Origin of the sequence: Moorena sp. SIO3E8 (assembly GCF_010692445.1) — a bacterium.
In the GTDB taxonomy this organism is placed as follows: domain Bacteria; phylum Cyanobacteriota; class Cyanobacteriia; order Cyanobacteriales; family Coleofasciculaceae; genus Moorena; species Moorena bouillonii.
The window spans coordinates 1-44729 of the sequence record NZ_JAAHHM010000054.1; the positions used below are offsets into that span (position 1 = coordinate 1).

Sequence of the window (44729 nt, forward strand, 5' to 3'; positions counted from 1 at the left end):
TATTATTAGGGTGAAAGACAAAGATAATAGGCAAAAGGCAAGAGGCAAGAGGAAAGAGGCAAGAGGCAAGAGGCAAAAGGCAAAAGGCAAGAGGCAAGAGGCAAGAGGCAAGAGGCAAGAGGCAAGAGGCAAGAGGCAAGAGGCAAGAGGCAAGAGGCAAGAGGCAAAAGGCAATATTAAAGATAGTTTTCAGGGAATCAGTGTCCCAAAAAACTGTACCTCTTATTAAGTCATAAAAACGCTATAAAAGAAATGATGATGAAGATAAATCGTAGGGTGGGCAGTGCTCGAAACCGATCAGTAAGCCATGTCATCGGGGGAAAACACTGCCCACCGACAGGAAATTGACTGGGCTACTCCACCGCACTCAAACGCGATTGGCCGTAGGCCACGCTACGCGAACGCACTAAATTTTTAATAATATTAAGGAGCGTAGGGTAGGCTGTGCTCAAAACCGATCAGATTAGCTTTTCATCGGAGGAAAACACTGCCCACCACCAACAAAAAAAGGAAAAAAAAATTTACTTCTCTAAATCATAACACAATTGATCCCACTGGTGGGCAGTGCTGGCGGACTAATTCAAAAGCTGATCATCGGCAAGGTCAGCACTGCCGAGCCTACTGTGCTGATCTAAAAAGCGAACGCACTGGTGGGCAGTGCTGGCGGACTAATTGAAAAGCTGATCATCGGCAAGGTCAGCACTGCCGAGCCTACTGTGCTGATCTAAAAAGCGAACGCACTGGTGGGCAGTGCTGGCGGACTAATTGAAAAGCTGATCATCGACAAAGTAAGCACTGCCCACCCTACATCTCCCGACTCCCGACTCCCGACTCCCGACTCCCGATTCCCGACTCCCCACTCCCGACTCCCCACTCCCGGAATATATTAAAATCTGTAAAGAAACTGAAAGGATAAGGGAGAATGCGCTTAGCAATCGTTGGTGCGGGGCTCGCGGGCATGGCCACAGCAGTAGAATTAGTGGATGCTGGTCATGAGGTGGAAATTTTTGAATCCCGTCCCTTTGTGGGGGGAAAGGTTGGCAGCTGGGTAGATAAGGATGGCAATCACATCGAAATGGGGTTGCATGTCTTCTTTGGCTGCTATTACAACCTGTTTGACCTGATGAAGAAGGTGGGAGCGTTCCAGTTTCTGCGCCTGAAGGAGCATACTCACACCTTTATTAATCAGGATGGACGCAAGGGTGAGCTAGACTTTCGCTTCCTTACTGGTGCTCCCTTTAATGGCCTAAAAGCTTTTTTCACCACCTCCCAGCTCTCCCTCCAGGATAAGCTGCAAAACTCCATTGCTCTGGGGATTAGCCCTCTGGTGCGTGGCTTGATAGATTTCGATGGCGCAATGAAAACGATTCGTGACCTAGATGCGGTCAGTTTCGCTGATTGGTTTCGCGGTCATGGTGGTTCCGACGGTAGTTTAAAGCGGATGTGGAATCCTATTGCCTATGCTCTGGGTTTCATCGATACCGAGAATATTTCTGCCCGTTGTATGCTAACCATATTCCAGTTATTTGCCGCTAGAACCGAAGCATCGGTACTACGAATGCTGGAAGGCTCTCCTCATGAGTACCTCCATAAACCAATTATTAACTATTTAGAGGAAAGAGGAGCAAAAATCCACACTCGCCGCCAAGTCAGGGAAATTCTGTTTACCGAAACCCCAGAGGAAACCCGAGTCACTGGTTTAGTGATTGCCAAAGGGGAAACCGAAGAAACCATTACCGCTGATGCCTATGTCTGTGCGGTTGATGTGCCTGGTGTTCAACGGCTGTTACCGAAATCATGGCGCAAGTGGTCCGATTTCGATAATATCTACAAGCTGGATACGGTACCAGTGGCCACGGTCCAACTACGATTTGATGGCTGGGTCACAGAGCTTCATGATGCCGAGAAACGCCAGCAACTCCAAGAAGCAGCAGGGATGGATAATCTACTGTATACTCCCGATGCTGACTTTTCCTGCTTTGCTGATTTAGCTCTCACTAGTCCTGGTGACTATTACAAAGCGGGGGAAGGGTCACTGATGCAGTTGGTACTAACTCCAGGAGACCCATTTATCCGACAAAGTAATGATGCGATCGCAAAACATGTGCTTCACCAAGTCCATAACTTGTTTCCCTCCTCACGAGACTTGACCATGACCTGGTATAGTGTCGTAAAACTCGCTCAGTCTCTATACCGAGAAGCCCCTGGCATGGACCCCTATCGCCCTAACCAAAAGACCCCAATCCCTAATTTTTTCCTAGCCGGTAGCTATACCCAACAAGACTATATCGATAGTATGGAAGGAGCTACCCTATCCGGGCGTCGTGCTGCTAAGGCGATTGAGTCTTTGGTTAATTGAGGGAATCGGGAGTAGGGAATCGGGAATCGGGAATCGGGAATCGGGAATCGGGAATCGGGAATCGGGAATCGGGAATCGGGAATCGGGAGTAGGGAATCGGGAATCGTGGACAATAATTCACGACGAAAACAGTATCAGAAAACCACTTTTGCCAGAGGTCTACTCTTAATAAAAATCTCCCCCATCTCCCCATTTCACCATTTCCCCATCTCCCCACACTCCCGACTCCCAACTCCCGACTCCCGACTCCCGACTCCCGATTCCCGACTCCCGATATAATCACTAAAACTTGAGGAATCTAAAAGCCCATGTCTGATTGGCTGGAACATAGTGTACAAGTTGAAGTAGAAGTTCCCATTGAGTTAGCGTGGGAGCTTTGGTCTGATTTAGAGCAAATGCCCCGGTGGATGAAGTGGATTGATTCAGTAGAAGTCCTAAAAGAGGATCCTGATTTATCCCGGTGGAAACTTGCCAATATGGGCTTTGAGTTTAGCTGGCTCTCTCGAATTCTGAAATTAGTTCCACATCAGATTATTCAGTGGGAATCAGTAGATGGTTTGCCCAATCGAGGTGCAGTGCGCTTCTACGACCGTAAAGATAGCAGTATCGTTAAGCTGACCATTGCTTACGCAATTCCCGGCATTCTTGGTCAGTTAATGGATAACTTATTTTTAGGTAACTTAGTTGAGTCTACTATCCAGGAAGATTTAGAACGATTCCGGGATTATGCTCTGAAGGTTAAAGGGTAGCAATGGGGAGTCGGGAATCGGGAGTCGGGAATCGGGAGTCGGGAATCGGGAGTGGCTCTATGGTAGAAACGCGCTGATCCCTATGGTTGTCAGTCTCCAAAAACATTTGCCATTTATGATATAATCCAAACCTTTTGTATACTAAGCGTACCCAATTTTTTAATAACAAATACAACATCCACAACCCGAAAAATATATCTATTCCCGATTCCCGATTCCCTACTCCCGATTAGCTACTCCCTACCGATTCGATTCCCGATTCCCGATTCCCGATTCCCGATTCCCGATTCCCGATTCCCTAGAACTTAACAGTTGAACCTTCAACCTTCATGTTTCCCCAGCATGATAAGAACTACGAACCAAAGGACCGGAACGAACATGGGCAAATCCCATATCCCGTGCGATCGCACCTAGCTCATCAAACTCTTCCGGTGTCCAGTATTTTTGTACCGGCAGATGTTGGAGAGAGGGACGCATATATTGACCGAGGGTGATGCGATCGCATCCAATTTTACCTAAATCCGCCATCGCCTCAATCACTTCTGCTTTGGTTTCCCCATGGCCCAACATTAATCCGGACTTAGTGGGAATGGCGGGATTGAGTTGTTTGACAATGCTGAGCACATCAAGCGATCGCTGATATTGTGCTCCCCGGCGCACCTTGCCCTGTAACCGCTGCACTGTTTCAATATTGTGGTTGTAACAGGCTGGCTTGGCGTCAACCACCGTGGCTATCCGTTGCTGTTGCAACTCTGCTGAGGTTTGATCCTGCTCACCTTTACCCCCCCAGAAATCTGCCGTTAGCACTTCTATCTCAGTACCTGGATTGAGTTGGCGGATCGCATCCATAGTAGCGACAAACCAACCCGCACCCTGGTCTGGCAAATCATCCCGAGCCACAGAGGTCAGCACCACATACCGCAACCCCAATAACTGTACGGATTCCGCTACTTTCTGGGGCTCCTCTGGGTCAAGGGCCATGGGAGCATGACCTTTATCTACTTGACAAAATGCACAAGACCGTGTACACGTCGGTCCCATCAACAAAAATGTAGCAGTTTTCTGAGAATAGCACTCACCTCGGTTGGGGCAACGTCCCTCTTCACAAATGGTGTGAATCTGCCGTTGTTTAATAATCCGCTGCACCGTTGAGATGTCACTAGCATTACCAATCGGACGTCGCAACCAAGAGGGAAGTGCAGTAATTTCTGAACGCCATTGTTTTTGTGTAGTCATGGGGAGTAGGGAATCGGGAATCGGGAATCGGGAATCGGGAATCGGGAGTGTGGGGAGATGGGGAGATGGGGAGATAGGGAGATGGGGAGATGGGGAGAGGGGGAGATGGGGAGATGTAAGAAGTAGTTGCTGATCGATAAGAAGGTATCTTTAAAATGATTATTAAAAATGATTATTAGGCGCGCAAATGCCTATTATAGCGTTTCTAGGATTTATTATGAGGTACGCTTTTCAAGCTCAAAGTCCCCCTTATTAAGGGGGATTTAGGGGGATCTCTTTGTACCTCATGGCATAGAGAATTGCTATATACAGTATTTTTTAATCCTATCAGGTAAACAGGATTTTTGGTGTTGCTTAATATTGGAATAATTTTGGCGTTGCTGAATTAAGGAATGAAGGGCGATTATCTGATTTTATTGCAGCCCCCGTTGGTCCCCCAACTTTGGGGGACTTGTCTTGATGCAGTCGCTCATGGGGGAAACCCCCAAGACCGCGCTGCATCGCTTGATAGTTTTGTTCCCCCCAGAATTGGGGGGCTAGGGGGGCGAAACCATACTCAGAATCAGCAACGCCCTTACCTCTTACCTGCTCCCGATTCCCGATTCCCGATTCCCGATTCCCGATTCCCCACTCCCGACTCCCGACTCCCCCCTTCAAACAGAAAACCCCAACTAGGTGCCACTGGGGTAGTAGGCTCCTAGCTGGGGTTTCTCTATCAGAATCAAATGTGTCAAAAAAGTCTCACCAGGGCAAGGGTCGGGCAGGGGCGTGCCAGGTAACCGAAGACCCCGAAGTAGCCAGGGTTTCCCGCAAATTTATCGCAGCCAATCGACCGCCCAGCACCGATAAAAAAGACTTTTGAGGTAATTTCCATTAATTGTGATAGAGTGAGTACTACTCGTCCCCGTCCCCCGCAACAGGAGCAAAAGGACTACCCACAAACCAACTACAAATAACGTAAAACGACCTCATAAGCTGGGGTGATTGACCCACCACTCTGAAATAAGCCCTCCGTCAGGGCTGTTTCTTCCAAGCCAGGGATGGGCTTTGCGGTAGTGGAACGTACGATCGGGGATTTTTGCTTTGGCAATAAATTCTTTTTGCCCATAACAGCTACTCTCCATAAAGATTTTCTGTGGTCAGCATACCATTGGGTCTGGGGGTCGAGTCAAGTTGGCAAAACATTTCTTTACCTGAGTCGGGAATCGGGAATCGGGAGTCGGGAGTCGGGAATCGGGAATCGGGAATCGGGAATCGGGAATCGGGAATCGGGAATCGGGAATTATGAGTTATCTAGCAATGACCGAATCAGAGAACGTAGCATTCTTCCCAAAGCTTCACACTCATCTATAATCGGATTAATGGCTCCAGAAGTAGCCAGTTTCACTCTGACCGATAAGAAAAGATGGGTTTCCAATTCTTTGAGAGAGCCTTGAGCTATTCTGAGAAATTGAACATATTCTCCTCGATATTCTCGCCCATATCCCTCTGCAATATTAGCAGGAATTGATGCAGCTGCTCTCCTTATCTGTGCAGTCATCCCATACATTTCCTGTTTAGGGAATTCTCTGGTGATCACATAGCAACTCTCGGCCACATCCATTCCCTTTTGCCAAACTCGCAAATCTCGATAAGACTGAATTTGATTATAATTGCTCATGCTTAAACTAGAGTTCGGGAGTCGGGAGTCGGGAGTCGGGAGTCGGGAATCGGGAGTCGGGAATCGGGAGTAGCTCTATGATAGAAACGCGCTTATCCCTATGGTTGTCAGTCTCCAAAAACATTTGCCATTTATAAAATTATTAGCTTTTGTATACTAAGCGTTCCCACTATTTTTTGAAAATCACAAATACAACATCCACCACCCGAAAAATATACCGATTCCCAATTCCCCATTCCCGACTCCCGATTCCCGACTCCCGATTTCCGATTCCCGATTCCCGATTCCCGATTATGGTTGTCAGTCTCCGAAAACATTTGCAATTTATAAATTCATGACATTAGCTTTTGTATACTAAGCGTTCCCACTATTTTTTGAAAATCACAAATACAACATCCACCACCCGAAAAATATACCGATTCCCGATTCCCGACTCCCGACTCCCGATTCCCGACTCCCGATTCCCGACTCCCGATTCCCGACTCCCGATTCCCGACTCCCGATTCCCGACTCCCGACTCCCGATTCCCCACTCCCGATTCCCGATTCCCGATTCCCGATTCCCGATTCCCGATTCTTTACCCTTTTGCTCGACGATACCAACCCACAATCCGGTGAGGAGAAACCCCCAAATGATAGGCAACGATCACCATTTGGTTAATTAATGTCGTTTTCACAACCCCTAAGGTCTGCCAGCGGCGTCCTGATGTTAGCACAGGTTGATTAAGGATAGTTATTTTACCTAGGTGGCGGAGGCGTCGCATTAAGTCAAAATCTTCCATAATCGGTAGATTCAGAAAACCACCAAGGTCTGTAAACACCTTAGTTTTGATAAAGATGGCTTGATCACCGTAAGGCAGGGAGCAAAAACGCGATCGCAAATTCACCATCCGCTCAATCAGCCTTACCCCCCGCAGGTTAGCATCAATAGCTAATTCAAAAGCACCAGCCACGGTGTCATAGTCTTGTAACCCTTCGCGAACTAACGTATCAAATCCTGTTGGTAAACGGGTATCAGCATGGAGAAACAGCAGAATATCTCCCGTAGCCACCGCAGCACCAGCATTCATTTGACTAGCGCGACCGGTACCAGCAGCTATAATCTTAGCACCCAGTGATTGTGCGATCGCAACGGTTTCATCGTAACTGCCCCCATCTACCACAATCACTTCCACATTAGACGCTTCCCTAACCGTAGCCAAAGTATCAGCTATGTGACTAGCCTCATTGAGAACCGGGATGATAATTGAAATTTTTACTATCACGCAAGACGTTTAGGCATTGTTTCTGACAAATTAGCATCCCTGACTAGGGAATAACCATTTTTTTATTAATTTCTATCCATATCTAGACATTTATTACGTAATAGCGATATAATAAAAGGTAAACAGCATTCAGCGGTCAGTGGTCAGTGGTCAGTGGTCAGTGGTCAGTGGTCAGTGGTCAGTGGTCAGTGGTCAGCAGTCAGCAGTCAGCAGTCAGCAGTCAGCAGTCAGCAGTCAGCGGTCAGCTTATTTTATTCAAAAGCACCATCTGTAGTGTGGCACAGGCTACGTGGAATAGGCTTCTAGCCTGTGAACGAACAGACTTCGACGCTGTGACCACCTAACCCATAAGCTGACGGCTGATAGCTGATAGCTGATAGCTGATCACTGATAGCTGATCACTGATAGCTGATAGCTGATTAAACTCAATTCAAATAAGGTGAGAAATCCAACATGTCAGGGTTAACCATTAGTATTGGAGAAGCAGCCAGTGAGCTAGGGGTCTCAGTTAAAACCTTAAGGAGGTGGGCAGATGCAGGAAAAATTAGGTCACAACGTTCTCCCAGTGGCCATCGGCGATTTTATGTAGCCGATATCAAACACATTACACCACGGAATGTCGGTCAGATCGATGATCGGATAACCATTAACTATGCCCGTATTTCAAGTCAAGACCAAAAAGAAGATTTAGTCAAGCAAATCAAGATTTTAGAGTCTTTTAGTACTGCTAATGGTTGGCAGTATGAGACAATCCAGGATTCAGCTTCCGGAATCAATTCCCAAAATAAAGGCTTACAGAAACTGCTCAAGCGCATCATGCAGGGGAATGTTGGCAGAGTTGTCATTACTCACAAAGATAGGCTGCTTAGAGTTAGCGCTGAATTAGTCTTTGCTATGTGTGAAGAATTCAATACAGAAGTAATAATTATCAACAAGTCATCAGAAGACATCAGCGTTGAACAAGAATTAGTCAAAGACATGATGGAGCTGATTACAATCTTTTCAGAAAAACTAGAAAGTGCTAAGAGTTCCAGAACGTAAGCTATTAGCTAAGCGCGTTTGTATTTGGGTTGTGAATATAGGATTTAAGGTAAAAGGGAACAGGGAACAGGGAACAGGGAACAGTGATGATATTTGTCGCTTTCAGTACTGAAATTGATTGAAATAAAAAGGGAACAGGGAACAGGGAACAGGGAACAGTGATGATATTTGTCGCTTTCAGTACTGAAATTGATTGTTATCACTTAATACTGGTGTAAAATCTCATATAAACAGGATTTTTTCCCAACTCCCGATTCCCGATTCCCGATTCCCGATTCCCGATTCCCGATTCCCGATTCCCGATTCCCGACTCCCGATTCCCGATTCCCGATTCCCGATTCCCGATTCCCTACTCCCTACTCCCTACTCCCGATTCCCATCAAATTTGATACTACCGATAGATCCTCTGGCCGGTCAACATCAGTAAGCTGGGAAAGCATTGCCATAGTTAGGTTAAGACTCTTAGCAATATCCACCGTTTGCTGCAAAACCTCAGATGTTCCCCAACTGACTCCCACAAATAAATCTGGAATCAATCGACCTAGACCAATCAGATAGTAGCCGCCATCCTTGGCTGGTCCAAGTACTAAATCATGATTGTCTAAAGCCTCAAATGCCTGATTCATCACCGAACCATTCAAATCCGGGCAATCAATACCAATTATCACAACTTTGGTCATGCTTTCCGCAAAGGATAACTCAAACGCCGTTGTGATTCGCTTGCCCAAATCCCCATCACTCTGAGGCTTATAGACCAGATTCGAGCCTAACCAATCCTCCATTAGCTGTTGATTACCACCAGCAAAATGGATTTCTACAGACACAGGGCGACCAGTTATTAATTCCTTGACCTGGGCAACAGTATGTTCCGTCATCCGACGTTGAAGGTTGGCCGCACCATCCGCTCCTAGAGCTGGTATCATCCGGGTTTTAGTCTTTCCGGGCTCTGGATAGCGGCTGAAAATAATTAGGCGTTCTGTCAGTATCATTATATGAAGGGAACAGGGAATAGGGAACAGGGAATAGGGAATAGGGAATAGGGAATAGGGAGTCGGGAATCGGGAATCGGGAGTCGGGAGTCGGGAGTCGGGAGTCGGGGACAATAATTATCACAATTACTACACCGATTTTTATATAGTATTTATAATGCTATCACGAAAAATAATCTTAATTTATCATAACAGTAAAAACTCCTTGGATATCTTAACTACTGTTCCCTATTCCCTCTTACCTCTTCCCTGCTCCCTACTCCCTACCGATTCGATTCCCGATTCCCGATTCCCGATTCCCGATTCCCGATTTACCATCAATCCTATGTTCACCTATCAAATACAAACCCTATAGTTTACATGCCTATTTTTTCCAAAACTTCTTGGGCAAGAGACCTAAATTCTTCTGAAGCCATAGAATAGGGCTTATAATCCAAAACAGACACAGGAGACGGTATATCTTGATTGTCTACTTTTTCAACTTGTTCAGCACACTTTGCCAAATCATCTCGATCGAAAATAACACTCTTCATCACATCAAAGCCATATCGATCGGAAATTGCTTGTATCCGTTTTGGCAAGGTATGTTGTATGAACATGTTATTGGTTGCTATTTTAGAAGGCAGCACTCCCAAGACTTCAAGTGGCGGTTTAATGTTGATTTGTTTTCGATAGCCATTAATAGCTGTGATGAAATCTTTAACATTCAGTAAGCCTTGATTAGAAAAAGGCTTGAGGTCTGAAGGGATGATTAAATAGTCAGCAGTGATTAAAGCAATTCTGGCATATAAATTCCAAGAGGGCGGAGTATCAATAATTACCACATCATAGTAAGTTTTAACATCCTCTAGTTTATCCATCAGCATTAGGAAGCTAAAATCAAGCTGATTCATATCAAGCTCATATTTCATGAGATCGATGTGGGCAGGAACCACATCAATTTCTGGATTGCTGAATTCAGATTTTCTAGCTACTTCCGAGATTGAGAAGAATTCCTCAGATTGCAAAACATGGAGAATATTACAATCTTTGATATCATCAAATGCTTCGTCATGAAATTTAACCAGTCCGGTAGCAAAGGTAGCATTCGCTTGGCTATCAAGATCGATCACAAGCACTTTTTTGCGGTTTTTTCGGATAGCGGCCCCTAGGTTAACCACCGTCGTGGTTTTTCCGACGCCGCCTTTGTTATGGTATACTGCAATGACCTTCACGTTATTTTACCTCTTTCTTTTTGTCAAAACTGGGATACACCATTTCTATAGTCAATATGAAAGGCGGTGTTGGCAAGACTACCACCACCGTCAACCTTGCTACCTGTCTTGCCAAAGATTATGGCATGCGAGTATTAATCGTTGATCTCGATACCCAGATTAATGCTACCCTAAGCCTGATGCCTCCAGTGCAATTTGCTAAACTCAAGAAGGAAGACCGAACCTTAAAAAAAATAATTAATCAAGTCATTCAGTCACCCACTCAGGCATATATTCCCATTGAACAAGCGATTCAGCGCAATATTTGTCGAGTCGATGGACTAGATTTATTGCCAGGGGATATCGAAACCTACAATGATTTTCTATTGGCTGCATTGCTGTTTTCTCAGTCAAAGGATAATCCTCAAGAGTTTGAAAACAACTGGAATCAGCTAGAAAATTATTTAATTAAGCGTGCCCTTGAGCCAGTTCAACAAACCTACGATTTTATTCTATTGGATTTCCCCCCAAGTGAGAATATTATCACTCGTAGTGGAATTATTGCTAGTGATTTTTATCTCATTCCTGCCAAAGCTGAACCGTTATCAGTGGTTGGGATTGGCATCCTCCAAGAAGGTCAAATCAAAAAGCTGATAGAAAGCGATCGCTCTGGGATAACCCTGATTGGGATTCTGTTTTTCTCCCTTGGTCACGCCACCAATATGGCTACACAAGTCAAGAACCGATTGACTGATAATTTTGGGAAAGACAAAATTTTTAGTATAGAAATTCCCAGGAATGTTGCGGTTGCCAAAGCTGTGGATGAGTTTCGACCTGTGGTCATCAATGAACCCCAAGCAACTGGAGCCAAAGCCTTTACTCAATTCACTCAAGAATTTATCCAAAAATTATCGAATATTATAACAAATAAATCTAAGAAATAGTTGAGCACAAGGGTGGAATCGGGAATCGGGAATCGGGAGTCGGGAATCGGGAGTCGGGAGTCGGGAGTCGGGAGTCGGGAATCGGGAATCGGGAATCGGGAATCGGGAGTCGGGCATCGGGGGAAGAGAGGTAAGAGGTATTTTTCGATTAATTTGGTTTATTTTACGACATTTTTGCTGATTTTTGATGAAATTGGGAATTTAGGAGCAAGGCGAAAATCATGATTAAATCTTGGATGGTAATTGCAGCGGTAACCCTGCTAGTAGCATTCGCTGGTAACTTAATCACCAGACCCGAAGGAGTCAGATGGTTCTATCGCTTACGTCGTCCGCAATGGCTCACCTTCGAGAGAGCAATTCCCCTGATCTGGATAACTATCTTTATTTGCGGTGGTTGGTCAGCGTATATAGTTTGGGAAAATGACCCAGGTAGCCGAAGCACCTGGTTGTTGATGGGTTTATATCTACTACTAGAAATCATCACCATGGCTTATACACCAGTGATGTTCCTGTTTCGTAGCCTCACCGTTGGCACCATTATTGGTGGCACAGGTGCCTTTTTAAGTCTTATCCTGGCTTTACTGATTTATCCCGTATCCCTGGTGGCGTTTTTGTTACTACTTCCCTACATAATTTGGAGTCCGATTGGTACCTACACCACCTGGGAAATGAGGCGACTTAATCCAGGAGCAGCCTAATTTATTTGTAAGCATATGCGCTACGCGCAGGCTACGCCAACAGCTATCAGCTGTCAGCTGTCAGGTGACAGCTGACAGAGATTAAACCAATACTTACTTGTTTGATTCAAAAGCTGTTCGCGTAGCGTGGGCGTAGCTCATGAGATGATAGCACCTCAAGTAGCTCATTAGCACCTCAAGTAGCGTGGCCAAAGGCCTTTAGCTGATAGCTGATAGCTGATAGCTTACATTTATTGAATTTTAAGTTAATTTTCCCAGAAATAAGTAATCAGTAATCATCCGTTCCATAAACAGTTTTGCCATCAGGCATCACAGCAAATTGTAAATCAGCGCCTTTTAGATTAGTGCCTTTTAATACTGCATATTGCAAATTGGCGTAACGCAAATTTGCTTTATAAAGGTTAGCACCAGTGAGATTAGCCTCCCTCAAAATTGCACCATAAATACTAGCATGACTCAAGTCAGCATTCTCCATATTGGCACCAGTCAAGTCAGCTTCTCGAAGCTCAGTACGATTAAGAATAGCAGCAGTTAAATCAGCATTAGCCAATCGGATATTGAGGAGATTAGCATCACTGAGATCAGCACCTTTTAAGTTAGTATCTTTAAAGTCAGCGCCATCTAAGTCAGCAGACGTTAAATTGGCGTTTTCTAAACGAGCACCAATTAGTTTGGCATCTTTGAGCTTAGCATTCTCTAGGTTACTATCGGATAAGTTAGCTTGGCTAAAGTCAGCTCTGCTAAAGTCAAGTCCACTTAAGTCAAGTCCACTCAAATCAATACCGATGAGATCACACTCTACACAGCTCTTGTTTTTTAACATTAACTCAAGCTTTTTTGTCTTGGTTTGTTGATGTTGAATGGCTTTACTAGAGTTATCATTAGTTTTAGGGGGTTTGCTGAGCTGTTGCGCAGATGATAGATGCAGAGCAATTGGTATCGTTACCCCTAAGATTGCAGCAATGATTAAAGGTAGTTTAATGTTCATAAGCAAAAGCTTGCCCAGATTGACCTGAGAGTAGCCCTCTACTTAGAGAGATACAATAGATTATTAGCCCCTACCGGAATAAAAGTTTAAACTTTTGTATATAGCAATAGCAGCTGTTAGAGCTGTTTGCTGTATTAACAGGAGAGGCTTTGCCAGAACGGACCGATAATAGAGCTAGTTTGCAGTTGGCTTGCCCTCACCCTCTGCTCCCTGGTTAAACTATAGGTGTAGCCTAGAAAAAAAAATAGTTACTTAAAAAATTTATATTATTATAGCATAGAGCGTAAAAATTGGAATCAGGCTATGCTGCTAAAAGCTGCCATCATAGATGACAGCGTGGCCAACTAGATGGCAGTTAGATTAAATCTTAAAAGTTACCCACCAAAGCGCGGAATTTAAGGATTAAGGAAGTTCCATTATGTTAGTTTGTCCCCAGTGTCAGTTCGAGAACCCAAATACCAACAAGTTTTGTCAACGATGTGGAACTTCCCTAACCGATAAAAGTTGTGATAAATGCGCTACCCAAGTGCCCCTAAATGCTGAAACTTGTCAAAACTGCGGTGCCTTCACAGGAACGGTTTGGAGGGCAATTATTTCTAAGCAGCAAAATTCATCAACTTCTCCGCATGATTCTCCTCAAAGCCCGGTTGAGGTGTCAGACTCCTCAGCTGAGTGGGCTACCCCAGTAGCGGTATCACAACCACAGTCTGACCAGACTCAGAGGGAACTAACCAAGCCAGAATCATCTCTAGAAACAACACAAGAGTCGCTAACTGAATTGGATACTATACTAACTGAGTCAGGGGATGATGCTACCTTCTCCCCACCATCAACACTCTTGCCTGATGAAGCGTTGATAAACAACAGCAGTGGCTCAGATCAAGTGGAACTAGAATCTGGGGAGGAGCCATTACTAGAGATTACGCCCATACAGGAGAAACCTCAATCTACTGAAGCTTCGACCTGGTCAATTCCTAATCTCGAAAACCCAACTTCTCAGACAGCAAAAATTGTCTATCTAGACCAGGGTAAGCGTTACAGAGTACTAGAAGCTGAGAAACTAAGATATCAAATAGAGGAAAGTAAGACAACAGATAATAGTATCTTTGTAACAGTTTTGGACTGCCAACCGTTACAAAAGTCTCCCCTAGAAGCCCTGATTACTCAAACAAAATTGTCTCCAGAGAAATTTGATCTATCGACAACTCTAGAGCAGCCAAAACCTTCCTCGAAAGAAAACGTAGACGTTTGGAAAGTCCTAGATATCCCACAAAGTGCTAAACCCTATTTGGCTCTTAAGGACTTATGTTACCCTAGCGTGCCAGAAATTCATGATGTTTGGCAGCAAAATGGTAAGGTGATAATCCTGCTAGAAAACCGTTCAGAATGGCAGTTACTGAGTAATTTGTGGGGTTCTGAAGAGTTTTCTAAACTGCAAATTTTATACTGGCTCGATGAAATGGCAAAGCTTTGGCAAGCTCTAGAGCCTTGGCATTGTCGTCAGAGTTTGTTGGAACTGACGAATCTCCGGGTGGATGAAGACCAAGCACTAGGTTTGGAGCGTCTCTATCTCGAAAGGGAGGAAAATCCCCTAACCCTAGAGGATTTGGGACAACTGTGGCAACGATTATTTAACCAGTCCCAGCGAACCCAATTTACCTCCTTGTCAACGGTTGTCCGGCAGTTGTGTACTAAAGAAATTGAAACTATTGAGGAATTGCGATCGCATCTGCAAGGGATTGCTGACGAACAAGAATATGACCTATACGACTCCGGTATGCAATTAACTGAGGCTGTACTCTCAGAAATGGCAAGGGCAGACACTGAACCTCCTGATAGCGAAGAATTATTATCTGATCTATCCGCAAAAGAGCAACAAGGGGATGAAATGCCAACGGTACTGTTGCCAATGAGCTTGCAGAGTCTTGATGATCTCGGTATTACAGACATTGGTCATCAAAGAGATCATAATGAGGATTGTTTTGGCATCCAGACCCAAGTCAAAAAGCAGGAAAATCCTATTGGTCGAACTATACAAGGTCGTGGTTTATATATTCTCTGCGATGGCATGGGAGGGCATGCGGCTGGGGAAGTAGCCAGTTCTATGGCAGTAGAAGTACTCCAGAATTACTTTAAAGAAAATTGGCAAGACCAGTTTCCCACAGAAGATAGTCTCAGGAAATCCGTCTATGTAACAAATCAAGCGATTTTCGATATCAACCAAGAAAATGCTCGCTCTGGCAGTGGTCGAATGGGTACGACTCTAGTCATGATGTTGATTGAAAATACCAAGGTAGGGATTGTCCATGTCGGAGATAGTCGGGTCTATCGGCTAACTCGGAAACGAGGCTTAGAGCAAATCACTATAGACCACGAGGTGGGTCAACGAGAAATCCAGCACGGAGTAGATCCAGAGCTCGCTTACTCTCGCCCTGATGCCTATCAACTAACTCAAGCCCTTGGACCGCGTAGTGAGCAATTCCTAAATCCCGATGTGCAATTCATAGATATCGCAGAAGATAGTATATTCTTACTTTGTTCTGATGGTTTGTCAGATAATGACCTGTTGGAAAATCACTGGCAAACTCACTTAGCACCTTTACTCAGTTCCCGAGCTAGCCTCGATCAGGGTCTGGCTAACTTGATTGAGCTGGCAAATGAGCATAATGGTCACGACAACATTACACTAATCCTAGTTCGCGTGAAGGTGCGACCAAACTTGGCTCAACCAAGATTAAATTAGGTCATTAGTTATTTGTATGTGATTAGTCATTAGTTAGTTGTATTTCATTCGTCATTAGGTGATTAGTTGTTTGTGATTAGTCATTAGTCATTAGTTGTATGTGATTAGTAGCTGCCAGTAGATTCTGGTTAGTCACTTTGGACAAAGGACAAAACCGACAAAGAATCAAACCAACAAAGGATCAAACCAACAAAGGACAAAAGCGACAAAGGACTTTGGACAAAGGACAACTGACTATGGTCACACTGACCCTCTTAGATCCGTTAAGCCCCACTCCAGTGCAGCAGTGGAGCTTTCAGAGCAAATCTACGATTCGCATTGGTCGTGCTCCTGATAATGATGTGATTGTCGATGACCCGATCGTGTCACGACATCACCTGGAACTCAGGGCTAGTGCTTCCCCATCGGGTCCGATGTGGCAGTTGGTCAATCAGGGTGCCAATGGCACCTTCCTAAATGGTGTCTTGGTTTCCCAGGGGGTGCTGCCGGAAAAGGCTCTGATTCAGCTAGCCCAGAAAGGTCCACTGCTGCAATTCCAAGTTCAAACCCAGCAACTACCTGCCCTAGCACCCAAGCCCTTGGCTGAGACTACTAAGCCATGCCAACACCAAGGCAATGCACCAGGCAATTTGTTCTGTATTCACTGTGGTCAACCCTTGGTGCCAGTCGAGCGAGTCATTCGCAACTACCATGTTTTGCGAACCTTGGGACAGGGGGGAATGGGAACCACTTATCTTGCCTGGGACAAAGTTAACAGCAAAGATGGATACCCACTCCTACTAGTACTCAAGGAAATGAATGCTGATATGGCTCAAATTTCCAAGGCTCAAGAACTGTTTGAACGAGAGGCTCGCACCCTGAAAACCCTGAATCATCCCGGAATTCCCCAGTATTACGACTTTTTTGTGGAAGGGGGTAAAAAATACTTAGCAATGGCTCTGATTCACGGTGAGGATTTAGAAAAACGTGTCTTGAGCACTGGACCAGTCATCTTGCCCCAGGCAGTAGAGTGGATGATTCAAACTTGCGATATCTTAGACTACATCCACGATCGGCAGCCGCCTCTAATCCACCGAGACGTTAAGCCTGCGAATTTGATGGTACGCCATCGAGATAACCGAATTGTCATGTTGGATTTCGGTGCTGTTAAAGAAATTGGCACTATACCAGGTACACGGATTGGAGCGGAAGGATATAGCGCTCCTGAACAAGACCGAGGTCAGCCTTGCACTCAATCGGATCTTTACGCCATTGGCCCAACTTTAATCTTTCTGCTCACCGGGGAAGCGCCTCTAAAATATTATCAAAGGCGTAGTTCAGGATATCGGTTTGATGTATCAGGCGTTCCCACTGTTACTCCCCAATTAAGGAAAGTGATTGAGCGGGTTTGTCAACCAAGGGCTTGCGATCGCTACCAAACGGCAAAAGAACTTATGCAGGCTTTGGTTGCTTGTATTTAGGAGTCGGCGTCTTAGAATATGAGCAGAAATTTCACGGGCAGAATTTGGCGTAGTAGGCTAGTGATTAGGATAAGGAAAATCAGGGAATAAAGAAAGTATATACTCACCATACCGGCAGGTATTCCTGATCCATGACCAAGCTCCACCGATTGAAGCTTGGACGCCAAACGGAAGCGAAAGAACTCAGATCAAGTCCGGTTAATTACTTCTGACAATGGTTGATCCCCGTTGATCGCCTTTTGAAAATTGTTAATAGCTAATTGTTAATAGCTAATTTTCAATAGCTAATTAACCACTGACAACTTTCAATTCTCAATTTTCATTCTTACGAACAAAACAAATAGATGCCCGCTTCCTAGGCCGCGAGCAAACCCTCACGGCCTAGGGTCGCACCTGATGAGATATATAAGTACTTAACCTCAAATTGGATCAGATCATTCTTCGTCCCAGGCTTCCACAGCTAGTAAGTCACTGATCGGGTCTTGCATGGTAAACCCGAATTCAGTCAGTTCCTGTTTCCAGTAGGACCATTCATCCCCATAGAGCAGGGCAATTTTCCAAAGGCTGTCACTGGGTTTAATAATTTTGGATTCCGCCAGTGAACGCACATGGCGTTGCAACTTCACCATGGGGTGAGTAACTGTTTGAGTCATACTCTAAAATCTCTAAAATTCTGTTGTTAGATTGGCTTTTGCGAATACCTGAACTACAATGCTTCCCCTTTGCGGTAATGCGCCGATCTGTAGAGTTTTGTACGGCAAGGAAGCCCCTCTATACTCTTTTAGCGCAATCGGATGCATTTAAGCAAGTCCGATTTGGGTAAATGTACGGGAATCCCTACTTTAACGGGAACCATGGACACTTAGTCAGGTTATGATAGTACATATATCCTAAGCAAGTTAGAGGAAATAACAGCAGTTTTTCCATGACCCAACCAGCACACCTTGCCCCCTATGGTTCCTGGAAATCCCCTATTACCGCTGACATGATTGTTCAAGGCAGCGTTAGGTTGGGCAGCATAGCCCTTGATCAAAAGGATGTTTACTGGATTGAAGGGCGACCTGCAGAAGCTGGACGCAATGTAATCGTGCGACGCACCCCTGATGGCAAAAGTGTTGATCTGACTCCCGAGCCCTTCAATGCTCGGACTCGGATTAACGAGTATGGTGGTGCTGCTTTGGCTGTTAAGGATGGCACAATTTACTTCTCTAATTTTGCTGACCAACGTCTGTACCAACAAACCCCAAACTCCAAACCCCAACCTCTAACCCCTATAGCGAACTGGCGCTATGGTGATGGGGTAATTGACCAGGAGCGAGGACGTATAATCTGTGTGGGAGAAAACCACACAGTGGATGGGGAACCAGTCAATACCTTGGTTAGCATCAGCCTAGAAAACGGTGAAGATATTCAAGTGCTAGCCTCTGGCTGTGACTTTTACTCCTCGCCGCGCCTAAGTCCCGATTGCTCTAAACTGGCGTGGCTAAGCTGGAATCATCCCAATATGCCCTGGGATGGTACTCAACTCTGGGTAGCTCCAATCTTAACCGATGGTTCTCTAGGTGTTGCAGAGCCCATTGCTGGTGGGGTAGATGAGTCGGTATTTCAGCCAGAGTGGTCACCAGATGGTGTCCTTTACTTTGTTTGCGATCGCACTAATTGGTGGAATCTCTACCGCTGGCAACCAACCCAAGGGGAAATCGAACCCCTGTGTGAAATGGAAGCTGAGTTTGGACTACCCCAGTGGGTCTTTGGAATGTCTACTTATGGCTTTGATGGTGCCAATCGAATCATATGTACCTATACTCAGGCAGGAAACTGGCATTTAGCTAGTATTGACCTAAGAACGAAACAGCGGTCGGACATTGCTACACCATACACCAGTATTTCCGACCTAAAGGTAACTGATAATCAAGCGGTTTTTATCGCTGGTTCCGTAACAGAAGCAAGCGCTATTGTTCAGTTGGACTTGACAAATGGACAAATCAATGTATTAAGGAATAAGCGTGAGTTAGCTATCGATACTGGCTATCTATCGCGGCCTCAAGCGATCGCATTTCCCACCACTAATGGACTGACCGCCTATGGTTTATTTTACCCACCACAAAACAAAGACTACACCGCACCAACGTCCGAAAAACCACCCCTAATTGTTAAAAGCCACGGTGGACCTACGGCAGCGACTTCCAGTGCGTTTAACCTAAAAATTCAATACTGGACCTCTCGTGGTTTTGCCATGCTAGATGTCAACTATGGTGGGAGTACTGGCTATGGGCGGGACTATCGTCAGCGCCTGAAAAACAACTGGGGGATTGTAGATGTTGATGACTGCACCAATGGCGCGCAATACCTAGCTGAGCAAGGACTAGTTGATGGTGAGCGACTGGCAATTGCTGGGGGGAGTGCTGGGGGGTATACAACTCTAGCTGCTCTGACATTCCGAGATGTGTTTAAAGCTGGCGCTAGCTACTACGGTATCAGTGATTTGGAGGTACTAGCCAAGGATACCCACAAATTTGAGTCCCGGTATCTAGATGGCTTGATCGGTCCTTATCCAGAACGTAAAGATTTATATCAACAGCGATCGCCTATTCATTTCACAGACCAACTGTCGTGTCCTGTAATTTTCTTCCAGGGGCTAGAAGACAAGGTAGTTCCTCCTAGTCAAGCAGAAATGATGGTGGCAGCTTTGAAGGCTAAGGGGTTACCTGTAGCCTATGTCACCTATGAAGGGGAGCAACACGGTTTTCGTAAAGCAGAAACGATTAAACGGACTCTCGAAGGGGAGTTGTATTTTTATTCCCGGGTATTTGGATTTGACCTAGCAGAGGCGATAGACCCTCTAACTATTTATAATTATTAGTCATTATTGAATTACGTTAATGTGTAGACATGGCTCAAGACCTGCGAAGTAAGCCAATGTCGGTATTTGTCTATTGGTTTCGATATTATTGTTCACCATAAACTGATCAACGATGACTAGGCAGGAAAAACAATCAATAACCAGTGAGTTACAAACTCAGGCAATTATCCTCGGTGGATGGGTCGCTCTGATGTGGATTGTAGAGCTGGTGGATATATTCATTTTTGGAAGGAAACTTGATCTATATGGCATCCTCCCCCGTAACCCGATTGGGCTGCGGGGTATTTTATTTGCCCCTTTTCTCCACGGCGGTTTTTCTCATCTGATTTCCAACACTATACCTTTTCTTGTCCTAGGCTGGTTTGTAATGTTGCAAGAAACTAGCGACTTTTTCGTCGTTACCACCATCACCATGCTGGTAGGTGGTCTTGGGGTTTGGCTGTTGGGCGCTCCCAATTCAGTTCACATTGGGGCAAGTGTGCTGATCTTTGGCTATCTAGGTTTTCTGCTATTTAGAGGCTTCTTTGAAAGAAACCTACCCTCAATTTTTCTATCAATTCTAGTCGGCTTCCTCTATGGTGGTTTAGTTTGGGGTGTCTTACCCTCACAGCCCCATGTATCTTGGCAAGGACATTTATTTGGTTTTATCGGCGGTATCCTAGCCGCACGTCTACTGGCAAAGCGTAAACTCTCTTCGTAGTGCTAAGTTTTGACTACTCAGTGTGAAAATAGAACCAGACAGACTTTGTGGGTCTGCAACAGATTTAAACTATCTGTCTGCTGGTGTGAGTAATATGTTTTGAGTAGAACTAGAGAAACTTTTATCAACAATTATGCGTTCACGTAGTGTATCCAAAGGAGAATCGCAGGGATTGTCGCTCCTTGGGTCAATTCTGAAAACCCAGTGTGAGTGCAAGGTGTCACAGTCTCAATCTTCTAGGTATAACTTTTACGTATAACCAACAAAGAACGAAAATTTTTTCCCTACGAACGCACTCACCACGCTCAAGCTTGATGATCAGACCATAGAGGAAATGGCTCAAAAACAAAAATTCCCTCATCTTGTGGGTTCAAAATGGACAGCTAAACAGAAAACTTGGGGCTGGCGGCATTTCCAAGTGGTCAATCGTAAAAACCAAGGAAAGTGGGTGTTTGCTGAAATGGTGGCTTCTTGTGACCCGAATGTTCGTTTTTGGCTAAATGCTAAACAGCTGAAAGATCCTGGCTTGTGGCAAGCAGGCTGGAAATCTTTAGCCGAAATCGAAAGCGAAGAGTAACCAATCCCCGTTGATATGGTATCAACGGGGATTTTGATTCAAACTCTCATAAAAATCTGCCTGATCTGGCGATATGCCTATCTCCCGATCAATCTTCAAGATTGATGGATATTCAACCGGACTTGATATAACAGAGAACTTTTATCCCCATGCATAAATCCCACAAGCTTCCAGTTTGCCCTTACCAACCCCCTACTCGGTCAAGGCGAAATCCTTGGTGCAGAGGATTAAAAGTCTTGGCTGTAAGCTAATGGTAATAGGTTTTAGGTATTTTGTCTGGTTAGTGATGCGGCTCAAGATGTTTGTCACACAACGGTTCCGGTTGACAGCAGCATCTGATTGATAAGATAAATGGCACGCTGTCTTGATGCAGTCGCTCATGGGGGAAACCCCCAAGACCGCGCTGCATCGCTCCTTGAATTCAAGGCAAGCTAGTAATTGTTTATGGTTCAGTGTTTATTGTTTATTTGAGTTTTATGGTCATGGATGGAATCAATAAAGCAGAAATGCGGGAAAGACTGGGAAATCTTGAGAAGATACGTGATATAATAATAGGTTCTAACCTGCGAGAGTATGATACTCGCTTCACGAAGATAGAGTCTGACTTATCCATGTGGCAGCAGGAAATACGCGATCGCGTTGAGCAGATCAAAACGACTCTCTCAAAAGAAATGGCTGCTGCTGTAGATTCCCTGGAAAAAAAAATAAGTACTCTTAGTTTAACTGCAGCCGAAGAGAGGAATGAGATTCAGGAGCGGGTTGAGCTGCTCAACAAAAAGTTTTCTAAGAGTATTGAGGTGCTCGACGAGACAGTCTACAAGCAGTCAACCTCCCTAAAGAAGGAACTTTCAGAAACTAAAGAACAGCATCAGCAAGATGTGATCAATCTCAGAAAGCAGATCTTGGCCGAGCTGGAAACTAAATTTGCACAGATCAAAGATGCCAAAGCCTCGAAAGCAGATCTCGGAGACATGTTGTTAGAGTTGGGTTTGAGGCTCAAAGGGACTGAATTGGTTCCAGCACTCAAAGAAGCTAGTGATGGGTGGTCTGGGTTACCACAGACCAAAGGTCATAATGGTACGGTCATGGAGAAAACTGCTACTAATGATGACGAGCATCTCCAGTTAATCAAGCAAACTCAGACTTTGGAATAGACTTGGCACAGTCCTCCAATGCCAGCCACAAAAATTAACTTGATTTTCTCGCTAAGATTAGTTTTAAATCAAGGTGCGTTCGCGTAGCGGCTCTTTCAGAGCATCGCTGATTTTTGCAAAAGGTTAAATAGTAACGGATAGCCACCAGTGGCATTTTCAAACCAAAATCCGGCTGAGAAGCATCAGCCGGAAAATTATATTTCAGAGTCAATTGAGGTCAATTCGAGTAAAGAAGACGAGTTGAAGGATTTGCTGAATTTACTCGCTGACCTAAAAATTATTGATCAGACGGATCAACCTAGCCAACACTGTAACTCTGAGCAGCAAGGGATCACCTCTGATCAGGCAGACACGATTGAACAATCCCATTCATCCGGTGACTTTGAGGTTCGAGCTATTGAACCTCAAATCGACCATGGTATTAACAGCCTCCCGTCTAGGGTTCAGGAGAAAGAACCATTAGCTCAAGAAAGGGATCAACCCCAATCCTTCGGTGTCAAAGTTTTTCCCGATCAGAGCCCATCACCACAGCTTCCTACACCAAAGGAGCATCTGCGGCAAATGCCTCAAAATTCCGAAGATCCAGTATTAGCTGAGAATTTAGTCCAATCCGAAGCCACAGAAAGCAACCAAGACCTCCCATCACAGTCTGATCGGGACACCTCCGAGGAATTAGACACCTTGGCTGAGATTTTGCAAGAACTGGTGATATCTCCAGAAATGTCACAGTTTCGTGACCAGATAGAAACCCTAGCCCACAGACAAGGCAAGCTTGAGCATCAGATTGATCAACCTCAAGAATTGATTAATCTATTGCTACCAGTGATGGCTAAGCTGCTGGATCTCACGGTAGCTCAGTTCAGTACCTCGGTGACCGATTCCCTGACTCCCATCATTGATGAAGTCATTGGCCACAGAACTCAACAGGATAAAGAGGGTGTGGGAGAAGCGATCGCTCCCGCAGTTCCAATAGCTATTTCCTCCTGCATCGAGAAGTGCCCACAGGAAGTTGGGTTTGCGATCGCACCAGAAATGGCAGTAGCGATCCGGCAACAGATTAGAATTAAGCCAGAGGCCATGGTCAATGCTCTGTATCCGGTCATTGGCAGTACCATTTCCACATACTTAGCAGAAGAAATCCGAGCTATCAATGAGAAGCTGGAAAATGCCCTCAGCTTTGAAGGAATGATGCGCAAGATTCGCGCTAAGGTGCAGGGCGTTTCTGAAGCAGAACTGCTGTTTCGGGAGGTGATGCTATTTCAGGCGCGAGCTATCTTTTTGATTCATAAACACTCTGGTTTAGTGATTGCCGAGGTACAACCCTCTGACAGCCAGCATCTAGAGTCAGATATGGTAGCAGGGATGCTCACCGCTATCCGTAGCTTTGTCAATGACTGTATCGCTCAGTCTGGGGATGTGGCAGAAATCGATGCTATTGACTATGGTACATCCAAGATCATCCTGGAAGTAGAGGGATACTGCTACCTAGCAGTGGTAGTTCAAGGGGAACCCACCCACCAGTTCATTCATCAGTTGCGGGAAAGCCTAAAAACTATTATTACCCATTATGGTAAACCGATCAGGTCTTTTGATGGGGATATTACAACTATCCCGGTGGGAGTCAAGGAAATTTTACAAAATTTATTAGATCAATCCGTTAGTGAAGGACTTCGTGATACTCAGGAAAATCCGAAAAAAGGCAAGAAACCGCCAGGCTTATTGGTGCTTGGCTTGGGGCTTCTGGGTTTAATCGCTGTATTTGGGGGAATTTATCAGCATAGGGCTAGAATAAACCGTCGCATTGAGCAAAAAACTCAACTTGCCCTCGCCTATTATGCCCCAGAAGTGGCTGATTATGCTTTAACAGTTAAAGCCAATCGCCAGATACTAAAGCTAGCTGGACAGCTACCGAATCAGGCTATGCGCTCAAACGTCGAGCAAATTGCCAAAGCTGCGGCTCCTAAATTAGTGTTGGATAATCGAATTGAGGTGATCGAACTCCCCTATACTGAGCAGTTAACCAAAGCTCAAGTCCAACGGGTGAGCAACACCTTGAATCAAATGGATGGGGTTGTAATTTTAGCCCACTATACACAAGGCAAGGTCACAGTAAACGGAGCCGTACTTTATGCTCAGGATTTTCCTAAGATTATCCAAGCCTTTGAGAACATTCCTGGTGTCAAGTCGGTCGAGAACAATTTACAACTTCAAGGATTAGACCTTACCAGCCGGATCTACTTTGATCTTGGTTCAGCCAAGTTGAAACCAGAGGATATAGGCACTAAAATTCGATTAATTAAGGAATTCCTGGAGCGCTATCCTCAAAAGCACCTGAGGATAATCGGCTACGCCGATCCTAGGGATAAACTTACCGAAAATCAGGGATTAGCACAACAACGAGCCCAAAAGGTAAAAGATGTGCTTGTTCAGCAAGGCATTGATCCCAATCGACTGGAAGTTCGTGGGGTTGGCAAAGGACCGCCAGATGTTGATGCTAGTCAACCGCTATGGTTAAATCGATGTGTCGTATTTGATCAGTTTACCGAGAAACCCAATTGAAAGCGCCTTTGGTTGAGCCAGGAGATAACAACAAGTTATGGACTTTATTCCTTTGTTTATTAAATCTGGAATCAGGAGGTGAGCCAACTACTGCAATAGATCACTAATGCTAAAACTATACTGCTGTCTGGGAACATACGGTCGGTGAGCAATAGGTATTCAAGTCCGCTGAATAAATCATACCGTAAACCTGTTCAGATTTGGCTCCATGCCCATCTTGTAACAACCGTTTACAATCCCCCGTGATTTATCCATTGGAGAGTTCAAACCAGTTGTCAGCAACCAGTAACAATGTCCACTATTGATCGAAAAATTTGCCTAGTTGGAGACTTTGGTGTGGGCAAAACTAGCCTAATCCGCCGATTTGTGGAGGGTGTGTTTAGCGACCAATATCTTTCAACAGTTGGAGTGAAAATTTCCCGCAAAATCCTAAAATTTAAGGATGACACCCGATCAGAACTGCTGAATCTAAAATTGATGATTTGGGATTTAGAAGGTCATACTAAATTTAAGGGAATTTCACCAACATATTTAAAAGGGGCTCAGGGTGCAATTATTGTTGCTGATGTAACTCGCATTGAAACCATTGAGCACATTGTTCATCATATCGATCTGTTTTTATCCATCAATCCCAAAGGGGTGATTATTACTGCCTTAAATAAATCCGACTTAGTTGATCAAGAAAAATTGGAGCAATTGAAACAAATGTTAGAGAAAAAAACTGTGCAGGAAGACCAAGTGATAGCTAGTTATTATACCTCCGCGAAAACTGGGTTATACGTCGATGACATATTTCAGCAATTAGGTTGCGGAACGCTTCAACAGGATTCAGGAGCCTGGGAGTAACAAACCCCAAGGATAAATCCGGGGGCTTGTGAATCATTACCTGACCAGCCTAAGTCCCGTCAGGGACTACGTTATCAGCAAGAGTTAAAGTTCCTACCTTGAAATGCGAGGCTAGTTTCAAGCTCTAGAACCGGATTGTTAAACATCTTTATCAGGTTAAGGAAGTGCAATCTGGGAAGTACCGACTGATAACATTGGCGCAGCGAACTTTACCCTAGCAATAGGAGAATACTCACATTATGCGAGTTTTTGTACTTGATAAAAACAAAAAACCTTTAGATCCATGTCAGCCTGCTAGAGCTAGAATCTTGCTCAAACAAGGAAGGGCTAAGGTCTTTAGGAGATACCCGTTCACAATCATCATGGGCGATTTGGAGGAATTGGAATGTGTGACACATAATCATCAGATCAAACTTGACCCTGGTTCTCAAACGACAGGTTTAGCAATTGTTCAAGAAAAGGTGGTTGTTTGGGGTGCGGAACTAACCCACAGAGGTCTTCAAATTCGAGATGGTTTAACCTCACGTAGACAGTTGAGACGTTCTCGTAGAAACCGCAAAACTCGTTATCGACAGCCAAGGTTTCTTAATCGTAAACGTCCTGATGGCTGGTTAGCTCCCAGTCTAATGTCGAGAGTTTATAATATTATCACATGGGTAAAAAAACTTACTCGATTTTGTCCGATAACTGGCATTTCTCAGGAATTAGTTAGGTTCGATACTCAGAAGATGGAAAACCCTGAGATTTCTGGAACAGAGTATCAGCAGGGCACACTCTACGGATATGAAGTTAGAGAATATCTACTTTCCAAATGGAATCGTAAATGTGCTTACTGTGGTGTGACTGATACTCCACTAGAGGTCGAACACATCAAACCTAAATCAAAGGGGGGTTCTGACCGAGTAAGTAACCTAGCAATTGCTTGTAGGAAGTGCAATCAAACCAAAGGTAATCAGGAAATCGAACAGTTTTTATCTGGTAAACCTGATGTTATAAAGCGTATTCTTTCTCAAGCCAAACGACCTTTAGTCGATGCGGCAGCCGTCAACTCAACTAGATGGAAGTTGTATAACGAATTAAAAGCCTTGGGTTTGCCGATTGAAACAGGGTCAGGTGGATTAACTAAGTACAATCGATGTCGGCAGAACCTTCCAAAAACACACTGGTTAGATGCCGCCAATGTTGGAAAAGTCGATACTTTGTACATCGAAGTTTATCAGCCATTGTTGATTTCAGCTAAAGGACATGGTACTCGTAAGATGTGCAGAACAAACAAGTTTGGCTTTCCCACTCGTTATGTACCAAGGTGGAAGTTTGTCAAAGGGTTTCAGACTGGAGATATTGCCAAAGCCGTTGTAACCAAAGGCAAGAAAGTGGGAACCTACACAGGTAGAATAGCTACTCGAAAAACTGGTTCATTCAATATCTCCACTAAACACGGACTGGTACAAGGAATCAGTCACAAATATTGCAGCATTGTACATAGGAAAGACGGATATGCTTATAGCTTCTAGTTCAAAAGAAGCACTGTCTAGCTGCTGTTTCTGTAAGGGGAGAAACTCCTCGGAGACGAAACCTTAGACAGTTGAGCCTTATTTCATATAACTTAAACTTATGACTCACAGACTGTCGCTTGTAAAGGCTCAACTGTCTTACGGTAACTTCAAACCCACGCATAAATGACAGGGGTATCCGTTTCTCCCCTTACCAACCCCCATTTTTGATGATTAGTTATATATATAGTGATATATAGCGTTTCTCATAGTAATGAGGTACACAAGGTTTTTTCCCTGTTACCTGTTGCCTGTTGCCGATTCACGAAAATCCAAAATTAAAATCCAAAATTTATCTCCCCTATTTTGGAAATGCTATATATCTTTATATATATAGCACAGTAGCTAATCTACCTATGCTTACTCAACTACTGAGTCAACCTCAACTACTGAGTCAACAGGTCGAGCAATCAGCACCCACTGTGTCAAGTCTCCGGGAGCAAGCCCTGGGAAAAAATCTAACATCCAACATCCAACATCCAACATCCAAAATCGAATGACGCCCCTCTATTGTAGTAAAGGACATGAGAATCCCAATGACAATAAGTTTTGCCGGGTTTGTGGTGAGATGCTGCCATCCTTAGCCAAAACCTTTGACACTGGGAAGATTCTGGGTGGTCGCTACCGCATCGTCCGGGAGTTGGGACACGGAGGCTTTGGACGCACCTATTTAGCTCAAGACCTTAACCGCTTTAATGAACCTTGTGTGCTAAAAGAATTTGCCCCCCAAGTTCAAGGTAACCACGCCTTACAAAAAGCAGAAGAACTATTTGAGCGGGAAGCGGGAGTTCTTTATCGACTGCAACACCCTCAAATTCCTCAATTTCGTGAGTTGTTTCAGGTACAACAACAGGACAAAGGCACCCTATTGTTGGTTCAGGACTATGTGGAGGGGCAAACCTACCGCGCTCTACTGGAGGCTCGCCGACCTCAGGGACTCCGGTTTAGTGAAGCAGAAGTGACTCAACTGCTGATCCAAATCCTGCCAGTGTTGGAATATATCCATTTTATGAGGGTGATTCATCGGGATATCTCTCCCGATAATCTGATTTTGCGCAGTACCGATGGTTTACCAGTGCTGATTGACTTTGGAGGTGTCAAGGAGGTAGCAGCAAATGTGGCATCGAAGTTCCTAGGGTCAAAGGTGGCTGGTCAAAATAAGCCGATCATCACTCGGTTGGGTAAAGTTGGCTATGCTCCCCCAGAGCAGATGCAAGGAGGAAGTGTTTTTCCCCACAGTGACCTCTATGCTCTAGGGGCAACTATATTAGTATTAGTGACTGGTCAGGAACCCCAGCAGATAATTGACCCCAATACCCTGACCTGGAACTGGCGGCAAGAGATCAGCCTTAGCCCTACCCTAGGTCGTATCATCGATAAAATGCTTCAACCGAGACCAGGGGAACGGTACCAAAATGCCAAAGAAGTGCTGCGAGACCTCACCACTCACCTTCAATTTGCCAGTGACCCGCAATCAGCTTCATCACCTCCTCAGACTAAACCGACCTTAGCAGTTGCCCCTGGTTCCAAGCCAGTAGCGGTTAACCAGCCAGCAAGGCCAGCTACCGGAAGACCATTAACCACTTTTACGAACAATACCGTTTTAGACTGGCTTGGCAAGGTGGTTTTGGTATCTGTCTTAGCTGCTGCTGTATTTGGCTTTACCTTCTGGGCAACCAATTGGTGGTTCACCTTCCGCCCAATATCTGAGCGGGAACCCTCACCAAAGGAATCACCCATCGATCAACCGGACATCAAGCCACCCGACTGGTTTACCAAGAACGAGGAAAACCGCAAGAAATTGCTAGATCAGCGTCGTGCCAATTTGGAGATTAACGAAAAGTTCTACATTGAGTTAGTCAATGAGGCGTTTTGGGACAAGTACCCAAATCAAGAAAAACGACAGCTAGGCAATGGATCACAGGATGCTCCGTTAAGAGAAGAGTGGGATAAGCTGGCATTTGAGCTATTGACCCGGATTGAGTTGCTCAATTTGAGTCGGACGGCACGGGGAAGGTTGGGAAGCTATGGGACAGCAGATTTAACTCGCTGGAAGCAGGAAGTGAATCAGGTGCGCCTTTCTAGCCGTGCAGCTTATGATATTGCAGATTCTAAATTCTTTCATAAGTTTCCCGATCAGCGGGGTCAGAAGTTTATCGATAAGTCTATTGGTCAGGTGTGGCAAGGAATTGTTGGGGATACGATCAAAGCGTTGACATCAGGAAAATCCCTACAGCGCATTGAGTTTGCTGCTGGCGGAGTTCAACAAGTCAATGGAACCCTCCAGCCAGGAGACGGGCAAGCGTTTACTGCTAAACTTTCTGGTGGTCAAGTCATGGAAGTAAGACTGGCTACCGATGTAAATGCCTTGTTTTCCGTTTATGCTCCGAGCCGTAAGACGACCCCCCTATTAGAAGACTCAAGCAAACGCGACTGGATCGGGGAGCTGCCAGCATCTGGTTTCTATGAGTTTGTGGTAGTTTCTCAAGCTTCTAAACCGATTAATTATCAACTTAACTTTAGGGTTGAAGATTAGTGATTGGTGATTAGCTTCCGGCAAAAAAAGCTCCACATCTACTGTTAGATTAATCAGAGTATTGCTAACAAGATACAATAATGACAGACCAAAATTTTGTAGCTGACAACGCTACTACCACAGAAATACTGGAACAAGTGCTATACAGAAATATAGCAAACTCCCCAAGAATACTTACAAAATTTGTTACAGATAGTTCGTCTGTTCCGTAAGAGTGTTACACAGAATACGACAGAATAAAGTTTTCGTCAGGGATGGCAAGAAACCATGACAGGGAATGCACTTCCTATTTCAGAGCTTTGGGATAGGATTGATCCAGAATGAAGCAACCAAAACATCTAATTACTCAAATAAGCCTCTTGTTCCAAATTATCCAGTAACTCTTCAGCAATTTGATACCAAGCTTGCCGGAATTGAACATCCTGTTCTTGATCAGAAAGAGTCTTTCCTTTTAATTGGGGATATGTACTATAAAAAAATTGATCAACTTTCTGATAAAAAGTCCCTGGATCAATGTTCAAATCTAGGCAACGCTGATAGATTTGCTTTTGCCGTTGCTGCTCGGTGTTACTCACAGATGGTTTAGAAGGCAATGATGGTATAGAGGGCAAAGACCAGGAGATTTTCGGGAATTTTGGTGTAGGAAATCCTCCTCTGGCTATTGCTACCGTTCCAAACACTACTAATAAAGCAATGGACATAGAAAGACCAAAAAACTTTAGTTCACGGTTAGTGGATTGCTGTTTGCGATTTAGCACAGCAGTGAAGGTTGTTTTAATAGTTTGACCAGGAGCAGCAACTAAGGTAGCGATCTGGGTAAATAGTGTATTTGGTTGTTTATTTGGTAGCTTAGTTGGTAGGTTATTTGGTTGTTTATTTGGTATATTATTTGGTAACTTAGTTGGCTGCTGGCTACTTACCGGCTGGGGAATTACGGTTTTTAGGGCTTCACTGACGTCTTGGGCTGACTGATACCGTTGTTTAGGAAGATTAGCCAGCATTTTAGTCAACACCGATTTGAAGCTGGGGCTAATAGTTATCTCTTGCCAAAGCCAGGTAGCGTGATAACTATCATAAAGGTCTAGAGGCTGTTTACCGGTTAGCAATACTAAAGCAGTTACCGCTAAAGCGTAAAGGTCGCTAGTGCCATCAGCTTTGCCATATCGTAACTGTTCATCTGGGGAGTAACCCCGTTTGCCCACTTGAGTTCCAATCACGTGTCCGGTTGATTGGACAATGGCAGTGGTTACCATTTCTTTGACACAACCAAAGTCAATTAATACTGGCTTATTGTCAGAATTCCGTTTAATCAGATTATCCGGAGAAATATCCCGATGAATGATCTGCTTAGAATGAATATAATCTAAAACTGGCAAGATGTCTTGGAGCAGTTTAATCACATCTGCTTCCCTAAACTTTTGACCCTGGACTAACAGCTGGTGATAGGTTAACCCTTCGACATAGTCTTGTACTAAAAAGAGATAATTTTTACGACCGATACTGGTTCTAAGTAACTCTCGAAAACAAGGAATTTGGTTATGTCTGAGCTGGTATAGCATCCCAGCTTCTCGCTCAAATAATTCTTGAGCTTTTTGTAACTCATAGTTGTTTTGAAGTTGGGGAGCAAATTCTTTGAGTACACAACGCTCTTGGTAGCGATTAGCATCTTCAGCGAGATAGGTCCGTCCAAAAGTTCCTTGACCTAAGTCGCCTAAGATTTTATAGCGGTCTTTGATAATTGCTCCAGTTTTTAAGGTATTAGACATAATAGCCGCCAATTGATGATTTATAGTTTAGGGAAGAGGGAGCAGGGAGCAGGGAATCGGGAATCGGGAATCGGGAATCGGGAATCGGGAATCGGGAATCGGGAGGAGTAGGAAAGAAATAGGATGATTTTTTGCAGAAGTGTTTAATCCAGTAATAAAAATTTACCTTGTCAACCTATCGTTGTTGTCAAGCGATGCAGTCGGCCAAAGGGGAGGCAGTCGGCCAAAGGGGAGGCAGTCGGCCAAAGGGGAGGCAGTCGGCCAAAGGGGAGGCAGTCGGCCAAAGGGGAGGCAGTCGGCCAAAGGGGAGGCAGTCGGCCAAAGGGGGTTTCCCCCATGAGCGACTGCCGTGGTTTCCCCCATGAGCGACTGCCGTGGTTTCCCCCATGAGCGACTGCCGTGGTTTCCCCCATGAGCGACTGCCGTGGTTTCCCCCATGAGCGACTGCCGTGGTTTCCCTCATGAGCGACTGCATCAAGACACAGAGCAGGAAGTACGATAACAATGATCAAAAATGTATTTAAAGATTCCAACTTAATCGAAAATCACTTCTTCCCTGTTCCCTGTTCCCTGTTCCCTGTTCCCTGTTCCCTGTTCCCTGTTCCCTGTTCCCTGTTCCCTGTTCCCTGTTCCCTGTTCCCAGATCCGCTGCTCCCTGCTCCCTCTTCTTAATGACCCAGCATCCCTTGTGCCTTTTTAATATTGTCACGAACTGATTCAGCAGATATCTTGAGGGAGGACAGTTCATAATCTGTCAACTTTAATTCCAAAATTTTTTCGATGCCTCGACACCCCAATCGGGTGGGTACCCCTATAAAAATATCTTCCAAATCATATTCACCCTGAAGGTAGGCAGCTGCGGTGATTTGGCGGGATTGGTTGTGTAATATTGCTTGTACCATCAAACAGGCGGAGGATGCTGGGGCAAAATAAGCACTGCCAGTGCGCATCAGTTCTACAATTTCTGCTCCGCCTCGACGAGTCCGTTCAATCAGGGCTTCTATCCGGTCTGGTGTCATCAGTTCGGTGATGGGAACACCACTAACGGTAGAGTAGCGTGGTAGTGGCACCATTAAGTCCCCATGGCCTCCAAGCACTACAGCATTGACATCCGCAACGGATACACCATTTTCCATGGCAATGAATGTCCTGAATCGGGTAGAATCCAACACCCCTGCCATGCCCATGACCCGATGGGGTGGTAAGTCAGTAGCTTGCCAGGCTAGGTAGGTCATCACATCGAGGGGATTGGTGACCACGATTATCATGGCATCTGGGGATTTTGCGATCGCATTTTTAGCCGCTTCCACCACAATTTTGGAATTGATCTGTAGGAGGTCATCCCTACTCATTCCTGGTTTCCGGGGACTTCCTGCGGTAATCACCACCACATCGGAACCAGCAGTATCAGCATAGTCATTAGTTCCGATAATCTGGCAATCGTGACCTTCTATCCCCCTGGCCTCCATTAAATCGAGAGCAATGCCTTGGGGCATACCTGGTTTAATATCCAGGAGTACGACATCGGCCAGATTTTTCTCAGCAATCCGTTGGACAAGGGTGCTCCCTACTCTACCACCACCGATTACGGATACACGGTTGTCGTGGCAAGCAATTGGGGAGTTGGGATAGGGTACCATGATCGGAAGGGGTGAGTGAAAATGCGTTCGCGCCCCGCGTGGCCTACGGCCAATCGCTTTTGCTGGAACTCCCCCAAGTTTGGGGGATTTAGGCAGCTATAGGTGCCACAGCTCACAAGGATAGGTTTGTGAACATTGGGGCGAGTATGTAATTTCGTTACTTAGAATTATAAATATGTATTTAATTATACAATATTTTTCGGAATAATTCTTTCCATCTCCCTAATCCCTAAGGTGCGCGTTCCCTACTCCCTAATCTTTAAGACGAGATTTCCAACTGGTCAATACGTAACCAAATGTTCGGGGTGGGTACCCGACCAAATTTTACCAGGGCATAATCCCCCTTGATATCAACAATTTCCCCATCAGTTTCAAACAGATAAGGGGGAAAGCGGGGGTCACTTGCTTTTGCTTCCAGGCTACCTTCTAACTGGGCTTGGATAGCCCGAACCAATACTCCCTTTTTAATTTTCCCAGCCATAAAATCTCTTTTGTCTTTCCTCTTCTATTGTATCGGGGGAATGAGAAATCGGGAATCGGGAATCGGGAATCGGGAACAGGGAATTGGGAATCGGGAATCGGGAATCGGGAATTGGGAGTCGGGAACAGGGAAAAAATCTTGTTTACCTTATTACTATGAGAACCGATAATTACCCTTAATAAAAATCTCCCCATCTCCCCATCTCCCCATCTCCCCATCTCCCCACACTTCCGACACTTCCGACACTTCCGACACTTCCCAGGCTGATCAACGTTGACAGTTCGGACAAAAGTGAGCTGAGCGACCGACTAATTTGGTTCGCTGGATGGGGGTGCTACAGATACGACAGGGTTCTCCGGTGCGACCATAAACCCAGGCAATCCCCTTATAGTTGCCATTTACTCCCTGGACGTTGATAAAATCACTAAACGTGGTACCACCAGACTCAATCGCTTTTTGCAATACTTGGATAATCGCGATGCTCAGCTTGTCGATCTGCTCTAACCCCAAATCTTTACAAAGGGTTTCTGGTCGAATACCACTCAAGAATAATGCTTCATCGGCATAGATATTACCTATTCCTGCTACCAGGGATTGATCGAGCAAGGCGGTTTTAATCGCGCGTTGGCGGTGATGTAGCTTACTAACTAGGTAATCTGTAGAAAATTCCTGGGAAAACGGTTCTGGTCCGAGTTGCTTTAAACCAGTGATAATGGTTTCTGGTAATTGGGATGGCGGAATCCACCACATTCGACCAAAAGTGCGTTGGTCGATAAACCTTAACTCCTGGTTGTTTGGGAAAAACAATCGCACTCGCGTGTGTTTTGGCTGAGGCTGGTCTTGACTTAACCATAGCAGTTGACCAGTCATTCGGAGGTGAACACCTAACCAACCGGCCTGATCAGCGTCTGACTTGGTTAGTTTAGCGAGTAGGTATTTGCCCCGTCGATGCCAATCACTAATGGTGACAGTTTTGAGTTGGGCTAAAAAATCTTTCGGAGAAATAGGGTGGGCGATGGTGCGCGATAGTAACACCTCTCCACCCTGGATTTCCTGGCCTGTAGTCACTTGATTTAGACCCAGGCGAATTGTTTCAACTTCTGGTAGTTCCGGCACGGTTGAGTGCTTTAGTTGATCAATGGTGAGTGCAAGCGTGTTAACTTAGCACTCTACAGACAGCAGGAACTCAAATTCCCGAGTCTGGTTAGGTTAACCAACTACTTCCACTTCACTCTCTGCATAGTTATTGGTATTCACCCCAGAGGCGCTACCACTGTAGCCAGTATAGTTTACCCTATCAAAGCGGACAATCACTGGGTATTTGATACCACTTTTGTCTACACTAGCCACAGTTCCCACATCGCCATACCAGTAGGATTCTTTTCTTTTAATCCGAACTTTTGCACCACGTTTTAGTTCTGCCATAAAAAAATTTACCTTACGCTCTAGTTCTACAGCGTACTACTCAATTAGGCTTATCCGTTGACTTGATTGTTTAAGTTTTATTAATTTCCCTGTAGTGAATCGGGAGTAGGGAGTAGGGAGTAGGGAGTCGGGAGTAGGGAGTCGGGAGTCGGAAGAGTGAGACTACAAACGCTGCCAATTCAGCTTTGATGTTTCCTCATCCAGATGCCAGCGTAATAACTGAGCTGGTTGACCAATGCTTAGGGTTGGCAAACCCATGGCTTGGCGAGGGGAAACCGTTGCGAGGGCAATGCCATTCTCAACGCTACAAATCCCCCACTCGACTAAATTCTCTACTCCTACCAATAAGGGCAAGGTTGTCCCAGATAATGTCCCATCTGCTAGCCGTGCTGTCCCGTCTTTGACCTCTATCTGGCGGGTGTCCCAGGGATAGACGCCATCGGGTAATCCTATTGGTGCTAGGGCATCGCTAACTAGAAAAATCCCTTGTTGATAACCCCCAGCACGAAGCAGCAGTTGGATCATGGTGGAACAGACGTGCTGACCATCGGCAATTAGTCCACACTGGACACCGGGAGTAACTAGGGCAGCTCCCAGTAATCCTGGTTTGCGGTGATGGAGTCCTGGCATAGCATTAAAGGCATGGGTTACCATGGATGCCCCGCCTTCAAAGGCGCTTTGGGCTTGCTCTGCTGTGGCTTGGGAGTGACCGAGACTAACGATTATGTTGCGCGATCGCAAATACGGAATCACCTCACCAATGCTATCTAACTCTGGCGCTATTGTAATAAGCTTAACTAGGTCACCATAGTCTCCCAAAACTTCCTTGACATTTTCAATAGTAAGTGGTAATAGATACTCAACAGGATGAGCTCCCCGTTTTTGGGGATTGAGAAAAGGCCCTTCTAGATGAACACCCAAGATGCGGGCGCTTGGGGTCTGGTAAGGTTGGGAAGGGATAAATTCAGCAAAGACAGAAAGCGTACGCTGAATCTTCTCGATCGAGGTAGTTACCAGAGTGGGTAAAAACTGATCCACACCATGATGCCAAAGGAATTGACAAATGTCCTGGAGTAAAGGGATGTGGTGAAAATCCACATCGGTGAAGGCTAAGCCTAGCCCCCCATTAATCTGCAAATCCACACCCCCTAGGGACACCCAATCCCCATCAACGTCAAGGATAGCCGGGTTAGGAAGAGTTTCTAGCTTAGGAAGAGTTTCTAGGTTGGGTGCGATCGCTTCAATAATTCCATGATCATTAATGTGAATATTCTGTAAACCCTCGTAACTAGGGACACGAGCATTGATAATATCTAGAGTCATTAGGGAATGTGGCGAAGTCTAATTCATCTACCATCAAACATGATTCATGACCAATAACCAACCGTTAATTGGGATTATTATGGGCAGCGATTCCGATTTGCCCACCATGCAAAATGCGATCGCAGTATGTGAAGACTTTGGTGTTCCTTGGGAAGTAGCGATTGTGTCTGCCCATCGCACCCCTGAACGGATGGTAAATTATGCCCAAGACGCTCACAAGCGTGGACTCAAGGTTATTATCGCTGGTGCTGGGGGGGCGGCTCATCTGCCTGGTATGGTGGCGGCTCTAACACCCTTGCCTGTGATTGGAGTCCCAGTGTCTAGTCGTCAAATGAAGGGTATTGATTCCCTATACTCCATTGTTCAAATGCCTGGAGGAATTCCCGTCGCTACTGTAGCAATTGGTAATTCCAAGAATGCAGGATTGTTAGCAGTGCAGATTTTGGGCACTCATCAGCCGGAATTACTAGAGAGAGTGCAGCAGTATCGCCAGAATTTAGCGGAATCAGTGATGGAAAAGCAAGCATTGCTGGATGAGTTAGGTTATCAGCAATACTTAGGGCAGATGAGTTAATCTGGTTAATAGACTTTCAGAAGGTTAGCCTTGAAAAAGGGCAAAAACTCCCATTAACTTGCCATCAGGGTAATCCAATATCAGGGATTTGAGAGAAAATAATTCGAGCCTAATCCGACTCGTTCTACTACCTTAAGCTGGGGGATATCAAAAGCATCCCACCGAAGGGCGATATCTGTTATAAATGAGCCGAGACTAAAGGCAATAGGACTTACGAATAGGAAGTTGAGTTTGGTGTTCAGGTGAAATACCAATAGCCTGTCCACACCAAATCCACGTCATGTCAACAAAAAATCTAGGAGGTAAATAGAGTTCATGGAACATCGTGGTGTTACAGTATGGTTAACTGGTCTTAGTGGTGCGGGAAAGACCACTATTACTAAGGCATTAGAAGAAAAACTAAACGCCCAAGGATGCAAGCTGGAAGTCTTGGATGGGGATATCGTCCGTCAGAACTTAACTAAAGGACTCGGATTTAGTAAAGAAGACCGGGATACAAACATTCGCCGCATTGGCTTTGTTGCCCATCTTTTAACCCGCAATGGAGTTATTGTCCTGGTATCTGCGATCTCCCCTTACCGTGAAATTCGAGAGGAGGTCAAGCAACGGATTGGTGACTTTGTAGAAGTTTATGTTAATGCTCCCCTAAACGTTTGCGAAGGCCGAGATGTCAAAGGACTTTACAAACGAGCTCGTGCTGGAGAAATTAAGAGTTTTACTGGTATTGATGACCCCTATGAGCCACCATTAAATCCGGAGGTAGAATGTCGCACTGACAAAGAAGAATTATCAGAAAGTGTGGACAAAGTTATCAAAAAGCTGGAAGAGTTAAATTATATTTCTAGTACTTGAAGCATAATCTTTATACCTTAACTAAAGCACCCCACCTACACGCTTTGAAGTGGGAGTCGTATCTTGAGACAATTCTTGAGACAATTGTAGAATCTAATTATTATTCCTAGAGTATGCAAAGCCCGGTGTTAAGCCATCCTTCACAAACTATCCCAGCTCACGGTGGTCAACTGGTCAACCGTGTTGCTACACCCGAACAACGGCAGGAATTTTTGGAGAAAGCTGAATTTCTGCCCAGAGTTACACTAGATAAACGGGCTGTCAGCGACCTGGAAATGATTGCTATCGGTGGCTTTAGTCCCCTGACTGGCTTCATGGCCAAAGAAGACTACCAATCAGTGGTAGACCGGATGCGTCTAGCCAATAACCTACCGTGGTCAGTTCCAATCACCCTCTCGGTTACATCTGAAGTAGCTGCTCCTCTGCAAGAGGGGGGGTTAGTCCGTTTGGATGATAGCAGTGGTCGCTTTATTGGTGTATTAGAACTGACAGAAAAATATTCTTACGACAAAACCCATGAAGCAGTGCAAGTTTACCGCACTGATGAAGACAAGCATCCTGGTGTGAAAGTTGTGTATGACCAGGGAGAGATTAATTTAGCTGGTGCGGTATGGTTACTGGAACGGTTACCCCATCCCCAGTTTCCCACCTACCAAATCGATCCAGAAAAATCGAGAGCCATGTTCTCGGAACGGGGTTGGAAAACAGTGGTAGGTTTCCAAACCCGTAATCCCATTCATCGGGCTCATGAATATATCATCAAGTGCGCTCTAGAAACCGTAGACGGTCTATTCCTTCATCCCTTAGTCGGTGCTACTAAAAGCGACGACATCCCAGCCGATGTGCGCATGCGTTGCTATGAAATCATGTTGGAGAATTATTTTCCCAATAACCGAGTGATTCTGGCAATTAACCCTGCTGCCATGCGTTACGCTGGCCCGCGAGAAGCAATTTTCCATGCTTTGGTACGGAAGAATTACGGCTGTACCCATTTTATTGTAGGACGGGATCACGCTGGAGTGGGAGACTATTATGGCACCTATGATGCCCAACACATTTTTGGTGAGTTTGAGCCAGGTGAGTTGGGGATCATGCCGATGAGGTTTGAGCACGCTTTCTACTGCACTCGCACCCAGGGTATGGCTACTGCCAAGACTAGTCCAAGTACACCAGAGCAGAGGATTCATTTATCCGGTACTAAGGTACGGAAAATGCTGCGTGAGGGAGAGTTACCACCACCGGAATTTTCCCGACCTGAAGTGGCAGCAGAACTGGCTAAGGCAATGCACGAGAGCACTTAAAGGTTAGACCGTTGTTCGCGTAGCGTGGCCAAAGGCCAAGGTTAGACCGTTGTTCGCGTAGCGTGGCCAAAGGCCAAGGTTAGACCGTTGTTCGCGTAGCGTGGCCAAAGGCCAAGGTTAGACCGTTGAAGGTTGAAGGTTAGACTGTTGAAGGTTGGAGGTTAGACCGTTGAAGGTTGGAGGTTAGACCGTTGAAGGTTGGAGTTTAGACCGTTGAAGGTTGGAGGTGAAGCGGTTATTTGGTTATTTGGTTATTTGGTTAGGCGGTTATATTCCAAACCTGTAACCTGTAACCTGTAACCTGTAACCTTAAACCTGTAACCTTAAACCTGTAACCTTAAACCTGTAACCACATAACCTTCAACCTGTAACCTGTAACCTGTAACCACATAACCTTCAACCTGTAACCTGTAACCTGTAACCACATAACCTTCAACCTTGGCCTTTCGGCCACGCTACGCGAACAACCTTCAACCTTCAACCAAATAACCTTCAAGCTGTAACCTTGGCCTTTCGGCCACGCGCTTCGCAGCAAAGCGGGACGAAGTCCATCGCGTTAAACCTTTAACTAGTGAACTAGTGAACTAGCTCAACTGGGAATCCCACGGCTTGTGGCCGTGGGAGCGCCAATCCTGGTAGGCTGATAGCTGAAATCTGAAAGCTGAAGCGCGGATATGGGACTTAATCGCCGGACTTTTCTGCAAAAAGCTAGTTTGGGATTGGCAACATTAGGAGTCAGTGAAACAATACTATCCCTCCTAGGGAATAGTGGTTTAGCTGTTCCTGGAATAGACCGTTACTTCCAAGTATTAGCACAACCCCTTGGGCGAAAGTTAGCCCTACTAGTGGGTATCAACAAGTATCCTCGTAGCACACTATTGGATGGCTGTGTTACTGATGTAGAACTACAACAAGAACTATTGATTCATCGGTTTGGGTTCAATCCGAAGGATATACTTATACTTAACGATGACCAAGCGACCCGAGAAAATATAGAAACGGCTTTTATTGAACATCTGACGGAGCAAGCGAAACCAGGTGACGTGGTAGTCTTCCACTTCAGTGGCTTCGGTAGCCAGGTCAAGCTATCTCAAGGGTATCAAACCGATAAGTCTGTTGCACTTCAAAATAGCTTGGTTCCAGTAGATGGGAGCCTGACCAAAAAAAAACCCAAGGTAGCCAACGATTTACTGGAAGAAACGTTAGTTTTGCTATTGCGATCGCTAGCCACTGACCAAGTCACTACAGTACTTGATACTAGCCACACGGTAGCTGATAGCGTCCTCCAAGGAAATATTAAGGTACGCTCTAGTACTAACCCACCAGCCAAAGAAGCTAGTCGGAATGAACTAGCTTTTCAAGAGCAACTGCGGCGGCGGATACAGGATTCTGGGCAAGGGATGGTAAACCGGCAATCCGTCTCGATTGTGCCTGGAGCGATGAATCCGATGGCAGGTATGCTTCTAATGGCTGCTGAACCAAATCAAATCGCCATGGAGGCGAAATGGAATGGTTTCAGTGCTGGCTTATTTACCTATGCTCTTACTCAGTATCTGTGGCAGGCAATACCAACAACGACAAGTCAGGTGAGCCTGACTCACGCTGGTGTGATGGTTAATCAACTGACAGGTACACAACAACAGCCAAGGCTAGGGGGTCAAAGTAGTCTTGAGCCAATACCTACCTATTATTTGCCCCCTGACCCTAGCATGGGAGCGGATGGTGTGGTCACTGCCGTGGAAGATAATGGTCAAACTGCACAGTTGTGGTTAGCAGGATTACCAGCAACAGTTGTGGATAACTATAGCAACAATTCTGTATTGTCTGTATTGGAAGCCGGTGCTAACTCGGGAGTCTCTCAACTACAAATAACCTCTAAAGATGGTCTGACGGCTAAGGCAAAATTTATTGGTGGTAGTACTGATAATAACAATCAGCTACAAGTTGGGCAGCTGGTGCAAGAAGCGGTCCGGGTGTTACCCCGTAATATTGGTCTAACGGTAGCTCTGGATGGGAACCTAGAACGAATTGAGCGAGTAGATGCTACCAGTGCCTTTTCTAGTATCTCTACTGCATCGATAGTGCAAGCAGGGGAACAACCTTCTGATTACTTGTTTGGGAAAGCACTCTCTTTCAAAAATGCTGGGGGAGGGGGCTATGGAATCTTCTATCTCGATGGTGAACCCATACCCAATGGAGTTGGGGAAGCTGGGGTAGCTGTGAAGTCAGCAGCTATGGCATTGTCTGGTAAATTGAAAACCTTGCTGGCAGGAAAATTGCTGCGTTTAACTGCTAATGAGGGGTCTTCAGGTCTAGGTATTAGGGTATCCCTGGAGATGATTGAACCAGAGCAAAAGCTAGTGATGCAACTGGAAACATTACGGACTGCTTCCTCCTCACGGGTAGATTTGGTAGGTGAGGGTGAAGCTAAATCTCAGGCTGAGTTGACAAAAACTGTGGCAGAAGCAGGTGTTCCTATTTTGCCGGTAGGGAGTCGTCTCCATTATCAGATCGAAAACTACGGTGATCAACCGGTCTATTTCTTGCTATTAGGGTTTAATACCAGTGGCAATGCGATCGCACTATATGAACTGCCATTTTTGCAGACATCACAGACTTCAGAAAACGCTCCATCTATCAAAGATGCCGTCATTGCTCCTGGGGAAACTCTAACCCTGCCATCAGCCGTAGCTTCCGTTGGTGGGATTGTCTCAGGTCCTAGTGGACTGGTGGAAATGCAACTGATTTGCAGTCGCTCCCCCTTTACTCAAGCCGGTACAGCTCTCGATGCTGTGCCATCTCGTCGCGGAATCGGAGCACCAATTGATGATTTGTTTAACCCCTTGGACGTAGCCCAGGCGGTGCTGCAAGACATACACGATGCTAGTGCAAATTCCCTAGATTCTTCCCTCACTATAAGTGCTGATTCCTACGCCTTGGATGTTAATACTTGGGCAACTTTAAGTTTTCTCTATCGGGTAGTTTGAGTTCAGTTTGTTAATTGTTAATTGCTCCTGGGCAATTAACAATTAATCCATAATTGTTGAATAGGAAATAGGTAACAGGGGTAATAGTGTGGGTAGAGGGAACATCACTAAACTAATAATTTTTAGTTATTTTATTGGTTAAACTCTTATAACTGTGCTTATTTCAACAACATAAATTTTATTTATTCTGACTCATTAACCCTTCTGAGGTAACCTCGCTTTCCCAAACACTTGCTGAGGAGTAAGTTCCAACCCTTCAAAAAGCGAGTCAGTGATCAGCGCAGCTTTGGTATAAGTCCGTGGTGGCGCATCTGGATAGAAAACTGTGATACTTCTCGCCTGAGGATCAACAACCCAAACTCGCAATACTCCTGCTTCTAAATAATCGGTTGCTTTCTCGGCTAATTGCCCAAAGGTTTGTCCTGGTGAGATAATTTCAATGGCTAACTCTGGAGGTACTGGACAAGCCTCATCTTCTACCACTTCTGAGGGCAGACGTTGAACAGAAATGTAGGTTAAATCAGGCACAGGTACCCAGTCTTGACCGTGACGTTGCAAGACTATTGCCCACTCTGGATTGACTTCACCCTTTTCCTGACACCACTGATCCAAAAGTGTATATAAAGCACCAGTTACCCTAGCATGAAAACGTTTAGGAGACATTTTCGGTACTGCAACCCCCTCAACTAATTCATAGGTTACATCGGTTGAAGGCATTGCCAGAAATTCTTCCAGGGTCAGTAGAGTTTTAGTTTTGAGTTGTGGCATTTTTCTAGGGACCCCGAGATAATTTATCTGGTGTCAGTGGCTTTAGTATATACTGATTGTCCAAAATAGTGCTACACATTTTAATCAACTAGCACACCCTATCACCCAATCACCTCTGGGGCTATCTCCTAGGCTTTGCAATGCTACGATAAAAGGCAAAAACAAGAAGTCGTAACCTTGTGTCTGTCTCTACTCAATCGAGGGGAAAAAACCTTGGACAGCCTTTAGCTGTACCAACTGAACCGGTCTGGCGCTTTAGGGTTGAACAATACCATCAGATGATTCGCTGGGGTATCCTGGGCGAAGATGACCCAGTGGAACTGCTGGAAGGGTGGCTAATTCCTAAAATGCCGAAAAATCCACCACATTGTGCCTCTACCAAACTGACTCGGAATACACTGGAAGCGATTATTCCAAACGGATGGTACGTAGATGCACAAGAACCAATTACTTTAGAAAATAGTGAGCCAGAACCAGATATCGTGATTGTTAAAGGCGATACTCGCGATTATCTTGACCGCCATCCTGGTGCTTCAGACCTAGCTTTAGTGGTTGAAATTGCCGACTCCACCCTAGAACGAGACCGAACCTTAAAGAAACGCATCTATGCTCGCGCAGGTATTTCAGTGTATTGGATTGTCAATCTGATCGACAAGCAACTCGAAGTTTATACCCAACCCATTGATCTAGCTACAACGCCAACCTATCAGCAACGTCAAGATTACAAACCCTCCGAACAACTGTCTGTTCTAATCGATGGCTCTCCTATTGGTTCCTTGACTGTGCAAGACCTGTTACCGTGACCTTTACGTGACTTTGACTGGAGTACGTTCGCGTAGCGTAGCCCTTTGGGCTAATCGCGTAGCGTGGCCTACGGCCAATCGCATATCCTATAGAATCTTAATATCAAAATCCCACAATAATCCACCACAAACTAATCCCTAAAACTATCGTACTCACATGGTGTGGTAATAACAAACTAAACGGTTGACGCCCTATCTTCTGAGTTAAGAACAGAGATAAAAGTACTCCTGAAATTAACGTAGTTCCCTGCAAGAACGCAATTACTGCTGGATGGGCGACCAACACAGGTAATCCTTCACCACTCAATCCAAAGGTGGCAAACATTACCGGTAAAATCCTTCCCCCTTCTCCTAAACCAAGCCGCCAATAATGAGCCAAATTACCAGCTAACACTAAAGGTAAATATCCATAAGCTAATTTTACAAAATAACTTGGCTTACGAGTTTCTTTTACCTGATAAAATCCTACCATTATTCCTTGAGCCAATAGTGGCACAATTGCTGGTAAACTCAACACTGTTACCGAGAGCAAACCATGAGTCCAAAACTGACTCATATCCCACCCTAACCCCATCGGTGACAACTTAAGCCTGTATGCCAATTGTCAAGGGGGTTGAGGAAAAAGGCTTGAAGAAAAACTCAGACTGACCCTTTTGTCGGTCAGGAAAAGGAGCAACAATAAGTTTGACCTTGGGTT

55 protein-coding genes are annotated in these 44729 nt (G+C 45.2%); 34 read left to right on the forward strand and 21 right to left on the reverse strand.

All coding sequences use genetic code 11. The annotated features are described in order from the left end of the window. The 3 genes from F6K46_RS21415 to zds all read left to right on the forward strand — a co-directional run. Nucleotides 1-229 (forward strand): hypothetical protein (locus F6K46_RS21415; RefSeq protein ID WP_293117321.1); only part of this gene is annotated, 229 nt, incomplete at its 5' end. Nucleotides 230-743: 514 nt separating this feature from the next. Further along, nucleotides 744-890, forward strand: a complete 147-nt coding sequence (locus tag F6K46_RS21420; protein WP_293068821.1) for a hypothetical protein — start codon at nt 744-746, stop codon at nt 888-890. A gap of 32 nt (nt 891-922) precedes the next feature. Then, on the forward strand, nt 923-2359 hold the full coding sequence (gene zds / locus F6K46_RS21425) for a 9,9'-di-cis-zeta-carotene desaturase (protein WP_293068818.1): 1437 nt from the start codon (nt 923-925) through the stop codon (nt 2357-2359). Here zds and F6K46_RS21430 read toward each other — a convergent pair. Continuing rightward, the gene (locus F6K46_RS21430) at nt 2352-2642 is read right to left on the reverse strand and encodes a hypothetical protein (protein ID WP_293068442.1); all 291 of its coding nucleotides are present in this window, start codon (nt 2640-2642) and stop codon (nt 2352-2354) included. The two genes, zds and F6K46_RS21430, sit on opposite strands and share 8 nt — an antisense overlap. Nucleotides 2643-2667: 25 nt before the next feature. On the opposite strand from F6K46_RS21430, the gene F6K46_RS21435 reads away from it, so the two are divergent. Further along, on the forward strand, nt 2668-3108 hold the full coding sequence (locus F6K46_RS21435) for an SRPBCC family protein (protein ID WP_293068445.1): 441 nt from the start codon (nt 2668-2670) through the stop codon (nt 3106-3108). A gap of 327 nt (nt 3109-3435) precedes the next feature. Here F6K46_RS21435 and lipA read toward each other — a convergent pair whose 3' ends face one another. After that, the gene (lipA, locus tag F6K46_RS21440) at nt 3436-4344 is read right to left on the reverse strand and encodes a lipoyl synthase (RefSeq protein ID WP_293068448.1); all 909 of its coding nucleotides are present in this window, start codon (nt 4342-4344) and stop codon (nt 3436-3438) included. On the opposite strand from lipA, the gene F6K46_RS21445 reads away from it, so the two are divergent. From F6K46_RS21445 to F6K46_RS21455, 3 genes are all read left to right on the forward strand, one after another. After that, nucleotides 4343-4477, forward strand: coding sequence for a hypothetical protein (locus tag F6K46_RS21445; RefSeq protein WP_269086952.1), 135 nt, complete (start codon nt 4343-4345; stop codon nt 4475-4477). The genes lipA and F6K46_RS21445 overlap by 2 nt on opposite strands. A gap of 259 nt (nt 4478-4736) precedes the next feature. Next, nucleotides 4737-5045: a hypothetical protein gene (locus F6K46_RS21450; RefSeq protein WP_293117324.1), complete on the forward strand. Its 309-nt coding sequence runs from the start codon at nt 4737-4739 to the stop codon at nt 5043-5045. A 26-nt stretch (nt 5046-5071) separates the two neighbouring features. Then, a complete protein-coding gene (locus tag F6K46_RS21455; RefSeq protein ID WP_293068454.1) occupies nt 5072-5206 on the forward strand; it encodes a hypothetical protein in 135 nt (44 codons plus the stop codon). A gap of 84 nt (nt 5207-5290) precedes the next feature. On the opposite strand, the gene F6K46_RS40210 is transcribed toward F6K46_RS21455, so the two are convergent. Continuing rightward, nucleotides 5291-5452, reverse strand: coding sequence for a cyanobactin class RiPP (locus tag F6K46_RS40210; RefSeq protein ID WP_366510885.1), 162 nt, complete (start codon nt 5450-5452; stop codon nt 5291-5293). Nucleotides 5453-5479: 27 nt separating this feature from the next. Here F6K46_RS40210 and F6K46_RS21460 point away from each other — a divergent pair, with 27 nt between their 5' ends. Next, nucleotides 5480-5632 (forward strand): hypothetical protein, encoded by a 153-nt coding sequence (locus tag F6K46_RS21460; RefSeq protein WP_293068457.1) that lies wholly within the window; start codon nt 5480-5482, stop codon nt 5630-5632. On the opposite strand, the gene F6K46_RS21465 is transcribed toward F6K46_RS21460, so the two are convergent. After that, nucleotides 5627-6004 carry a four helix bundle protein gene (locus F6K46_RS21465; protein WP_293068460.1) on the reverse strand — a complete coding sequence of 126 codons (378 nt, stop codon included), beginning with the start codon at nt 6002-6004 and terminating at the stop codon, nt 5627-5629. The genes F6K46_RS21460 and F6K46_RS21465 overlap by 6 nt on opposite strands. 176 nt (nt 6005-6180) lie before the next feature. Between F6K46_RS21465 and F6K46_RS21470 the strand changes: the two genes are divergently transcribed. Together F6K46_RS21470 and F6K46_RS21475 are read left to right on the forward strand one after the other, a co-directional pair. Continuing rightward, nucleotides 6181-6342 (forward strand): hypothetical protein, encoded by a 162-nt coding sequence (locus tag F6K46_RS21470; protein ID WP_293068463.1) that lies wholly within the window; start codon nt 6181-6183, stop codon nt 6340-6342. 36 nt (nt 6343-6378) lie between these two features. Further along, the gene (locus tag F6K46_RS21475; protein ID WP_293117327.1) at nt 6379-6621 is read left to right on the forward strand and encodes a hypothetical protein; all 243 of its coding nucleotides are present in this window, start codon (nt 6379-6381) and stop codon (nt 6619-6621) included. Here the strand turns inward: F6K46_RS21475 and F6K46_RS21480 are convergent. Next, a complete protein-coding gene (locus F6K46_RS21480) occupies nt 6582-7268 on the reverse strand; it encodes a TIGR04283 family arsenosugar biosynthesis glycosyltransferase (protein WP_075901236.1) in 687 nt (228 codons plus the stop codon). The genes F6K46_RS21475 and F6K46_RS21480 overlap by 40 nt on opposite strands. A gap of 139 nt (nt 7269-7407) precedes the next feature. Here F6K46_RS21480 and F6K46_RS21485 point away from each other — a divergent pair, with 139 nt between their 5' ends. Continuing rightward, on the forward strand, nt 7408-7542 hold the full coding sequence (locus tag F6K46_RS21485; RefSeq protein WP_293054748.1) for a hypothetical protein: 135 nt from the start codon (nt 7408-7410) through the stop codon (nt 7540-7542). A gap of 179 nt (nt 7543-7721) precedes the next feature. Further along, a complete protein-coding gene (locus F6K46_RS21490) occupies nt 7722-8309 on the forward strand; it encodes an IS607 family transposase (protein WP_075901240.1) in 588 nt (195 codons plus the stop codon). Nucleotides 8310-8353: 44 nt separating this feature from the next. On the opposite strand, the gene F6K46_RS21495 is transcribed toward F6K46_RS21490, so the two are convergent. Further along, nucleotides 8354-8512, reverse strand: a complete 159-nt coding sequence (locus F6K46_RS21495; protein ID WP_293054749.1) for a hypothetical protein — start codon at nt 8510-8512, stop codon at nt 8354-8356. On the opposite strand from F6K46_RS21495, the gene F6K46_RS21500 reads away from it, so the two are divergent. After that, the gene (locus F6K46_RS21500; RefSeq protein ID WP_293054750.1) at nt 8503-8736 is read left to right on the forward strand and encodes a hypothetical protein; all 234 of its coding nucleotides are present in this window, start codon (nt 8503-8505) and stop codon (nt 8734-8736) included. The genes F6K46_RS21495 and F6K46_RS21500 overlap by 10 nt on opposite strands. Here F6K46_RS21500 and F6K46_RS21505 read toward each other — a convergent pair. Next, nucleotides 8666-9412, reverse strand: a complete 747-nt coding sequence (locus F6K46_RS21505) for a TIGR04282 family arsenosugar biosynthesis glycosyltransferase (RefSeq protein WP_366510684.1) — start codon at nt 9410-9412, stop codon at nt 8666-8668. The genes F6K46_RS21500 and F6K46_RS21505 overlap by 71 nt on opposite strands. A gap of 91 nt (nt 9413-9503) precedes the next feature. Between F6K46_RS21505 and F6K46_RS21510 the strand changes: the two genes are divergently transcribed. Further along, entirely contained in the window at nt 9504-9653 is a 150-nt protein-coding gene (locus F6K46_RS21510; RefSeq protein WP_293054751.1) for a hypothetical protein, read from the forward strand. 1 nt (nt 9654) lies between these two features. On the opposite strand, the gene F6K46_RS21515 is transcribed toward F6K46_RS21510, so the two are convergent. Then, nucleotides 9655-10512: an AAA family ATPase gene (locus F6K46_RS21515; RefSeq protein WP_293054752.1), complete on the reverse strand. Its 858-nt coding sequence runs from the start codon at nt 10510-10512 to the stop codon at nt 9655-9657. A gap of 20 nt (nt 10513-10532) precedes the next feature. On the opposite strand from F6K46_RS21515, the gene F6K46_RS21520 reads away from it, so the two are divergent. Continuing rightward, entirely contained in the window at nt 10533-11435 is a 903-nt protein-coding gene (locus F6K46_RS21520) for a ParA family protein (RefSeq protein WP_365975242.1), read from the forward strand. Here the strand turns inward: F6K46_RS21520 and F6K46_RS21525 are convergent. After that, entirely contained in the window at nt 11400-11552 is a 153-nt protein-coding gene (locus F6K46_RS21525) for a hypothetical protein (RefSeq protein WP_158069447.1), read from the reverse strand. The two genes, F6K46_RS21520 and F6K46_RS21525, sit on opposite strands and share 36 nt — an antisense overlap. Nucleotides 11553-11656: 104 nt before the next feature. Here F6K46_RS21525 and F6K46_RS21530 point away from each other — a divergent pair, with 104 nt between their 5' ends. Further along, nucleotides 11657-12133 carry a TspO/MBR family protein gene (locus F6K46_RS21530; RefSeq protein ID WP_293054753.1) on the forward strand — a complete coding sequence of 159 codons (477 nt, stop codon included), beginning with the start codon at nt 11657-11659 and terminating at the stop codon, nt 12131-12133. A 268-nt stretch (nt 12134-12401) separates the two neighbouring features. On the opposite strand, the gene F6K46_RS21535 is transcribed toward F6K46_RS21530, so the two are convergent. Next, on the reverse strand, nt 12402-13121 hold the full coding sequence (locus F6K46_RS21535) for a pentapeptide repeat-containing protein (protein WP_293054754.1): 720 nt from the start codon (nt 13119-13121) through the stop codon (nt 12402-12404). 418 nt (nt 13122-13539) lie between these two features. Here F6K46_RS21535 and F6K46_RS21540 point away from each other — a divergent pair, with 418 nt between their 5' ends. Together F6K46_RS21540 and F6K46_RS21545 are read left to right on the forward strand one after the other, a co-directional pair. Next, nucleotides 13540-15864: a serine/threonine phosphatase gene (locus tag F6K46_RS21540; protein ID WP_293054755.1), complete on the forward strand. Its 2325-nt coding sequence runs from the start codon at nt 13540-13542 to the stop codon at nt 15862-15864. Between the two features lie 236 nt (nt 15865-16100). Continuing rightward, nucleotides 16101-17324 (forward strand): protein kinase, encoded by a 1224-nt coding sequence (locus tag F6K46_RS21545; RefSeq protein ID WP_293054756.1) that lies wholly within the window; start codon nt 16101-16103, stop codon nt 17322-17324. 434 nt (nt 17325-17758) lie between these two features. Here F6K46_RS21545 and F6K46_RS21550 read toward each other — a convergent pair whose 3' ends face one another. Continuing rightward, on the reverse strand, nt 17759-17977 hold the full coding sequence (locus F6K46_RS21550) for a DUF4327 family protein (RefSeq protein WP_008181701.1): 219 nt from the start codon (nt 17975-17977) through the stop codon (nt 17759-17761). Between the two features lie 272 nt (nt 17978-18249). Here F6K46_RS21550 and F6K46_RS21555 point away from each other — a divergent pair, with 272 nt between their 5' ends. From F6K46_RS21555 to F6K46_RS21600, 10 genes are all read left to right on the forward strand, one after another. After that, complete coding sequence (locus F6K46_RS21555; RefSeq protein ID WP_293054757.1) at nt 18250-20187, forward strand: S9 family peptidase; 1938 nt, start codon at nt 18250-18252, stop codon at nt 20185-20187. Between the two features lie 112 nt (nt 20188-20299). After that, on the forward strand, nt 20300-20887 hold the full coding sequence (locus tag F6K46_RS21560) for a rhomboid family intramembrane serine protease (protein WP_075897172.1): 588 nt from the start codon (nt 20300-20302) through the stop codon (nt 20885-20887). A 334-nt stretch (nt 20888-21221) separates the two neighbouring features. After that, nucleotides 21222-21464 carry a TIGR02450 family Trp-rich protein gene (locus F6K46_RS21565; RefSeq protein WP_008181697.1) on the forward strand — a complete coding sequence of 81 codons (243 nt, stop codon included), beginning with the start codon at nt 21222-21224 and terminating at the stop codon, nt 21462-21464. Nucleotides 21465-21831: 367 nt separating this feature from the next. Continuing rightward, the gene (locus tag F6K46_RS21570) at nt 21832-21963 is read left to right on the forward strand and encodes a hypothetical protein (protein ID WP_293054758.1); all 132 of its coding nucleotides are present in this window, start codon (nt 21832-21834) and stop codon (nt 21961-21963) included. Then, entirely contained in the window at nt 21947-22618 is a 672-nt protein-coding gene (locus F6K46_RS21575) for a hypothetical protein (RefSeq protein WP_075897174.1), read from the forward strand. Before F6K46_RS21570 ends, F6K46_RS21575 begins: the two co-directional genes overlap by 17 nt. Before the next feature lie 147 nt (nt 22619-22765). Beyond that, nucleotides 22766-25177 (forward strand): OmpA family protein, encoded by a 2412-nt coding sequence (locus F6K46_RS21580; RefSeq protein ID WP_293054759.1) that lies wholly within the window; start codon nt 22766-22768, stop codon nt 25175-25177. A 291-nt stretch (nt 25178-25468) separates the two neighbouring features. Then, complete coding sequence (locus tag F6K46_RS21585; protein WP_075897178.1) at nt 25469-26023, forward strand: Rab family GTPase; 555 nt, start codon at nt 25469-25471, stop codon at nt 26021-26023. Between the two features lie 239 nt (nt 26024-26262). Next, nucleotides 26263-27537: an RNA-guided endonuclease IscB gene (gene iscB, locus F6K46_RS21590; protein WP_293054760.1), complete on the forward strand. Its 1275-nt coding sequence runs from the start codon at nt 26263-26265 to the stop codon at nt 27535-27537. A gap of 395 nt (nt 27538-27932) precedes the next feature. Beyond that, entirely contained in the window at nt 27933-28076 is a 144-nt protein-coding gene (locus tag F6K46_RS21595; protein WP_198953964.1) for a hypothetical protein, read from the forward strand. Further along, complete coding sequence (locus F6K46_RS21600; RefSeq protein WP_293054761.1) at nt 28073-30112, forward strand: serine/threonine-protein kinase; 2040 nt, start codon at nt 28073-28075, stop codon at nt 30110-30112. Before F6K46_RS21595 ends, F6K46_RS21600 begins: the two co-directional genes overlap by 4 nt. A gap of 338 nt (nt 30113-30450) precedes the next feature. On the opposite strand, the gene F6K46_RS21605 is transcribed toward F6K46_RS21600, so the two are convergent. Further along, complete coding sequence (locus tag F6K46_RS21605; RefSeq protein ID WP_293054762.1) at nt 30451-31878, reverse strand: serine/threonine-protein kinase; 1428 nt, start codon at nt 31876-31878, stop codon at nt 30451-30453. Between the two features lie 187 nt (nt 31879-32065). Further along, nucleotides 32066-32353, reverse strand: coding sequence for a hypothetical protein (locus F6K46_RS21610; RefSeq protein WP_293117331.1), 288 nt, complete (start codon nt 32351-32353; stop codon nt 32066-32068). Between the two features lie 29 nt (nt 32354-32382). Here F6K46_RS21610 and F6K46_RS21615 point away from each other — a divergent pair, with 29 nt between their 5' ends. Then, nucleotides 32383-32550, forward strand: coding sequence for a hypothetical protein (locus F6K46_RS21615; RefSeq protein WP_293054764.1), 168 nt, complete (start codon nt 32383-32385; stop codon nt 32548-32550). Here the strand turns inward: F6K46_RS21615 and mdh are convergent. The 6 genes from mdh to nagA form a co-directional block, all read right to left on the reverse strand. Next, the gene (mdh, locus tag F6K46_RS21620) at nt 32547-33518 is read right to left on the reverse strand and encodes a malate dehydrogenase (protein ID WP_293054765.1); all 972 of its coding nucleotides are present in this window, start codon (nt 33516-33518) and stop codon (nt 32547-32549) included. The genes F6K46_RS21615 and mdh overlap by 4 nt on opposite strands. Nucleotides 33519-33777: 259 nt before the next feature. Beyond that, nucleotides 33778-33999 (reverse strand): NAD(P)H-quinone oxidoreductase subunit O, encoded by a 222-nt coding sequence (locus F6K46_RS21625; RefSeq protein WP_075897190.1) that lies wholly within the window; start codon nt 33997-33999, stop codon nt 33778-33780. Next, on the reverse strand, nt 33945-34217 hold the full coding sequence (locus tag F6K46_RS21630; RefSeq protein ID WP_293054766.1) for a hypothetical protein: 273 nt from the start codon (nt 34215-34217) through the stop codon (nt 33945-33947). The genes F6K46_RS21625 and F6K46_RS21630 overlap by 55 nt, the downstream gene beginning before the upstream one ends. A 49-nt stretch (nt 34218-34266) precedes the next feature. Continuing rightward, a complete protein-coding gene (locus tag F6K46_RS21635; RefSeq protein WP_293054767.1) occupies nt 34267-35115 on the reverse strand; it encodes a DNA-formamidopyrimidine glycosylase in 849 nt (282 codons plus the stop codon). 93 nt (nt 35116-35208) lie between these two features. Beyond that, the gene (locus F6K46_RS21640) at nt 35209-35424 is read right to left on the reverse strand and encodes a photosystem I reaction center subunit IV (RefSeq protein ID WP_075897196.1); all 216 of its coding nucleotides are present in this window, start codon (nt 35422-35424) and stop codon (nt 35209-35211) included. A gap of 162 nt (nt 35425-35586) precedes the next feature. Further along, complete coding sequence (gene nagA / locus F6K46_RS21645) at nt 35587-36747, reverse strand: N-acetylglucosamine-6-phosphate deacetylase (protein WP_293054768.1); 1161 nt, start codon at nt 36745-36747, stop codon at nt 35587-35589. Between the two features lie 46 nt (nt 36748-36793). Between nagA and purE the strand changes: the two genes are divergently transcribed. The 4 genes from purE to F6K46_RS21665 all read left to right on the forward strand — a co-directional run bounded on the left by purE (nt 36794) and on the right by F6K46_RS21665 (nt 42461). Beyond that, the gene (gene purE / locus F6K46_RS21650; protein ID WP_293054769.1) at nt 36794-37321 is read left to right on the forward strand and encodes a 5-(carboxyamino)imidazole ribonucleotide mutase; all 528 of its coding nucleotides are present in this window, start codon (nt 36794-36796) and stop codon (nt 37319-37321) included. 315 nt (nt 37322-37636) lie between these two features. After that, nucleotides 37637-38173, forward strand: coding sequence for an adenylyl-sulfate kinase (gene cysC, locus F6K46_RS21655; RefSeq protein ID WP_075897202.1), 537 nt, complete (start codon nt 37637-37639; stop codon nt 38171-38173). A 113-nt stretch (nt 38174-38286) separates the two neighbouring features. Then, nucleotides 38287-39474, forward strand: a complete 1188-nt coding sequence (sat, locus tag F6K46_RS21660) for a sulfate adenylyltransferase (RefSeq protein WP_293054770.1) — start codon at nt 38287-38289, stop codon at nt 39472-39474. Nucleotides 39475-40148: 674 nt separating this feature from the next. Continuing rightward, nucleotides 40149-42461 carry a caspase family protein gene (locus F6K46_RS21665; RefSeq protein ID WP_293054771.1) on the forward strand — a complete coding sequence of 771 codons (2313 nt, stop codon included), beginning with the start codon at nt 40149-40151 and terminating at the stop codon, nt 42459-42461. Between the two features lie 195 nt (nt 42462-42656). Here F6K46_RS21665 and F6K46_RS21670 read toward each other — a convergent pair whose 3' ends face one another. After that, nucleotides 42657-43229, reverse strand: a complete 573-nt coding sequence (locus F6K46_RS21670; protein WP_293054772.1) for a Uma2 family endonuclease — start codon at nt 43227-43229, stop codon at nt 42657-42659. A 179-nt stretch (nt 43230-43408) separates the two neighbouring features. On the opposite strand from F6K46_RS21670, the gene F6K46_RS21675 reads away from it, so the two are divergent. After that, entirely contained in the window at nt 43409-44032 is a 624-nt protein-coding gene (locus F6K46_RS21675) for a Uma2 family endonuclease (protein ID WP_293054773.1), read from the forward strand. Between the two features lie 103 nt (nt 44033-44135). Here the strand turns inward: F6K46_RS21675 and F6K46_RS21680 are convergent, their stop codons facing one another. Next, a complete protein-coding gene (locus F6K46_RS21680; RefSeq protein WP_293117334.1) occupies nt 44136-44633 on the reverse strand; it encodes a hypothetical protein in 498 nt (165 codons plus the stop codon). Nucleotides 44634-44729: the final 96 nt, after the last annotated feature.

Excerpts from the sequence above, each read along its gene's own strand:
- F6K46_RS21595 (WP_198953964.1), top strand. The coding sequence starts at position 27,933 with ATGCTTACTCAACTACTGAGTCAACCTCAACTACTGAGTCAACAGGTC.
- nagA (WP_293054768.1), bottom strand. The coding sequence starts at position 36,747 with ATGACTCTAGATATTATCAATGCTCGTGTCCCTAGTTACGAGGGTTTA.
- F6K46_RS21450 (WP_293117324.1), top strand. The coding sequence starts at position 4,737 with ATGAAGGGCGATTATCTGATTTTATTGCAGCCCCCGTTGGTCCCCCAA.
- F6K46_RS21600 (WP_293054761.1), top strand. The coding sequence starts at position 28,073 with ATGACGCCCCTCTATTGTAGTAAAGGACATGAGAATCCCAATGACAAT.
- F6K46_RS21570 (WP_293054758.1), top strand. The coding sequence starts at position 21,832 with ATGCAGTCGCTCATGGGGGAAACCCCCAAGACCGCGCTGCATCGCTCC.
- F6K46_RS21540 (WP_293054755.1), top strand. The coding sequence starts at position 13,540 with ATGTTAGTTTGTCCCCAGTGTCAGTTCGAGAACCCAAATACCAACAAG.
- F6K46_RS21525 (WP_158069447.1), bottom strand. The coding sequence starts at position 11,552 with ATGCCCGACTCCCGATTCCCGATTCCCGATTCCCGATTCCCGACTCCC.
- F6K46_RS21575 (WP_075897174.1), top strand. The coding sequence starts at position 21,947 with ATGGATGGAATCAATAAAGCAGAAATGCGGGAAAGACTGGGAAATCTT.
- lipA (WP_293068448.1), bottom strand. The coding sequence starts at position 4,344 with ATGACTACACAAAAACAATGGCGTTCAGAAATTACTGCACTTCCCTCT.
- F6K46_RS21665 (WP_293054771.1), top strand. The coding sequence starts at position 40,149 with ATGGGACTTAATCGCCGGACTTTTCTGCAAAAAGCTAGTTTGGGATTG.
- F6K46_RS21565 (WP_008181697.1), top strand. The coding sequence starts at position 21,222 with ATGGCTCAAAAACAAAAATTCCCTCATCTTGTGGGTTCAAAATGGACA.
- F6K46_RS21560 (WP_075897172.1), top strand. The coding sequence starts at position 20,300 with ATGACTAGGCAGGAAAAACAATCAATAACCAGTGAGTTACAAACTCAG.
- F6K46_RS21545 (WP_293054756.1), top strand. The coding sequence starts at position 16,101 with ATGGTCACACTGACCCTCTTAGATCCGTTAAGCCCCACTCCAGTGCAG.
- F6K46_RS21555 (WP_293054757.1), top strand. The coding sequence starts at position 18,250 with ATGACCCAACCAGCACACCTTGCCCCCTATGGTTCCTGGAAATCCCCT.
- F6K46_RS21445 (WP_269086952.1), top strand. The coding sequence starts at position 4,343 with ATGGGGAGTAGGGAATCGGGAATCGGGAATCGGGAATCGGGAATCGGG.
- F6K46_RS21535 (WP_293054754.1), bottom strand. The coding sequence starts at position 13,121 with ATGAACATTAAACTACCTTTAATCATTGCTGCAATCTTAGGGGTAACG.
- F6K46_RS21585 (WP_075897178.1), top strand. The coding sequence starts at position 25,469 with ATGTCCACTATTGATCGAAAAATTTGCCTAGTTGGAGACTTTGGTGTG.
- F6K46_RS21435 (WP_293068445.1), top strand. The coding sequence starts at position 2,668 with ATGTCTGATTGGCTGGAACATAGTGTACAAGTTGAAGTAGAAGTTCCC.
- F6K46_RS21490 (WP_075901240.1), top strand. The coding sequence starts at position 7,722 with ATGTCAGGGTTAACCATTAGTATTGGAGAAGCAGCCAGTGAGCTAGGG.
- sat (WP_293054770.1), top strand. The coding sequence starts at position 38,287 with ATGCAAAGCCCGGTGTTAAGCCATCCTTCACAAACTATCCCAGCTCAC.
- F6K46_RS21610 (WP_293117331.1), bottom strand. The coding sequence starts at position 32,353 with ATGCAGTCGCTCATGAGGGAAACCACGGCAGTCGCTCATGGGGGAAAC.
- F6K46_RS21630 (WP_293054766.1), bottom strand. The coding sequence starts at position 34,217 with ATGGGGAGATGGGGAGATGGGGAGATGGGGAGATTTTTATTAAGGGTA.
- F6K46_RS21640 (WP_075897196.1), bottom strand. The coding sequence starts at position 35,424 with ATGGCAGAACTAAAACGTGGTGCAAAAGTTCGGATTAAAAGAAAAGAA.
- F6K46_RS21625 (WP_075897190.1), bottom strand. The coding sequence starts at position 33,999 with ATGGCTGGGAAAATTAAAAAGGGAGTATTGGTTCGGGCTATCCAAGCC.
- mdh (WP_293054765.1), bottom strand. The coding sequence starts at position 33,518 with ATGGTACCCTATCCCAACTCCCCAATTGCTTGCCACGACAACCGTGTA.
- F6K46_RS21530 (WP_293054753.1), top strand. The coding sequence starts at position 11,657 with ATGATTAAATCTTGGATGGTAATTGCAGCGGTAACCCTGCTAGTAGCA.
- iscB (WP_293054760.1), top strand. The coding sequence starts at position 26,263 with ATGCGAGTTTTTGTACTTGATAAAAACAAAAAACCTTTAGATCCATGT.
- purE (WP_293054769.1), top strand. The coding sequence starts at position 36,794 with ATGACCAATAACCAACCGTTAATTGGGATTATTATGGGCAGCGATTCC.
- zds (WP_293068818.1), top strand. The coding sequence starts at position 923 with ATGCGCTTAGCAATCGTTGGTGCGGGGCTCGCGGGCATGGCCACAGCA.
- cysC (WP_075897202.1), top strand. The coding sequence starts at position 37,637 with ATGGAACATCGTGGTGTTACAGTATGGTTAACTGGTCTTAGTGGTGCG.
- F6K46_RS21670 (WP_293054772.1), bottom strand. The coding sequence starts at position 43,229 with ATGCCACAACTCAAAACTAAAACTCTACTGACCCTGGAAGAATTTCTG.
- F6K46_RS21605 (WP_293054762.1), bottom strand. The coding sequence starts at position 31,878 with ATGTCTAATACCTTAAAAACTGGAGCAATTATCAAAGACCGCTATAAA.
- F6K46_RS21550 (WP_008181701.1), bottom strand. The coding sequence starts at position 17,977 with ATGACTCAAACAGTTACTCACCCCATGGTGAAGTTGCAACGCCATGTG.
- F6K46_RS21615 (WP_293054764.1), top strand. The coding sequence starts at position 32,383 with ATGATCAAAAATGTATTTAAAGATTCCAACTTAATCGAAAATCACTTC.
- F6K46_RS40210 (WP_366510885.1), bottom strand. The coding sequence starts at position 5,452 with ATGGGCAAAAAGAATTTATTGCCAAAGCAAAAATCCCCGATCGTACGT.
- F6K46_RS21465 (WP_293068460.1), bottom strand. The coding sequence starts at position 6,004 with ATGAGCAATTATAATCAAATTCAGTCTTATCGAGATTTGCGAGTTTGG.